The organism is Wansuia hejianensis (assembly GCF_014337215.1).
GTDB classification, from domain to species: domain Bacteria; phylum Bacillota; class Clostridia; order Lachnospirales; family Lachnospiraceae; genus Scatomonas; species Scatomonas hejianensis.
This window is the reverse complement of the sequence record NZ_CP060635.1, coordinates 425,322-482,992: the sequence shown is the minus strand read 5'-3', so window position 1 is coordinate 482,992 and position 57,671 is coordinate 425,322. Positions and strand designations below refer to the sequence as shown.

General features: G+C 50.3%; 51 protein-coding genes and 1 other RNA gene (2 of these 52 cut by a window edge). 5 read left to right on the top strand and 47 right to left on the bottom strand.

The features are described from left to right. The 4 genes from H9Q79_RS02270 to H9Q79_RS02255 all read right to left on the bottom strand — a co-directional run. Positions 1-24, bottom strand: partial view of a ZIP family metal transporter gene (locus tag H9Q79_RS02270; RefSeq protein WP_118642522.1) — the 5' end (the start) only. The gene continues 759 nt to the left of window position 1, outside the view; only the first 24 of its 783 coding nucleotides appear in the window; the start codon lies at positions 22-24; the stop codon falls past the left edge of the window. Between the two features lie 215 nt (positions 25-239). Next, entirely contained in the window at positions 240-500 is a 261-nt protein-coding gene (rpsR, locus tag H9Q79_RS02265) for a 30S ribosomal protein S18 (protein WP_118642374.1), read from the bottom strand. 44 nt (positions 501-544) lie between these two features. Continuing rightward, positions 545-835: a 30S ribosomal protein S6 gene (gene rpsF / locus H9Q79_RS02260; RefSeq protein WP_118642376.1), complete on the bottom strand. Its 291-nt coding sequence runs from the start codon at positions 833-835 to the stop codon at positions 545-547. A gap of 113 nt (positions 836-948) precedes the next feature. Continuing rightward, positions 949-1,815 carry a PHP domain-containing protein gene (locus H9Q79_RS02255; protein ID WP_118642378.1) on the bottom strand — a complete coding sequence of 289 codons (867 nt, stop codon included), beginning with the start codon at positions 1,813-1,815 and terminating at the stop codon, positions 949-951. Positions 1,816-1,992: 177 nt separating this feature from the next. Here H9Q79_RS02255 and H9Q79_RS02250 point away from each other — a divergent pair, with 177 nt between their 5' ends. Then, positions 1,993-3,030 carry a hypothetical protein gene (locus tag H9Q79_RS02250; RefSeq protein ID WP_118642380.1) on the top strand — a complete coding sequence of 346 codons (1,038 nt, stop codon included), beginning with the start codon at positions 1,993-1,995 and terminating at the stop codon, positions 3,028-3,030. A gap of 133 nt (positions 3,031-3,163) precedes the next feature. Here H9Q79_RS02250 and H9Q79_RS02245 read toward each other — a convergent pair whose 3' ends face one another. The 19 genes from H9Q79_RS02245 to cdd form a co-directional block, all read right to left on the bottom strand. Then, on the bottom strand, positions 3,164-3,706 hold the full coding sequence (locus tag H9Q79_RS02245; protein ID WP_118642382.1) for a TetR/AcrR family transcriptional regulator C-terminal domain-containing protein: 543 nt from the start codon (positions 3,704-3,706) through the stop codon (positions 3,164-3,166). Positions 3,707-3,792: 86 nt separating this feature from the next. Beyond that, the gene (locus tag H9Q79_RS02240; RefSeq protein WP_118642384.1) at positions 3,793-5,247 is read right to left on the bottom strand and encodes a sensor histidine kinase; all 1,455 of its coding nucleotides are present in this window, start codon (positions 5,245-5,247) and stop codon (positions 3,793-3,795) included. Next, positions 5,244-5,927, bottom strand: coding sequence for a response regulator transcription factor (locus tag H9Q79_RS02235; RefSeq protein ID WP_118642386.1), 684 nt, complete (start codon positions 5,925-5,927; stop codon positions 5,244-5,246). Before H9Q79_RS02235 ends, H9Q79_RS02240 begins: the two co-directional genes overlap by 4 nt. Positions 5,928-6,147: 220 nt before the next feature. Then, positions 6,148-6,498: a transfer-messenger RNA gene (ssrA, locus tag H9Q79_RS02230) on the bottom strand. A gap of 77 nt (positions 6,499-6,575) precedes the next feature. Continuing rightward, positions 6,576-7,046, bottom strand: coding sequence for an SsrA-binding protein SmpB (gene smpB / locus H9Q79_RS02225; protein WP_249329121.1), 471 nt, complete (start codon positions 7,044-7,046; stop codon positions 6,576-6,578). Continuing rightward, positions 7,043-9,193 carry a ribonuclease R gene (rnr, locus tag H9Q79_RS02220; RefSeq protein WP_249329120.1) on the bottom strand — a complete coding sequence of 717 codons (2,151 nt, stop codon included), beginning with the start codon at positions 9,191-9,193 and terminating at the stop codon, positions 7,043-7,045. Before rnr ends, smpB begins: the two co-directional genes overlap by 4 nt. Before the next feature lie 123 nt (positions 9,194-9,316). Further along, the gene (secG, locus tag H9Q79_RS02215) at positions 9,317-9,562 is read right to left on the bottom strand and encodes a preprotein translocase subunit SecG (RefSeq protein ID WP_249329119.1); all 246 of its coding nucleotides are present in this window, start codon (positions 9,560-9,562) and stop codon (positions 9,317-9,319) included. A gap of 78 nt (positions 9,563-9,640) precedes the next feature. Beyond that, entirely contained in the window at positions 9,641-10,915 is a 1,275-nt protein-coding gene (locus H9Q79_RS02210; protein WP_118642388.1) for a CapA family protein, read from the bottom strand. Between the two features lie 44 nt (positions 10,916-10,959). Beyond that, positions 10,960-12,282: a phosphopyruvate hydratase gene (gene eno, locus H9Q79_RS02205; RefSeq protein ID WP_249329118.1), complete on the bottom strand. Its 1,323-nt coding sequence runs from the start codon at positions 12,280-12,282 to the stop codon at positions 10,960-10,962. An 83-nt stretch (positions 12,283-12,365) separates the two neighbouring features. Beyond that, positions 12,366-14,927, bottom strand: a complete 2,562-nt coding sequence (locus tag H9Q79_RS02200; RefSeq protein ID WP_118642390.1) for an Ig-like domain-containing protein — start codon at positions 14,925-14,927, stop codon at positions 12,366-12,368. Then, the gene (locus H9Q79_RS02195) at positions 14,917-16,551 is read right to left on the bottom strand and encodes a protein kinase domain-containing protein (RefSeq protein WP_249329117.1); all 1,635 of its coding nucleotides are present in this window, start codon (positions 16,549-16,551) and stop codon (positions 14,917-14,919) included. The genes H9Q79_RS02200 and H9Q79_RS02195 overlap by 11 nt, the downstream gene beginning before the upstream one ends. A 210-nt stretch (positions 16,552-16,761) precedes the next feature. Continuing rightward, complete coding sequence (locus H9Q79_RS02190) at positions 16,762-17,268, bottom strand: hypothetical protein (RefSeq protein ID WP_249329116.1); 507 nt, start codon at positions 17,266-17,268, stop codon at positions 16,762-16,764. A gap of 115 nt (positions 17,269-17,383) precedes the next feature. Continuing rightward, complete coding sequence (dtd, locus tag H9Q79_RS02185; RefSeq protein ID WP_118642398.1) at positions 17,384-17,824, bottom strand: D-aminoacyl-tRNA deacylase; 441 nt, start codon at positions 17,822-17,824, stop codon at positions 17,384-17,386. Positions 17,825-18,223: 399 nt separating this feature from the next. Next, positions 18,224-19,777 (bottom strand): 2,3-bisphosphoglycerate-independent phosphoglycerate mutase, encoded by a 1,554-nt coding sequence (gene gpmI, locus H9Q79_RS02180; protein WP_118642400.1) that lies wholly within the window; start codon positions 19,775-19,777, stop codon positions 18,224-18,226. 29 nt (positions 19,778-19,806) lie between these two features. Next, the gene (locus H9Q79_RS02175) at positions 19,807-20,568 is read right to left on the bottom strand and encodes an amino acid ABC transporter ATP-binding protein (protein WP_283245092.1); all 762 of its coding nucleotides are present in this window, start codon (positions 20,566-20,568) and stop codon (positions 19,807-19,809) included. After that, the gene (locus H9Q79_RS02170) at positions 20,552-21,205 is read right to left on the bottom strand and encodes an amino acid ABC transporter permease (protein WP_249329115.1); all 654 of its coding nucleotides are present in this window, start codon (positions 21,203-21,205) and stop codon (positions 20,552-20,554) included. Before H9Q79_RS02170 ends, H9Q79_RS02175 begins: the two co-directional genes overlap by 17 nt. A gap of 244 nt (positions 21,206-21,449) precedes the next feature. After that, positions 21,450-22,286, bottom strand: a complete 837-nt coding sequence (locus H9Q79_RS02165) for a transporter substrate-binding domain-containing protein (protein WP_249329114.1) — start codon at positions 22,284-22,286, stop codon at positions 21,450-21,452. 92 nt (positions 22,287-22,378) lie between these two features. After that, entirely contained in the window at positions 22,379-23,671 is a 1,293-nt protein-coding gene (locus H9Q79_RS02160; RefSeq protein WP_249329113.1) for a homoserine dehydrogenase, read from the bottom strand. After that, positions 23,668-24,102, bottom strand: coding sequence for a cytidine deaminase (gene cdd, locus H9Q79_RS02155; protein ID WP_118642402.1), 435 nt, complete (start codon positions 24,100-24,102; stop codon positions 23,668-23,670). Before cdd ends, H9Q79_RS02160 begins: the two co-directional genes overlap by 4 nt. Before the next feature lie 94 nt (positions 24,103-24,196). Between cdd and H9Q79_RS02150 the strand changes: the two genes are divergently transcribed. Both H9Q79_RS02150 and H9Q79_RS02145 read left to right on the top strand, forming a co-directional pair. Next, entirely contained in the window at positions 24,197-25,150 is a 954-nt protein-coding gene (locus H9Q79_RS02150; protein ID WP_249329112.1) for a tRNA modification radical SAM protein MnmL/YtqA, read from the top strand. A gap of 5 nt (positions 25,151-25,155) precedes the next feature. Next, a complete protein-coding gene (locus H9Q79_RS02145; protein ID WP_249329111.1) occupies positions 25,156-25,671 on the top strand; it encodes a DUF4364 family protein in 516 nt (171 codons plus the stop codon). Between the two features lie 95 nt (positions 25,672-25,766). Here H9Q79_RS02145 and H9Q79_RS02140 read toward each other — a convergent pair whose 3' ends face one another. The 18 genes from H9Q79_RS02140 to H9Q79_RS02055 all read right to left on the bottom strand — a co-directional run bounded on the left by H9Q79_RS02140 (position 25,767) and on the right by H9Q79_RS02055 (position 47,891). Continuing rightward, entirely contained in the window at positions 25,767-27,251 is a 1,485-nt protein-coding gene (locus H9Q79_RS02140) for a DUF1846 domain-containing protein (protein ID WP_249329110.1), read from the bottom strand. A 28-nt stretch (positions 27,252-27,279) separates the two neighbouring features. Then, positions 27,280-28,359: a PTS sugar transporter subunit IIC gene (locus H9Q79_RS02135; protein ID WP_118642530.1), complete on the bottom strand. Its 1,080-nt coding sequence runs from the start codon at positions 28,357-28,359 to the stop codon at positions 27,280-27,282. A 21-nt stretch (positions 28,360-28,380) separates the two neighbouring features. Beyond that, entirely contained in the window at positions 28,381-29,700 is a 1,320-nt protein-coding gene (locus H9Q79_RS02130) for a replication-associated recombination protein A (RefSeq protein WP_118642404.1), read from the bottom strand. Further along, positions 29,701-30,615 carry a C39 family peptidase gene (locus H9Q79_RS02125; RefSeq protein ID WP_118642406.1) on the bottom strand — a complete coding sequence of 305 codons (915 nt, stop codon included), beginning with the start codon at positions 30,613-30,615 and terminating at the stop codon, positions 29,701-29,703. Positions 30,616-30,716: 101 nt separating this feature from the next. Continuing rightward, on the bottom strand, positions 30,717-31,403 hold the full coding sequence (locus tag H9Q79_RS02120; RefSeq protein WP_249329109.1) for a polysaccharide deacetylase family protein: 687 nt from the start codon (positions 31,401-31,403) through the stop codon (positions 30,717-30,719). Positions 31,404-31,462: 59 nt separating this feature from the next. Continuing rightward, complete coding sequence (locus H9Q79_RS02115) at positions 31,463-33,673, bottom strand: DUF2298 domain-containing protein (RefSeq protein ID WP_118642532.1); 2,211 nt, start codon at positions 33,671-33,673, stop codon at positions 31,463-31,465. Positions 33,674-33,704: 31 nt separating this feature from the next. Continuing rightward, complete coding sequence (locus H9Q79_RS02110; RefSeq protein WP_118642412.1) at positions 33,705-34,331, bottom strand: cytidylate kinase-like family protein; 627 nt, start codon at positions 34,329-34,331, stop codon at positions 33,705-33,707. 10 nt (positions 34,332-34,341) lie between these two features. Further along, on the bottom strand, positions 34,342-35,052 hold the full coding sequence (locus H9Q79_RS02105) for an ABC transporter ATP-binding protein (protein WP_249329108.1): 711 nt from the start codon (positions 35,050-35,052) through the stop codon (positions 34,342-34,344). Positions 35,053-35,065: 13 nt separating this feature from the next. After that, on the bottom strand, positions 35,066-35,827 hold the full coding sequence (locus H9Q79_RS02100; protein WP_118642414.1) for an ABC transporter ATP-binding protein: 762 nt from the start codon (positions 35,825-35,827) through the stop codon (positions 35,066-35,068). 1 nt (position 35,828) lies between these two features. Continuing rightward, positions 35,829-36,887 carry a branched-chain amino acid ABC transporter permease gene (locus H9Q79_RS02095; protein WP_249329107.1) on the bottom strand — a complete coding sequence of 353 codons (1,059 nt, stop codon included), beginning with the start codon at positions 36,885-36,887 and terminating at the stop codon, positions 35,829-35,831. A 10-nt stretch (positions 36,888-36,897) separates the two neighbouring features. Further along, positions 36,898-37,776, bottom strand: a complete 879-nt coding sequence (locus tag H9Q79_RS02090) for a branched-chain amino acid ABC transporter permease (protein WP_249329106.1) — start codon at positions 37,774-37,776, stop codon at positions 36,898-36,900. 206 nt (positions 37,777-37,982) lie between these two features. After that, complete coding sequence (locus tag H9Q79_RS02085; RefSeq protein ID WP_249329105.1) at positions 37,983-39,224, bottom strand: ABC transporter substrate-binding protein; 1,242 nt, start codon at positions 39,222-39,224, stop codon at positions 37,983-37,985. Between the two features lie 113 nt (positions 39,225-39,337). Then, the gene (locus H9Q79_RS02080) at positions 39,338-41,974 is read right to left on the bottom strand and encodes an AAA family ATPase (protein ID WP_249329104.1); all 2,637 of its coding nucleotides are present in this window, start codon (positions 41,972-41,974) and stop codon (positions 39,338-39,340) included. After that, the gene (locus tag H9Q79_RS02075) at positions 41,971-43,149 is read right to left on the bottom strand and encodes an exonuclease SbcCD subunit D (protein WP_249329103.1); all 1,179 of its coding nucleotides are present in this window, start codon (positions 43,147-43,149) and stop codon (positions 41,971-41,973) included. The genes H9Q79_RS02080 and H9Q79_RS02075 overlap by 4 nt, the downstream gene beginning before the upstream one ends. A 91-nt stretch (positions 43,150-43,240) precedes the next feature. Next, positions 43,241-44,185, bottom strand: coding sequence for a nucleotidyltransferase family protein (locus H9Q79_RS02070; protein ID WP_249329102.1), 945 nt, complete (start codon positions 44,183-44,185; stop codon positions 43,241-43,243). A gap of 5 nt (positions 44,186-44,190) precedes the next feature. Then, a complete protein-coding gene (locus H9Q79_RS02065) occupies positions 44,191-45,822 on the bottom strand; it encodes an ABC-F family ATP-binding cassette domain-containing protein (protein WP_118642422.1) in 1,632 nt (543 codons plus the stop codon). Positions 45,823-46,092: 270 nt separating this feature from the next. After that, a complete protein-coding gene (locus H9Q79_RS02060; RefSeq protein WP_249329101.1) occupies positions 46,093-47,226 on the bottom strand; it encodes a uroporphyrinogen decarboxylase family protein in 1,134 nt (377 codons plus the stop codon). After that, a complete protein-coding gene (locus tag H9Q79_RS02055) occupies positions 47,214-47,891 on the bottom strand; it encodes a cobalamin B12-binding domain-containing protein (protein WP_249329100.1) in 678 nt (225 codons plus the stop codon). Before H9Q79_RS02055 ends, H9Q79_RS02060 begins: the two co-directional genes overlap by 13 nt. Before the next feature lie 145 nt (positions 47,892-48,036). Here H9Q79_RS02055 and H9Q79_RS02050 point away from each other — a divergent pair, with 145 nt between their 5' ends. Beyond that, on the top strand, positions 48,037-49,284 hold the full coding sequence (locus tag H9Q79_RS02050; RefSeq protein WP_249329099.1) for a helix-turn-helix domain-containing protein: 1,248 nt from the start codon (positions 48,037-48,039) through the stop codon (positions 49,282-49,284). An 18-nt stretch (positions 49,285-49,302) separates the two neighbouring features. Here H9Q79_RS02050 and H9Q79_RS02045 read toward each other — a convergent pair whose 3' ends face one another. Further along, complete coding sequence (locus H9Q79_RS02045; RefSeq protein ID WP_118642432.1) at positions 49,303-51,363, bottom strand: LTA synthase family protein; 2,061 nt, start codon at positions 51,361-51,363, stop codon at positions 49,303-49,305. Between the two features lie 431 nt (positions 51,364-51,794). On the opposite strand from H9Q79_RS02045, the gene H9Q79_RS02040 reads away from it, so the two are divergent. Beyond that, positions 51,795-53,321 carry a PucR family transcriptional regulator gene (locus tag H9Q79_RS02040; protein WP_118642434.1) on the top strand — a complete coding sequence of 509 codons (1,527 nt, stop codon included), beginning with the start codon at positions 51,795-51,797 and terminating at the stop codon, positions 53,319-53,321. Here the strand turns inward: H9Q79_RS02040 and H9Q79_RS02035 are convergent. The 5 genes from H9Q79_RS02035 to ilvB form a co-directional block, all read right to left on the bottom strand. Further along, on the bottom strand, positions 53,299-54,540 hold the full coding sequence (locus H9Q79_RS02035; protein WP_249329098.1) for a DUF1015 domain-containing protein: 1,242 nt from the start codon (positions 54,538-54,540) through the stop codon (positions 53,299-53,301). The two genes, H9Q79_RS02040 and H9Q79_RS02035, sit on opposite strands and share 23 nt — an antisense overlap. Before the next feature lie 4 nt (positions 54,541-54,544). Further along, complete coding sequence (locus H9Q79_RS02030; RefSeq protein ID WP_249329097.1) at positions 54,545-54,682, bottom strand: hypothetical protein; 138 nt, start codon at positions 54,680-54,682, stop codon at positions 54,545-54,547. Positions 54,683-54,772: 90 nt separating this feature from the next. Continuing rightward, on the bottom strand, positions 54,773-55,936 hold the full coding sequence (locus tag H9Q79_RS02025; protein WP_249329096.1) for a phosphoglycerate dehydrogenase: 1,164 nt from the start codon (positions 55,934-55,936) through the stop codon (positions 54,773-54,775). Continuing rightward, complete coding sequence (gene serC / locus H9Q79_RS02020) at positions 55,936-57,018, bottom strand: 3-phosphoserine/phosphohydroxythreonine transaminase (protein WP_118642436.1); 1,083 nt, start codon at positions 57,016-57,018, stop codon at positions 55,936-55,938. The genes H9Q79_RS02025 and serC overlap by 1 nt, the downstream gene beginning before the upstream one ends. Positions 57,019-57,143: 125 nt before the next feature. Then, positions 57,144-57,671 carry the 3' portion of a biosynthetic-type acetolactate synthase large subunit gene (ilvB, locus tag H9Q79_RS02015; protein ID WP_249329095.1) on the bottom strand. Its footprint extends 1,155 nt past the window's final position, so only the last 528 of its 1,683 coding nucleotides appear in the window; the start codon falls outside the window, past its right edge; it ends in the stop codon at positions 57,144-57,146.

Here is a 57,671-nt window from a genome sequence, read left to right as displayed (position 1 = left end):
AAGGATTCCCAGGAGTGTATCCATATTCATATAACTCACCTCCTAACAGCCATTATATTCCATATTCTCCGTTTTTGCAAAATATATACATCGCGGAACAGCGCAGCTGTTCCCCCGCCCTCGTCAGGGGCATGTGTTACGGGTATCTGTCTTCCCACACACAGTCTTTTATGTATAAAACAATCAAAAAAACTTCGATGCGGAATTTCTTCCCGCATCGAAGCTCTCTCATTCACTGATCAATCATCTACATAAGGCATGATCGCCATATGTCTTGCACGTTTCACTGCAACTGTGATCGCTCTCTGATGTTTCGCACAGTTTCCGGTCACTCTTCTGGGAAGGATTTTCCCTCTTTCGGAAACGTATCTCTTTAACTTATTCACATCTTTGTAATCAATTGTATTGTCTTTTCCACAGAATACACATACTTTTCTTCTTCTGCGGGGTGCTCTCTTTCTCACCGGAGCATCGTCTCTATCGTTATTATCGAATGCCATCTGTTTTTCCTCCTTCTACAGTCTTATTATTCAATCGAATCCCTTTACTCGGCGTCTTTACGGACGATCAGGTATCTCAGCACATTGTCCATGATGCGTACGTGTCTTTCCACTTCCGCCGGGCATGCTGCATCTGCTTCAAACTGAATAAAATAGTAGAAGCCTTCGCGCTGATGCTGAATTTCGTAAGCAAGTCTCTTCTTGCCCCACTCTTCAACTTCTGTGATTACGCCATTGTAACGGGTGATGTAGCCTTTTGCTTTTTCAACAACGGCTGCTCTTTCCTCGTCTTCCAGTTTGGCACTCACAACTAACGCTAATTCATACTTGTTCATGCTGCTTTCCTCCTTCTGGTCTTTTGGCTTCCTGATTTCTCACAGGAAACAAGGATGTGGAAATTCTCCCACGAGTTATGATTTTACCATAACCTGTCTCAAATGTAAAGCTTTTAATTCTGGATTTTGACAAAATGTTCCGGATTATCTGTATAATCTTCCGGATTCTTCTGGGACGCCTTATATTCCGGGAATATCCGCTTCAGCTCTTTTTTTCGCTTTCTCCTCTTGCTGGCTGCTCCCAGCTTGTTAAAGATGAAAAAACCATCCACGCGGAATGCGTTCCATTTACCCAGCTTGTCCCGGAAGGTGCTGTCATAGAAGGAGCCCCCGCAGCGTATACGCGGTTTTTCCTTTATATAGGCAATCAGGTCGTTCTCATCTCGGATAGTATCCGGAAGATCCGCCCAGCCCTTGCCGATACATTCCAGCTTATGGGCATCGCTTCCGCCGAGGCCCGGACAGCCGTATTTCAGGGCCAGCTTCGCGGCTCTCACATTGACTTCCTGTCTCTCACAGGCGTTGTAAATCTCTATGAAGTCAAATTGCTCCATCAGCTTTTTGTTACCCTGTTTGGAATATTTCCGCTTTCGTTCGCGGGTGGTCACCGCGCTCAGATATTTTTCCCCATAGGGATGGGCCGGACCGATGATCCCCCCGTAATGATGTACAATTTTAATCAGCGCGGCAATCGGAAGCCCTCTCATCTCCAGAATCCGAAGCTTCATGCCCACAGGCATGATAACCAGCATGTGCCCACAGTCCAGCGTGTCATACTCTACGCCCTTCAGTACAACAAAATCCGTATACTCTTTTCCCTTCAGCGAATTCTTCCATTCTCTGTATCCGTCATAGGAATTATGATCGGATACCAGCATTCCGCCGAATCCCATCTCCTTCAGCCGCCGGATGTATTCTTCAATCATGACCTTTCCATCCAGAGAGCCTTCTTTTGTATGGCAGTGCATATCAAATTTCATCGCATTCACTCCTTTTGATGTATCTGATTATATCACAACCCGCCTCTCTTTGACAGGGTATAATCTGTGAATTCCACGTGAAGTTTCGGACAGTTCTTAGTTTTTGTCCATTCAAAATTAGCCCTGTTTCCGGTATACTGTTAACTAATAATAACAATCGCATTGGAGGCCTTTATTTTGAAACCAAATGATATTACACGCGCAATCGTTGATGCTACCGTTGACAGGGGACTGCGGGAAATTGAAGAGGACCCCCGCAGAAGCATCCGCAAGCTGACCGACATGGGCCGGCAGTTTTCAAAAGGAAGATTTCTTCAGGAGGTCTATGCGATTTTCCAGGAGCTGCTCAGGAATGATGACAGCCCCTATTACACTGCAATTGAACACCTGCTGCGCAACACCGACCGCAAGGCATTGAAGGGCTTTGGAATCAACATCGGCTACAACAGCCTGACCTACGGCGGCAAGGTCATACGCAGCATAGAATCCAAGAAATCTTTTCAGATCCCCTGGGCCCTGATTCTCCGCATTAATCCGACCATACCGGGCGGAACTACCCCCGCGGAGATAGAAAACTGCATCCTTCAGGGACGTCCTCTGGGAATCTATACATACATTCTCAGATGCAGCGGCTCTCTCTCCTGTCTGGAACCCCTTGTCAGGCTGTTCCGGACATACAGTGACTGTGCGTTTATCTGCCTGCTTCCGGACCAGGAGCTGACGCCTGCCCATCTGTCACTCTTAAAACCCTGTATCAACACCATGTGCCTGTTTCCGGCTTCCACCGCTTCCTGCGCCGCCAATGCCAGGAATATGCGCCAGCAGAAGTCCTGGTACGGTACCTATGACTATTATGGGGATGAAGACTGCACAAGCTGGCTTTCCGGAGAACGCACAAGGGAATTTATTTCACATGACAGCTCCTTTGTCATCCTGATTGCCAGGGATGGATGCAGCCAGAGCTGCCGCGAACAGATCGGCCAGTATGTGAAGGACACCCGCCTGCAGCCTGTCTACCCGTTCATCATGTTCGATCTCTATACAGATGCCTATCAGATCGATCACATTATGTCCTCCGAAGCCTGCTATTTTGAGCTTCTGGAGAACGGAGATATTTACACACACAAAGGCCTGGTCACAGATTACCGCCATGCCCTCTCTCTGGAGCAGATATTCGCTGTAGCGCTTCCAAAAGACAAAGGCAGTCAGAAGTAATGTTATCATTAAAAACCCCGGACAGCCGCTGCGAGGCGGAGCATGCCCCCCTTCTGAAAAAATCACTGCAAAATATTACGCCCGGACATCTGTACATAATATACAGATGTTCAGGCGTTTAAATTTTGTTATCTTATACTTTTTCCTCTACGATTTTCTTCGCTAGTCCCAGAATCATAGTTTTCAGCCGGCCCACGAAGGCTTCCGGCTCCATCTTGCAGCCTTCCTCCAGCCACCGGACCACCGCAGACAGATACGCATCACAGAAAAAAGTGAGCAGAATATCCTGATCCTCGTCCGCATCGCAGACATCACGGATAAAAAACGATACAATCGGTGTCATGGATTCATGGAAATATTCACGGAAAGAATTCTGTCCTTCAATCCTGAGAGCACTCCTGTAGAATTCCTGGTCTCTGTAAAACAGCTCGCCCACAGCGATCAGCAGATCCCACCCACTTTCATAATCACGGGTACTCACCAGGGCAATGAAATCCGTATAGAAGATCCAATTCACCAGGTCATATTTATCTTTAAAGTGATAATAAAAGCTCTTGCGGTTCATTCCACAGCCTTCACAGATATCGATGACGCTGATCTTCGTAAAAGGCTTTTCTTTCATCAGTCTTTTCATGGAAGACGCTAGAGCACTTTTGGTTATGTTAGCATCCGGCATGTTATCACATCCAACCCTTATTGTTACGCTTTTAACGGCGTTCATCGTTATCATACCATATTTTCAGCAGTTTGTGAATGAAAATTTCATTTGCTTTCCAGTGTGAATGAAAAAGCAACTCCATTCTTATAATTTTTCACCCAGCATTTCTGCTGATGGGCGTCCATGATCGCCTTTACGATCGAGAGTCCGATTCCGCTTCCGCCATACTCTCTGGTTCTGGCTTTGTCCACTTTATAAAATTTAACCCAGATTTTTCCCATGTCCTCTTCCGGAATCGGTTTGCCGGTGTTAAAGACAGTAGTCACCACGACACCATTATCTTCCCTGCAAGTAATCTCTATCACATTGTCCTCTTCCAGATGATTCAGCGCATTGGTCAGATAGTTAGTTACAACTTCTTCGATCTTGAACTCATCCCCCCAGACATGCACAGGAGCGGACTGGTTGAAAATGATTTTCGCATTCTTCTGTTCCACAAGGATCTGTGAGGACTGTATCACCCCGCGTATCAGCTCGGCCAGGTCAAAACGCTCCATAGACAGCTGGTCGTTCCCAAATTCCAGCTGGTTCAGCGTGAGCAGCTTTTTGACAAGGGAATTCATCTTCGATGCTTCATCAATTATAACATCACAGTAAAACTCACGGCTCTCCGGATCGTCACTGATATTGTCCTTTAGCCCCTCCGCATACCCCTGGATCAGCGCGATCGGTGTCTTCAGCTCATGAGACACATTTGAAAGAAATTCCTTCCTCATCTCGTCGATCTGAGTCTTCTCTGCTATATCCTTTTCTAGCTTCACATTGGCGCTCTTCAGCTCAGAAATCGTCGTTTCCAGCTTCTCCGACATTTTATTAAAATTGTTCCCCAGCTCTCCTATTTCATCTTCTCCGCCGCTCACATATCTGGCATCAAAATCCAGATCAGCCATCCGCTCAGAAATCCCGGCCAGCTCCTGGAGAGGCCGCACAATCTTCCGGCTGATCAGCCAGATCACCAACGCACTGGCCAGAACCATTAAGAATCCAATGTACATATAAAACTGGTTGGAAAGAGCGGCAGATTCCTCAATACTTTCTACCGGGCAACGGACAATATAGTAATTCCCGTTATCCAAAATGCCCCACAGCTCCAAATAATCCATGGATACAAACCGGTCGTGAATCTTAATCACCTGGTAACTGTCCGTCTCCTGAAGAATCTTTGTATTATCTTTTTCTTTTTCCAGCATGTTGCCGAACAGGCGGCTGGCCATTCCCTCGCCATCCTGAGAATTAGTGGCGATATAATTCAGATTGGCATTGGCAACCGCATAGGTCAGCGTATTAACAGAACAGAATCTCCGAAATTCATCCGTAATCTCCGTGTCTCCGTCTCCGGCGCCATTGATCTTATTCCAGCTTTCAACAAGGGTCTCCTGCTTTTTATCAAAATAAAAATTGCCCAGGAAAAACCAGTGTACAATACCGATGGCCACAAGCGTAAGCACCATAAGTCCAATAAAAGTAAACGCGATCCGCTTTTTAATTGAGCGTTTCATGATGGATCAACCTCAAATTTATAGCCCATTCCCCAAATCGTCTTGATATAATCTCCTTTGCCGCCCATCTTACTTCTCAGCTTCTTCACATGAGTATCGATGGTTCTGGCGTCACCAAAATAGTCGTAGTTCCAGACATTATTCAAAATCTTTTCCCTCGATAGGGCAATTCCCTGATTCTCCATGAAATATGTTAAAAGCTCAAATTCCTTAAAGCTCAATTCCATCGGCTGACCGTCGATGGTAGCCATATGCGCCGCCTTGTCTATGGCAATTCCCCCGGCCTCCAGCACGCTGTCCGGATCCATCTGGTTCGTCCTGCGCAGTATCGCTTCCACGCGGGCAACCAATATTTTGGGGCTAAACGGCTTAGATATATATTCATCGACTCCCAGGTCAAAGCCCAGTAACTCGTCCCTTTCATCCCCCTTGGCCGTCAGCATGATGATCGGAACATTGGAATACTGACGGACTTCCCGGCACACCTGCCAGCCGTCCATCTTAGGCATCATCACATCCAGTATAATCAGCGCGATGTCTTTTATTTCATAAAACAGATTCAGCGCTTCCTCCCCGTCGCCAGCCTCCAGCACGTCAAAATTATTCTTCACCAGGAAATCTTTCACCAGTTTCCGCATTCTGCTTTCATCATCCACCACCAGAACTTTCAGCTTCTCCATAGCGCACCTCTTTTCTTCTCAATTCCTCTGCCTTTAGCATTAGCTCCATAATACTGTTCTTATCATATCAACCGATTGTGTCAGAATTGTGAATCCAGGGAAGTTAAATCCTGTTTGCAACATCTGCCGCATTTCTCCCTGAGTAATTCAGCTGCAGCTGAATAAAAACGGCATGGACTTGAAGCCCATGCCGTTCCTTCCATAAAATTCCCATCTCTGATTATGGACCTGGCGGGAATCGAACCCGCGTCCGAAAGCCTATCCATTCAGGCATCTCCCATCACAGTCATTCTTTTGACATTCCCTCTATCAGACGCCGGATGACAGGCTTCTGACTTCAGTAGCTTCATAAGTTCTTTTTTCTTCGCAAAGCTTAAAAGAAAAAGTGCCCCGCATCATTTGATGCCGGAATATCAGGCGCGGGAACCTGTTACCCGACAACTGCCATTAGGCAGCGTACGCTAACTCTTCGTTATCTGCGTTTAAATTTAATTTCCAGGTTGGTACGCGGTCCCAGAGCCGCGGATGGCTTCCTAAACTTCAAAACCCCCGTCGAAACCAGTACAAGCCCTCAGTCTTGTGCTATTAGAAATATAACACATTCCTTGCGTTTCGTCAAGTCTCTTCTCTGACTGCTGCCAGCAATCCCTAATAGAGATTTTTTACCTTGAAATCTCTTTCTGCTTCCCGCCTCTGATCCTTTTTCGCGATATCCTGCCGTTTGTCATACAGTTTCTTTCCTTTTGCCAGTCCGATTTCCACTTTAATCAGGGATTTTTTGAAATATACCTGCAATGGAACCAGTGTATATCCTTTTTCGGAAATCTTTCCCTGCAGCTTCCGGATTTCGTCCCTGTGAAGCAGCAGCTTCTTGACTCTCAGAGGATCTTTGTTAAAAATATTCCCTTTTTCGTAAGGGCTGATATGCATGCCGTAAATATAGACTTCATTTCGTTCAATGCGGATAAAAGACTCTTTGATAGAGCATTTCCCCATCCGGAGAGATTTTACCTCCGTACCGTGAAGGGCGATACCCGCCTCGTATTTTTCTTCAATGAAATAGTCATGATAGGCCTTTTTATTATTAGCTATCAGACGGCTGTCTTTTTCTTTACTCATACTTCCTCTCCCGCCAATACAAAATCAATCGTTTTATTCTCCACATCTGCATCTGCCGCCCGGACGCGGACCCTTTGTCCCAGAGTGAATTCCCTTTTGGTGATATTACCAACCAGCCTGTAATTCTGTTCGTCGAAGACGTAATAATCCCCTTCCAGAGTGCTGATGTGGACCAGGCCCTCGATAGTATTTGGAAGCTCCACATATAGCCCCCAGCCTGTCACGCCGGAAATTACCCCTTCAAAGGTCTCGCCAATATGGTACAGCATGTATTCTGCCAGCTTCAGCTTGTCCGTCTCACGCTCTGCTTCCTCCGCCCGGCGTTCTGTCACAGACGCCTGCCTGGCCACATCCTCCAGTATTCCCGCATAATAGGCGATTTTCTCTTCTTTCAGCCTCCCCCGCAGGTCATCCTTAATGATCCTGTGAATCTGCAGGTCCGGATATCTGCGGATCGGGGATGTGAAATGACAGTAATACCTGGCTGCCAGGCCGAAATGGCCGCTGCATCCTGTCGTATATTTTGCCTGCTTCATAGACCGCAGAAGCAGGCGGCTGATCAGAGGCTCCTGAGGAGTCCCTTCGATCTGCTGCAATATCTTCTGTACTTCGGCAGGCGTAATTTCCTCTGAAGACTTCTCCACCGAAATCCCCTGGCTGCGGACAAAGGTCAGAACCCCCTCCATTTTTTCCATATCTGGATTCTCATGTGTACGGTAAAGAAAAGGGATTTCTCTCTGACAGTATGTTTTTGCAACTGTCTCGTTGGCCAGCAGCATAAAGTCCTCAATGAGCCTGGTGGCGGTATTCTGTTCGTAGGGTCTTACTTCTACAGGCTTCCCGGCTTTGTTAAGAATAATTTTACTTTCCGGAAATTCAAAATCGATAGCTCCCCGCTGGCTCCTGTTCCTCCTCAGTATGCCTGACAGTTCCTCCATCAGGAAAAACATCGGAACCAGATCGCCGTATTCTTTCATCAGATCAGGAGCTTTCTCTGTCAGTATCCGATTGACAGCAGTATAAGTCATACGCCTGTCCACACAAATAACGCTTTCCGCAATCCGGCTTTCCACAACCCGGCCCCTGTTGTCTATCGTCATAATGCAGGACAGGGCCAGACGGTCCTCACCCTGATTCAGCGAACAGATGCCATTGGACAGACGCTGAGGCAGCATAGGGATCACTCTGTCTACCAGATACACAGAAGTACCCCGTTTCAGAGCTTCCCGGTCCAGGGCGCTGCCTCCCTGAACATAATTGCTTACATCTGCTATATGCACGCCCAGTTGAAAATATTCCCCATTTTTCACAACAGATACCGCGTCGTCCAGATCCTTGGCATCCTCCCCGTCGATGGTCACCATCTGCCAGTTCCGCAGATCCATCCTTCCATTTAAGTCATTGGGTATCAGCCCCTCCGGACATCTGTCAGCCTGGCGCAGCACCTTTTCCGGAAATGCCATCGGGATATCATATCCTCTGGCCACTGACAGAACGTCAATGCCGGCCTCGCCAATGCTGCCCAGAATCTCAGTCACCCTGCCCTCCGGGCTTTTCTTGTGGTTACCATAATCACAGATCTGGACAACTACCTTTTGTCCTGTTTTGGCGTCCATGGTTTTTTCACCGGGAATAAAAATATCTCTTGATATCTTTGGGTTATCCGCTCTGACGAACCCAAAACTGTTGCTGCGCTCAAAAGTGCCCACGAGCTCGGAAATCCCATGGGAAAGTACCTTCACAACCTTACCTTCCCGGCGTTTGCCATCGCTCCTGTTCTGGAGAGCGACTTCTACCTCGTCTTTATGAAAGGCACCGCCTGTGCACTCTTCAGGAATGTAGATATCCTCTTCACCCTCTCCAGGCAGCTCTACAAAGCCAAATCCTTTTGCATGTCCGGTAAATACGCCTGTAACGGTCTCCAGACGCTCTGTGTCCTTTTTGCGTTTCCGGTAGCAGCCCCGTTTGCTGACTTCAATCTTTCCTTCATCGGTCAATGCCTTCAGGACCTCTTCCAGCTCTTTTCGCTTCCCCTTCGGGATCTGCAGCAATACTGCGATTTCTCTGGCTCGCATGGGAACATATCCCTTTGTGGACATCATATCATAAATCATTTTTTTTCTGTTCTTTAACACTTCTTTTTTCACTCATCTACCTCTAAATATACCTCATGGTATATACCTTAAAACCTATACTCCAGAGTCTCCCTCTGCGCATATAGTAATTGAAAAAGGACTGTTGCATGAACCTTCTGCAACAGCCCCGTTTGACTAAAACTTCATATTCAGCACTACAGCCAACACGATAAACAATATTGCCATGATCCTTGTGGCCTTCTTCAGGTTGCCCTCGGCTGAGCGTCCCTTATTCTTGCCCCAATAGGTCTCAGATGTCATCCCGCCGGCCAGCGCCCCCAGGCCCTGATCTTTTCCCTGTTGCATCAACACAACAACCACCAGTGCAATACAATCTATAGCAAATAATACCGTTAAAATCGTTCTGATAACTACTGCCATTCTTCCACCTCCTATGGTTAACCAATGCATATTTTACCATAGGCTCTTCCAGATTTCAACACAAATTTGAGTTTTTTCCTACTGATACAGGTTTCCAAAGACCTCACGGCACAGATTCTGGCAATATTGCAGGCTGAAACTGCTGTCATCCTGCAGAATCCCGTTACTGCCTGCCAGTTCCTCCGTATAATCCCGCAGTAAATACGTCGTAAAGGACTGGGGATTCTGTCCTTCATGGGTAACCAGCGGCTCTATTCCGTATTTATCAATATGGACACCCTCCTGATCCTTCCGGATCGTGACTTCCGCCATGGCGCCCACCATCGCATAAGCATGCTCCTGATTGGAAACACAGTTACCCAGCGAATAATAGACCAGCATCTGATGGCCGTTCTCACCCATCTTCATCTCTACCGGCTGAATCACATGAGGATGGGCTCCCAGCACCAGATCCACACCCAGGCTCAGGAACAGGTCACACCAATATTGCTGCTCGGAACAGACATTATTATCATCTTCTATTCCCCAATGAGGACAGACAATCACAAAATCTGCCATTTCCTTCGCCCTGGCCACATCCGCGGTAACCCGTTCCTCATCCAGAACATTCAGAAGGTAAGCCGTATTCTCATCCTGAAGAAGTTCTTCGTTCAGATTTGTTCCATAGGTATAGTTAAGAATTGCGACACGGAAACCATCCTTTTCATACACATAGATTTCCTCCGCCGCCTGCCGGTCGCCGTGTATCCCCAGCACTGCTGCCTCCGGATGAGTTGTTTTCCAGTAATTCAGGCAATTGGTGACACCTTCAATCCCATAATCCAGGGTGTGGTTAGAGGCCTGGAGAATCACCCGGAATCCCGCCGACACCAGCGCGTCCCCCGCTTCGCAGGGACTGTTAAATTCCGGCCATCCGGTAATTCCCAGTCCGGTCCCCCCTAAAATGGTTTCCTGGTTGGCAATGGCGATATCTGCTTCACGGATCTCTCCGCTGATATTGCAAAACAGCCCGTCGAACTGATAGCCTGTATTCTGCAGGCAGCTGTTGCAGACATCCTCGTGAAGAATCACATCCCCCACCATCCGGATCTGTATGACAGTGCCGGACTCAGGTTCTTCCGTGGGAACCGGCGTCGCCTCACTGCTCTTCCTGATCTTCTGTATCCGTTCCGTCTGAGCCGCCGCTTCCCTCGCTTCCTGTTCTGCTCTGGCACGGCTGCCCTGGATGACTGCAATAGAAATAATAGTCAGAACGACGGCAACTGCCGCCAGCAGCTCAATTCTCAGCTGCAGTTCCCTTCTCCGTTTTGACCGGCCTCTTCTGTTCCGGCCGGCCTTTCTCTTCTGTTCCATAAGATTTCCCCCTTCTGATAAAATACCATAACTGGGGGAAACTTTCAATCCCGTTCAAACGGAGAGTGATATTCCGCAACGCTGCCCAGGTATTCTTCGATCCGGAGGAGCTGATTATATTTGGCGTTCCTGTCGCTCCGGCAAGGCGCACCCGTCTTGATCTGTCCGGCTCCTGTTGCCACAGCCAGATCAGCGATAAAGGAATCTTCCGTTTCGCCTGAACGGTGAGAGATAACGGCCCTGTAACCGGCAGACTTTGCCATCTCTACGGCATCCAGCGCTTCGCTGAGAGTGCCGATCTGATTCACTTTTACCAGAATTGCATTTGCCACTGACAAATCAATTCCGCAGCGCAGTCTTTTAATATTAGTGACAAAAAGGTCATCGCCCACCAGCTGAATCTTCCCGCCCAGCTCGGCGGTCATCATCTTCCATCCTTCCCAGTCATCCTCATGGAGCCCGTCCTCTATGGACAGGATCGGGAATTCATCCGCCAGCTCTTTGTAGTATTCAACCATCTCACGCGCATCTCTCTGTACCTGAGTACCCGTCATCTTGCTCTCTCCCGGAAAGCTGTAAACGTTTTTCTCTTTATCATAGAGCTCGCTCGCAGCAGCGTCAATGGCGATTCCTATTTCTTTTCCCGGTTTATAGCCGGCCTTTTCCACCGCTTCAACAATCAGCTTCAGTATTTCTCTGGAATCTCTGACATCCGGCGCAAAACCGCCTTCATCGCCTACAGCGGTAGATAGCCCCTGCTCCTTCAGAATCCCCTTCAGCTCGTGGTAAATTTCAGCGCACATCCGGAGCGCCTCACTGAAACAGCAGGCACCCGCCGGCATGATCATGAATTCCTGCAGGTCTACCGTGTTATCGGCATGCTTTCCACCGTTTAAAATATTCATCATCGGAACGGGCAGCCTCTTTGTATGGCAGCCGCCCAGATATTGATAAAGCGGCAGCCGAAGTGCTTTTGCACATGCTCTTGCGGTCGCCATGGAGACTCCCAGTATTGCGTTTGCCCCGATGTGTTCCTTATTTGCGGTCCCGTCTGCTTCAATCAGCAGCTGGTCAATATATATCTGATTCAGGGCATTTTCGCCCAGCACAGCCTCTGCCAGCTTCTGATTCACATTATCAACCGCTTTCTGCACGCCCAATCCTTTGTAGCGTTTTTTTCCATCACGCAGCTCTACTGCCTCAAACTGCCCGGTAGATGCCCCCGAAGGCACTATTGCGCGTCCTGTGTATCCATCTATTCCGATAATTCCTTCGCCAACCGTCACCTCTACCTCAACGGTCGGATTTCCCCTGGAATCCAGAACTTCTCTTGCGTTAATCCGTCTAATCGGCAAATAACGAAACATGATTGTTCCTCCTTCAGATTTCTGGAGCGGAAAAGCTTCTGATCCGCCTTCCTATTGAACAGTATAGCCGATTTTCTGCAGATCTATGTATTCCTCTTTTTTTTCCAGACCATCCACAAAACCATTGCTGCCAGCACCAGGCTTCCGGCAAATAACGTCCGGAAAGAAACCCAGTAAAGCAGAGGATTGCGGGTGATGACAAAGTTATCGATTTTCACCTCCTCTGTGTTACCCGAAGCGTCAGTCGCTTTTACCACCAGCTGCTGCGCCCGGTCGGCTTCCTTTAGATGAACCAGATATTTTCCATCTTTCAGGACCCCCTCTGCCGGCTGTCCATTCAAACGGAATTCCACCCGTTCCAACAGAAGATTATCAGAAATCTGGAAAACAGCATCCATTGAGCTTTCAAAATATGGCATTCCGCCGGAAAGATTCAATGCCTCTATCAGGGGAGGCGTCCTGTCCACCCCAAAGGACAGGACATCCGGCTCCAGATATCTGCTGCTGTCATTAAAATGGCCGCTGGCGTCCACAGAGGTCAGCTGAACCTGATAGACGCCCTCCTGCTGGAACACCTCCGGATGTATAACATATAAATATTCTCTCCATGTTCTTTCTCCTCCCCTGCGGATCATCTGGTAATCCTCATCTGCCGTCAGGATCCTGCCCGCCCCGTTCCGGATCACCCGAATCTGAATCCGGTCCTCCAGTAATTCTTCCGGGTTTTTCTCTGTCACTGTAACCGCCGGAGCCTCAGACTGATAGGTGCCTATAATTTTCCCGCTGGCAGCGGCCGGGATATAAATGGAGCCATACCGGTTCACAGCAAAACAAAGCGATGATTCTGCGTGGTTTCCTGCCCGATCTGCCACGCGGGCAGACACAGTATAGCAATCGTCAAATTTTCTGTCTTCAGGAAATTCTTCAAATATAAATCGTTCCCCTTCTTTTAAAGACACAGAGTTCCCCCGTATCTCCTGATCGCCGTTCACATGGCCGGTAAGCTTCAGCTCAAGACTCTCTCTCACCAGATGTTTATCTGCAAAGGAAACAACCGGCCGGTCCCCGTCTGCCATCCCTATTTCCAGCTCCGGAGCCCTGGTATCGATCACAAAAGAAGTCATTTTTTGCCTGTTCCCGCAGTTTCCTGCCCGGTCTTTACCTTCTACAGAAATCTCATAAAAACCATCTTCCCTGCAAAAAAATGATGTACGGTGTATTTCTCCATCATGTTCCCATTCCTGAAAATCTGGCAATGATTCTTCTTTTCCTTCGCTGATGAACCGGCCGGCCATGGAAATATGCGCTGCAGAAAAGTTGCGCTCCCTCACCTCCACATATGCTTTCCTGACGTGATCATAATATTCCTTTTCTTCTTCATCCTCCCATTCCAGCCATATCTCAGGCGGAACCGTATCTATTGTGAATTGGACACAAATATCCTGAGCCCTCCTTCCCGCGAGATCTTCTGCACGGACAGTAACTGTATATTCCCCATCTTCGGAAACTGCCAGCATTTTTCTATATTCGGTCATACCTGGCTCCTCCTGGCACTCCCGTAGTTTCCACCCTCCGGCGGCACTCTCTTCCGGCAGCTCCTCCTTCACCCCGTCTCTCATGATATCCACAGTTATCTTACCAGGTTCCTGGTTCCTGTCCCTTACAACCAACTCTGCTTTCCATGGGCTTTCCAAATATCCCGTATCCCCTAAAGTAACTTCTGTTTCCAGGGGAATTACTGCCAGTTCCGGCCCTGACTGGTCCATGCTGAAGCATTCTTCTCTTTCTGAATGATTCCCCGCCCAGTCCGTAAAACGCACCCAAAAAACCACTTCGTTGGCATCACAGTCCACCGTCCATAGCCTCTCCAGCTCCACCACCAGATTCCGGTCACTTTTTCTGCTGACCCATTCCCCGCATCCTTCACCGTCAAGGCTGCCATCCGGCCTGATCTCCAGCACCCCTGTTTCTTCCTCTATCAGACCTCTGCTGCTCCTGAGCTGCCATTCTACTTTGCGTATTCCTGAATGATGATCCTTCACCTCCAGCCGCAGCGGCACCTTTTCCCGATACAGATCCCAGCCGTCCGCATCCCGGCATTCCGTCTCCGGCCTTTCTATGGATAGATGATCCTCCATCAGATGAAAGGAATTGGATTCCAGTACCAGACCAGCCAGACTAGCCGGGCTGCCTGAACAGTTCCCCGCCCGGTCAGCCACTTTTACCTGAATCCACCCTTTAAAACCGGCTGGAATCCGTAATGATGACCTGCCGCATCTTTTCCCTTCCAATGGCTGAGAGACTGTCTGCCAGGTTCCTGTCTCCGACCAGTACAGCTCCCAATCAGCGCGTTCCAGTCCGGAGGACGGCTCCGGATCGCTGAATTCTGCCGATACTATTGTATCCTGATCCAGAAAATATCTGTATGTTTCCTCCTCATTCTCCGGAATAACCACCATTTCCATGCCGTCTTCTTTTTTAAAAGAAAACCCTCCGACTGCCGGCGCTTCGCAATCCTCCCCAAAAGTTCCTGTCACTTCATCCCCTGCATCCCTGGTCCCTGCCCAGACTGCTTCAGCAATTACTTCCCCTCCCAGCAGAAGCACAGCCGCGGCCAGAATTGCCGCCCATCTATTACCTGCCATAAAAAGTCTCCTTTCCGATGATTTTTACTTCTTCGATGATCTCATCCCTCAATGCCCTGCCCCTCTCAGTGGACGGGTTTACCGCCCCCGCAGCTTCCGTTGTCTCCAGCCGGAATACCAGCAATTCTCCGTCTGTCACGCCTTCAGATAATAATTCCCTCTGATAGCTGGCAGCCGCGCGGACACACATACGGTAAAATTCCAGCCTGGCCGTCTCCGGCAAGCCATTGTCTTGTCTTACCTCGTTCAACAATACATTCATATTCTTCCAGAAGCTCAGATACTGTCCCTCTTCTGTTCCTTCTCTGACCCGTACTGCCAAATCCCTGTAAAAAGACCCAACTTCCCGGTAAATGCCAGCCATTTTTCTCTGAACGGACCCGCCCTGTGCCTTGACTGCCGCCTCGAACCAGGGTACAGCTGCTTTCATCCTTGTCAGTTCATTGTCAGACGCGATTCCAGCTTCTGACCACTCTTCTTTCCCGTAGGAATAATAATACCAGTAAAGCTTTCCTACCTGAAACGCCAGATCCGCATATTCCGCCTGTTCTTTCAGTTTACTGCCCCCGGCCTCCACAAGTGCCAGAATCAATTTTTCTTCTTCAGTGCTAAAGCTCTCATCCGCTTTGAAGCTCTCGACCAGCATCAGATATCCTTCCATATGGTCCGGGCGCAGCAGTATGGCTTGTCTGATTAATTTCTCTTTCTCTTCCTGATCTACTGTTCTTTCAGCTCTCTCAATCCATTGCCTGTAAGTTTCCTCCTTCTCCTTCTGCTCTAATCTTCCGTTTACAGCCCCAATGGCGCATACCAACAGAATTGAGGCTGCAGAAAGAGCCCATTTCCGCCTTTTGGACAGCGCCCTGTTTCTCCTGAAGCTGTTCTCCCGGCACTTCTCCAGAGAGTTCAGCAATTCCCTGCTGGAATAAAACCTTTTTTCTTTTTGATGTTCCATGCATTTCCATAAGATCTTTGACAGTTTCCCAGACATTCCCGGAATCCTCTTTACCGGATGGCGGCCAGGCAGCTTCCCGGCCGCCATCCGGTAAAGAGTGACTCCCAGACAGTAGATGTCGCTGCGGCAGTCCGGATTACCTCTCAGCTGTTCCGGCGCCGCATACCCTCTGGTGCCCCAGCCCTCTGCAGGCCTTCCGTCTGCCGACGCTATTCCCAGATCAACCAGCTTTAACCGCCCCTCCTTTTGAAGGAGGATATTTGCGGGCTTTAGATCCCGGTATAAAACCGGAGGCTGCCTCGTGTGGAGATAATCCAGCACCTCAGCCAGTTCCCTGGCCCATTCCCATATCCTGACGCCTTCCTGCGGACCTTCTCTCTTCAGCAAATGCTCAAGGGTTTCCCCTTCGATGAAATCCATAACCAGATAAACTGCGTCACAGTCCTCTGTCCTGTCTACAATCCTCGGCAGCGCGGGATGATCCAGCCACCCTAACAGCTCTGTCTCCCGTTCCAGCATCCTCTGGTTCCCAGGAGCCTTCCTGATTTTTTTAACGGCCCAGTATTTCTGCAGACGGATATCCCAGGCCAAATATACCTCCGCTGTCCCACCAGAACCCAGAAGCCGCTGAAGACGGTATTTACCGCCAATTATGCCGCAATCTGCCATCAGCCATCACCTGCTCACATCATAAACATACATAAATTGGAATTTAATTTCCCGATCGGGAAATGAATTAAAAAGAATTAAGAAATTTTCACTAAAATGAATCAGAAGGCGGCACAACACCGCCCGCTGATGAGAAACTATAAAACCCGTTCCTTTAATATCCTGACATCATCCTCCAGGCAGTTCACACGGACCAGAAGCAGCTCCTTCTCACCTCTCAACCTTCAGCGCTTCATCCAGCTTCCTGCTCAAATTCAGATGACCTTCAGCAATCAGTCTGATATTTCTATTCGTCTCATTTTCAAGCGTAATGCACAGCCCCTTCATCTGGGATTCCACAGCATCCATTCGTACTGCAATAGATTTGATGCCGCCTTCCTGGGACTGCATTCTGTTGTCCAGTGACTGCACCTTATCATCCAATGACTGCACTTTATCATCCAATGACTGCACTCTGTGATCCAGTGACTGCACCTTATCATCCAACGACTGCATTCTGTGATCCAGCGACTGCACCTTATCATCCAATGACTGCACTCTGTGATCCAGTGACTGCACCTTATCATCCAACGACTGCATTCTGTGATCCAGCGACTGCACCTTATCATCCAATGACTGCACTCTGTGATCCAGCGACTGCACCTTATCATCCAATGACTGCACTTTGTGATCCAATGCTCCTATTTTTTCCAGGATTAATCTTGTATCTTCGTTCATTTCATTCACCTCTTTGATTGTTATTCTCTCCAAAGGCTCCTGAGTAACTATCCGTCTGTTTTTAATTATACAAGACCCTCCCGCAAAAAGCCATAAAATCTTTCTAAAAATATCTTTACAAATTCTCCAGCAATATCGTAAACGGTCCATGGTTCACCAGTGAAACTTCCATGTGCGCTCCAAAAATCCCTGTCTCTACCACAGAAACCTGTTCCCTCGCTTTTTTAACCAGATATTCATAAAGACCTTCCGCCAGCTTCGGATCTCCTGCCTCGATAAAACTTGGGCGGTTGCCTTTTCTGCAATTGGCATACAATGTAAACTGTGATATTAGCAACAGCTGTCCCTCTACGTCAGCTAGAGAAAGATTGGTTTTCCCCTGTTCATCCTCAAAAATCCGAAGGCCCAGCAGTTTTTTTAAATATTTATCTGCTTCCTCCTCCGTATCTCCCTGACCTACTCCGATGAATACCAGGAAGCCCTTACCTATCGAGCCAACAACTTTTCCTTCTACTTTTACACTGGCCGAATCCACCCTTTGGATTACAAACTTCATAGAATCACTCCTTCCTATCTATTTTCAGAATATTCACAAATCATTTACCATTAGACTGTTAAGATATTTTTTTAATACAAATTTTCATTTTATATATTGACATACTGCAAACTGTTTGTTATAATTTATTCAAGAAATACAAACAGAAGCAAAGGAGGACAGACCACCGAAATCATAACGAGTTACCTCATACTATGAAAGAAAGGAAGGTACGGACCACCAGACACATGAATGATTCAATCCATACTTAAAGAGCCATCTGATGACGAGAAAGTCAGATGGCTCTTATTCATTGCTGAAGTCCCGGACGCTATCCAAAAGCGTACGCTTTTAACAGCGCCCGGAGAGCATTCACTGTATATGCGGAACAACTGACTTGAATACTCTGTGTTGTTCACGTCATCGAACATGTTCATTTATTAACAGTGATTTTCCTGTCATTTCCTTCGGCTGTTCCATTCCCATCAATTCTATCAGGGTTGGAACGATATCCGCCAGCTTTCCTCCTTCAGCCAATCCGTATGCAGGATCTGCGTTCACCAGAATGAAGGGTACCGGATTGGTCGTATGCGCGGTAAATGGTTCTCCGGTCGTCTCATCAACCAGCTGCTCAGCATTCCCATGGTCGGCGCAGATGAACATCTGGCCGTTCACTTCTTTCAGCGCTGCCACCGCTTTTCCCACACATTCGTCGACAGCCTCAATCGCCTTAACCGCCGCTGCCTCCACCCCGGTATGGCCGACCATGTCGGGATTCGCAAAGTTAATGATGATCACATCATATTTCTGGGATTTTATGGCTTCTACCAGCTTATCGCAGACTTCATAGGCACTCATCTCCGGTTTTAAATCGTATGTCGCCACCTTCGGAGATTTTACCAGTATTCTGTCCTCACCCTGATTGGGCTCTTCAATGCCACCGTTAAAGAAAAAGGTCACATGGGCATATTTCTCTGTTTCCGCTATCCGGGCCTGTGTCATGTTGTGTGCCGCCAGATATTCGCCAAAAGTATTTCTGATCTCTTCCTTTTTAAAGGCTACCAGCTTATTCGGAATCGTATCATCATAATCTGTAAAGCATACATATGTCAGCTCCAGCCGTTTATCTCTCGGAAATCCGGCAAACTCAGGATCACAGAAAGCCCTCGTGATTTCCCTCGCCCGGTCGGGGCGGAAGTTAAAGAAGATTACTGAATCTCCGTCCTGAATAGTCGTGACCGGATGGCCGTCCTTCTCCATGACCGTCGGAAGTACAAATTCATCAGTTTTCCCATCATCATAGGACGCCTGGACTGCTGCCGCCGCGTCGCTGCCGCCGTTCACGCCTTCACCCTTTGTCAGGGCTGCGTATGCTTTTTCTACGCGGTCCCACCGGTTATCACGGTCCATCGCATAATAACGCCCGGATACCACTCCAATCTGGCCGACGCCGATTTCTTTCATCTTTGACTGCAGTTCTTCAATAAAGCTTTTGCCGGAAGCCGGAGGCGTATCCCTGCCGTCCAGGAAGCAATGCACATATACTTTTTCCAGGCCGTGCAGCTTCGCCAGCTTCAGGATTCCGTACAGATGGGTGATATGGCTGTGAACGCCGCCGTCTGATAACAAGCCGAAGCAATGAAGAGAGGTCCCCTTTTCTTTGGCATTATTCACTGCTTTTAAAAGAGCCTCATTTTCAAAAAAATCACCGTCTTCAATCGCTTTCGTAATGCGGGTCAGCTCCTGATAGACAATTCTTCCCGCACCCATGTTCAGATGCCCCACTTCGGAATTGCCCATCTGTCCCTCCGGAAGGCCCACAGCAAGGCCACTGGCCTGTCCCTTGACATAAGGGCACTGGCTCATCAGCTGGTCCATAACCGGGGTCCTGGCCTCACAGACGGCGTTGTGCTCGCAGGTATCATTCAAACCATATCCATCGAGAATCATTAATACTGTCGGTTTTTTCTGCATGATTGTTCTCCTTTATATTCGATCTGGCTCTATGCCAGCACTTTGGACAGGAATTCTTTCAGCCTCGGATGCTTCGGATTGCTGAAGAATTCCTGGGGCGTGTTTTCTTCCTGTATATTCCCGTCGTTGATAAACAGCACACGGGTACCAACTTCACGGGCAAAGCCCATCTCATGTGTTACTACTGCCATAGTCATTCCGGAACGGGCCAGCTCCTTCATAATTGCCAGAACTTCGCCAACCATCTCCGGGTCCAGCGCTGAAGTCGGCTCATCAAACAGCATCACGTCCGGCCCCATGGCCAGCGCCCTCGCGATCGCAACACGCTGCTTCTGGCCTCCGGACAGCATATCCGGATAGCTGTCGGCTTTTTCCGGCAGCCCCACCCGTTCCAAAAGCTCCAGCGCCTTGTGATCCGCCTCCTGCTGGGACATCTTGCCACATTTGACAGGCGCCAGCGTGATATTTTTCATAACTGTCATATGCGGGAACAGGTTAAACTGCTGGAACACCATTCCCATTTTCTGCCTGTGCAGGTTAATGTCTGTCTTCGGATCTGTGATATCCACTCCCTCAAAATAAATATGACCGCCTGTAGGCCTCTCCAGCAGATTCAGAGACCGGAGAAATGTTGATTTTCCGGAGCCTGACGGCCCGATGATTACAACAACTTCTCCTTTCCGGATCTCTGTCGTGATTCCGTCAAGAACCACATGATTGCCAAATGCTTTCTTCAGATCTGAGACCGCAATCAGCACTTCCCCGTTATTAATCTTATGATCTCCGCTCACCGCTTCTCAGCCTCCTTTCCAATTTCCCCAGCAGCCACACCAGTATCATGACTATTACCAGGTATATCACTGCGACGCCCAGAAGGGGCATCATCTGGTCATAGGTCTGGCTCCGGATGATATCTCCTGCTTTAGTCAGATCCATCATACCCACATATCCGCAGATGGACGTCTCCTTCAGCAGCGTGATAAATTCATTGCCCAGAGCCGGCAGTACATTTTTAAATGCCTGCGGCATGATGATATTCGTCATCGTCTGGAAAAAATTCAGTCCCAGTGAACGGCCGGCCTCTGTCTGCCCGATATCCAGGGACATGATCCCGGACCGGACCGTCTCTGCCACATAGGCGCCCGAATTAATACCGAAAGCCAGTATAATTACCATGATCTTAACCGTGTTGGGAGACGTAAATACGCCAAAATACCAGATCATGACCTGTACGAGCACAGGAGTGCCGCGGATTACCGTCAGATAAACCTTTGCTATAAAATTCAATATTCTTAATACAATGCCCGGTTTATCTGATTTATCATGGGATGACCGGATGATCGCCAGCACAAACCCCAGGGCAATGCCAAGCAGCGCTGCAAAAACGGTGATAATCAGAGTATTTTTCAAACCGTTTACAATATACATGTAACGCTGACTTTCTATAAAATCTTGTGTAAAGTGATCTATTAACCAATTCAATATACGTACCTCATTTTTAATGATATCGTAACAGTTCAGCCTTCCGGCTTCACTGCCACAAAAGCATGCGCACAAGTTGCATCTACATACAGCGGAAGGCTGAACGGTTACAATATAGGTTTTACCTATAAAGTAAAAAGGGCTGCAGCATAGTTCCTAGAGTATTCTGCAGCCCTGACCTGTCACGTCGTTATTTTTTTACAATGATAACCTGTTTTGCTTTTGCATAAGTATCTGTAAAATCAACATTCTCCAGACGATCTTCTGTAACTGTCATTCCAGCCACGCCAATATCCGCTTTTCCAGAGGTGACAGCCATGATAATAGAATCAAATTCCATGTTGTCAATTCTCAGATCCATTCCCAGCTTATCAGCGATCGCACGTGCTATGTCCGCATCAATGCCGACTACATTCTCTCCGTCCAATGACTCATAGGGCGGGAATTCCGCATTCGTAGCCATAACCAGGGTTCCGTTGGAGTGGTCGGCATCGGCTGCCGATTCATAGGATTTCTGGTCCGCGCTGTCACCGATCCAGTGTCCGATGATCTCATCCAGAGTACCGTCCGCCTTCAGATCTGTCAGCGCCTGATTAATTTTGTCTTTCAGCTCTGAGTTAGACTTGTCGACACAGATCGCATACTCCTCTTCCGCAAAGGGCTCGTCCAGAATCTTCAGGTCATCATTCTCGGACACGAATACCTTTGCCGGTTCATTATCGATAATTACACAGTCGATTTTGCCCTGCTTCAGGGACATTACGGCATCTACGCCTTTGTTGTAACGCTCTACAACAGTGCCCGCTTCATCTCCCTCATAATCGGTCGCATAGATATCACCGGTGGTTCCAGTCTGCACGCCGATTTTCTTACCGGGGAGGTCGTCCATCCCGGTCACCGCACCTGATGCCTCTGAACTGCTGCTTCCCGCCGCTGCATCGGATTTCGGCTCGCTTCCGCAGGCAGCCAAAGATATCATGCAGACTGCTGAAAGCATCAGCGCTGCAAACTTTTTCATTTTTTTCATACTTACTCCTTCCTAAATACCTTTTCTGTATATTTATGCACAAAAATATTATACCAGTATTTTTTTGAAAAACAAGTGGAATTTTGTATCTTTTATGACTGAACCCGGATCACAGAGGATATTTCCCGGATAACCTCCATTTCCATGAATGTCTGCAGGGAATCCCTGAAATGGCGTTCTTTCACCCTGTCTGTGATCAAAACGATTTCCGCGTGTTCACCGCAGACATTTTTCTGGATCATCTGGGCGACGCTGACGCAGTTATCCCCCAGGACTTTTGCCACCGCTGCCAGCACGCCGCAGGTATTCTCCACCTGCATACGGATAAAATAACGGTTGGCGGTCTCGTCCATTGCTATCACCGGAAGGTTTCTGTAGCAGGTGCAGCCGATCCTTCCGCAGGTACCGTGGACCAGATTCCGGACGATGTCAAACACATCTCCCACCACAGCGCTGGCAGTGGGCATTTCCCCGGCACCCCGCCCGTAGAACATCGTATCACCTACCGCATCCCCTACCACAAATACTGCGTTATAACTGTCATTGACGGACGCCAGGGGATGGGCGCTTTCAATCATCATTGGATGCACTCTGGCTTCAATCCCGGAATCTGTCTGTCTTGCCACACCCAACAGCTTGATGTCATACCCCATCTCCTTCGCATAACAGATGTCCCTGGCCGATATCTTCGTAATCCCTTCTGTATACACATCATCAAACGTCACTCTGGAATGAAACGCGATAGATGCCAGAATCGCCACTTTCCGGCCTGCGTCCAGCCCTTCAATGTCCGCCGTGGGATCTGCCTCCGCATAGCCCAGCTTCTGTGCCAGCGCAAGGGCATCCGCAAATTCCATCCCTTCCCGGGTCATTTTAGTCAGGATGAAATTCGTGGTTCCATTGATAATGCCCATCACTTCAGAGATATAATTTCCTGCCAGGCATTGTTTTAGAGGACGTATGATCGGGATGCCTCCTGCAACGGCGGCCTCGAAAAAGAAATCACAGTGATGGGAATCCGCCGTGTCCATCAGCTCTTTCCCGTCCGCGGCCAGCAGATCTTTATTCGCAGTCACTACATGCTTACCTGCCTTCATCGCTTCCAGAATACAGGTTCTGGCAGGCTCCATGCCGCCCATCAGCTCTATCACGATCTCAATTTCAGGGTCCTTCAGGATTCCCTGCCAGTCGGTGGTCAGCACCGACGAATCCTCCACTTTCTTCGCTGCCTTTTCCAGATTACGGACCAGGATCTTTTTCAGTTCCACTGCAGTCCCCAACTTCTGTTCCATCTCCGGACTTTGTCTTCTCAGCACCTTATAGACTCCGTATCCTACGGTACCAAGGCCCAGCAATGCTGCTTTTACGCTTCTTTTTTCACTCATGCCGGACTCCTCTCCAGATCTTCAGGCCCAAATCCCATAGGCAGCAATTCACCTAACGTATGTACCTCATAACAATCTTCACCGGTAACCAGTATGATTTCAAATTCTTTTCCACAGAATTCCATCATCACCTGCCGGCATACGCCGCAGGGAGCTGCAAGGCCGATCCCGCTTCTGCCGCCGGTGACCGCAATGGCAGTAAAATTCCTGTACCCCTCACTGGCCGCCTTGAAAATCGCCGTCCGTTCCGCACAGATGGTGGGCGTATAGGCAGCATTTTCAATATTGCAGCCTGTAAATATCCGCCCCTCCTCCGTCATCAGCGCAGCTCCCACGCGGAACCCTGAATAAGGGCTGTATGAAAATTCCGCCGCACGGATCGCTGCAGCAGCCAGCTTCCTGCGGTCTGTTTCCTTTACCTTCTGAATCATCCGCTTCCCCCTTCCGTCTTCCTTGTAGAAGAATCCCATTTATGTTATAATAACACCATTGCAAGCTAATATTCAATCGGGAAAGGGTGTTTCTATGAGAACCTGGCAGGGAAAACCTTATTATTCACTCAACGCATACCTCCAGGAGCAGTTTCATCAGAAGATGTACAAGGTCTCTCTGGACGCTGGAATGACCTGCCCCAACCGGGACGGGCACCTCGGCACCAAAGGCTGTATTTTCTGCAGCGCAGGCGGCAGCGGCGAATTCGCCGGAGACAGGGCCATATCCATCACCGGCCAGATCAACCGGCAGATCGAAGAGATCTCCCGAAAACGTCCGGTTCACCGTTTCATCGCCTATTTTCAGGCGTATACAAATACTTACGCGCCTGTCGAATACCTGGAATCCGTTTTCACAGAAGCCATCTGCCATCCCGACATATCGATACTGTCCATTGCCACCAGGCCAGATTGCCTGAACGATGAAGTGCTGGAGCTATTGTCACGGCTGAACTGCCGCAAACCGGTCTGGGTGGAGCTGGGCCTCCAAACCGTCCATGAACGGACTGCCCGGTATATCCGGCGCGGATATCCTCTTTCCTGTTTTGAGGACGCCACACTGCGGCTGCACGAAAGAGGGCTGCCGGCCATTGTCCATACGATCCTGGGGCTGCCCGGTGAATCCGACCAGGACGTACTGGAAACCATGGATTATCTCAACACACAGCCTATCGCCGGGATCAAACTGCAGCTCCTTCATGTATTGAAAGACACTGACCTGGCGTCAGACTATGAAAACGGCTGCTTCCAGGTATTGGAACGGGACGCTTACGTCGCTCTCGTCATCCGCTGCCTGGAGCGTCTAAGGCCCGGCCTGGTCATCCACCGGGTGACGGGAGACGGCCCTAAAGCCTTGCTCCTGGCCCCCCTTTGGAGCAGCGCCAAACGAAGCGTCCTGAACCAGCTTCATCAGGAAATGGCAGAACGGAATACCTGGCAGGGCAGGCTGTACCATCCCACAGTGACTACAAGCAAAGGAGAATCCTAAAAATTATGATTGAATCTTCCTATTCCCTCTACAAGCTGATCGTTCTTTACATGCTGAAAAAAGTGAACTTTCCGCTGACAAACGCCCAGATCTCCGATTTCATCCTGGGCCAGGAATACACCTCATACTTCCATCTGCAGCAGGTGCTCACAGAAATGGTGGAATCCAGCCTGATTCAAACTGAGGCGATCCGCAACGCGACCTATTACCGGATGACAGAGAATGGGGCACAGACACTGGAATTTTTTGAAAAAGAGATATCTCCGGAAATCAAACGGGACATCACCAACTATCTCGTAACTCATTCCTACGAAATGCGCAACGAATCCTCCACCCTGGCGGACTACTACCGCACCTCCAATCAGGACTTTGCGGTTCACTGCATGGTAAAAGAGGGGAAAACAACGCTGATTGAGCTGACCTTCACGGTGCCGACAGAAGCAGCGGCCCAGACATTATGCGAGAATTGGAAAAAAAAGAGCCAGGAAGCATACGAGGCAATCATGAAACTATTGATGTAAGAACGCTTAGAGAAGGGGATGGATATCCGGGCGAAATGCGGCAGAAGCCGTGTCCGCCCGGGAATCCATCCCCTCTGTAATCCTATCCTTCTGTTTTATACATGGTATAGCTTAGATACCTGATATTGAGGCTCATACGTAATATGTACGCCCAGCTTCCGGAATATTTTCTCGTCCACATGGGACAGGATCACCGTAGAATGTGCTTCGCAGCCCCGCAGCTTGGGAAGCTGCTGCATGGCTTTATCGGCAACTTCGTCGGTGGCCGCACAGATCGACAGGGCGATCAGCACCTCGTCGGTGTGGAGCCGCGGGTTCTTATTGCCCAGGCAGCCGGTTTTCAGACGCTGGATTGGCTCGATGATGGTCGGGGAAATCAGATGGATGCTGTCCTCAATGTCCCCCAGCGTCTTCAGCGCGTTCAGCAGCAGCGCAGAGGAAGGGCCCAGGAGTTCTGAGGTTCGTCCTGTTACGATCGTCCCATCCGGCAGCTCCATGGCGGCGGCCGGTTCCCCAGTGGCTTCCGCCTTGTCCAGAGCCGGCTTTACGACTGAACGGTCTTCCGGAACTACGCCGGCCTGTTTCATCAAAAGCTCCAGCTTATAGATCACATTATCTTCCGTGATTCCCCGGCGGCGGCCGCAGAGCGCCGTGTAATACCGGCGGATGATTTCCTGGCGGGAAGCTTCACTCACGGCTTTGTCGTCGTAGATACAATTTCCGGCCATATTAACGCCCATATCAGTCGGTGACTTATAGGGGCAGGTAACCATTATTTTCTCCAGCATAGCCGAAAGCACAGGAAAGATTTCCACATCCCGGTTGTAGTTTACCGTAGTGACTCCATAGGCCTCCAGATGGAACGGATCTATCATATTGACATCGTCCAGATCCGCAGTTGCCGCTTCATATGCCAGATTTACCGGATGCTTTAAGGGCAGGTTCCAGACGGGGAAGGTCTCAAATTTGGCATAGCCTGCCTGAATGCCCCTTTTATGCTCATGATACAGCTGTGAAAGGCATGTGGCCATCTTGCCGCTTCCCGGCCCGGGGGCGGTGACTACCACCAGCTCTCTCTCTGTCTCTATATATTCATTCTTTCCGTAGCCTTCCTCACTGACGATCCGGGTCAGGTTGGAAGGGTAGCCATCAATCGGGTAATGACGGTATACCTTCACGCCCAAGGCCTCTAGCCTCCGCTGGAAGGCCTCTGCCGCAGGCTGCCCCTGGAACCTGGTCAGCACAACACTTCCCACGTAAAGGCCGATCCCGCGGAATTCATCGATGAGCCGCAGGACGTCTGAATCGTATGTGATCCCCAAATCGCCGCGCACCTTATTTGCCTCGATATCTGCCGCTCCTATAGCCATGACAATTTCCACCTGGTCTTTCATCTGCAGGAGCATCCGAAGCTTGCTGTCCGGCTGAAATCCAGGCAGCACGCGGGATGCATGGTAATCGTCAAACAATTTTCCGCCAAACTCAAGATACAGCTTTCCCCCGAATTGGGAAATCCGTTCCCTGATATTGGCAGACTGCAACTGCAGGTATTTTTCATTATCAAATCCTGTCTTTTTCACTTTTGTTCTCCCACAATTCCTATCTCAGTTACAAATCCAGTTTCAGATCGTTTTCCTTGATCCAGCCTTTTTTCCTCAGCGGCATGGCGATCAGAGGGGTTAACACAGCCGGAAGAATAAAGCAGATCAAAAGTAGACCCGTCCAATCAAATGCCGTGATAGCAGCCTTGGTGCCGTTGGCCACATCGCTGACCCAACCCGTATAGACGCCAATCTGCCCTACCAGCCCGCAGGTCCCCATACCTGAAGCTACTGCCGCCCCGTTCATCTGCAGGCGGAACAGGCAGGTCGCAACCGGGCCTGTAATTGCCGCAGCCACTGTCGGCGGAATCCATATGCGTGGATTTCTCACTATATTCCCCATCTGCAGCATGGAAGTGCCGATCCCCTGGGCAAACAGCCCGCCCCACCGGTTTTCCCTGAAGCTCATGACTGCAAACCCGACCATCTGGGCACAGCAGCCGGCCACAGCCGCTCCGCCCGCCAGCCCAGTCAGTCCAAACGCCGCGCAGATGGCCGCGCTGCTGATGGGAAGTGTCAGAGCCACTCCCACCAGTACAGAGACAATCACCCCCATGAAGAATGGCTGGAGCTCAGTGGCCCACATGATGGCGCTGCCAACCGCATTGGCAGCCGTTCCGATGGCCGGCGCCCACCACATGGACAGCAGTACCCCTATAATTATTGTCACGCTGGGCGTCACAATGATATCCAGCTTCGTTTCCTTTGATACAGCCTTTCCAAACTCTGACGCGATAATTGCCACCACCAGAACCGCAAGCGGGCCGCCGGCGCCGCCCAAGGCATTGGAGGCCCCTCCTACGGCAATCAGCGAAAACAGCACGAGAGGCGGACATTTCAGCGCATATCCGATTGCCACCGCCATGGCGGCTCCTGTGGCCTCCTTCGCATACTTGCCGATTTCAATTAGAATGCCCAGCCCAAACTGCTCTCCCAGCGTGCTGATAATCGTCCCGATCAGCAGCGAAGCAAACAGGCCCTGGGCCATTGCGCCCAAAGCGTCAATTCCGTAACGCCGGGCAGAAATTTCAATGTCCTTCCGCTTCAGGAAATCCTTGACTGAATGTTTCTTCTGTGTATTCTCCATCTCTTCCCCCTGCATTTCTTTTTATTTTTCTCTTCCTATTTTTCTGAAATGCTTCCGTATCTCCGCTTCGTAGCCGTTTTCCGTCGGATGGTAGAAGGTTTCCCCGGCTATTTCTGAAGGAAGATACTGCTGTTCCACGTAATGATTCGGAAAATCATGAGCGTACTGATAACCTCTGCCATGTCCCAGCTTCGCCGCCCCCTTATAGTGCGCATCCTGCAGATGCGGCGGCACCGTGGTTTTTCTGGCCGCCACTGATTCCGAAGCCGCGTCAATCGCCAGGCAGGCGGCATTGCTCTTCGGAGCGCTGGCCACATAGGTTACCGCCTGGGACAGCACGATTCTGGCTTCCGGCATTCCCAGACGCTCCACAGCCTGTGCCGCAGCCACGGCCACAACAAGCGCCTGCGGATCGGCATTTCCCACATCTTCAGAGGCACAGATCATGATTCTGCGGGCAATGAATTTGATATCTTCACCCGCATATAACATCTTAGCCAGGTAATAGACGGCAGCATCCGGATCAGTCCCCCGCATGCTCTTAATGAATGCAGATATGGTATCGTAATGCTGGTCACCTGTCTTGTCATAACGCACAACCCGTTTCTGTATGCATTCCGAGGCCGTACTCAGGTCAATATGTATCTTCCCGTCGGATGATGGACTTGTGGTCAGAATTCCCAGCTCTATTGCATTTAAGGCGGCTCTTGCGTCTCCCCCTGCCATATCAGCCAGGAACTCCTCTGCCTCCTCTTCCAGAACTGCATGGTAACTGCCCAGGCCCTTTACAGGATCGTTCACCGCCCGTTCCAGAAGCAGCCGTATATCCTTCTTCTCCAGCGGCTTCAGCTCAAAGATAACCGACCGTGAAATCAGCGCCCCGTTGACTTCAAAATACGGATTTTCTGTGGTGGCGCCGATCAAGACCACCGTCCCGTCTTCTACAAACGGCAGCAGATAATCCTGCTGTCCTTTATTAAAACGGTGGATTTCGTCGACAAACAGGATCGTCTTTTTTCCATACATCCCCCTTCGGTCTTCCGCTTCCTTTACTACCTCTTCCATGTCCTTCTTGCCGGCAGTGGTGGCGTTCAGCCGGGTAAATTCCGCACTGGTAGTGTTGGCAATCACCTGCGCGAGAGTCGTCTTACCCGTACCTGGCGGCCCGTAGAAAATGATGGAACTGAGCTTGTCCGCCTGTATGGCCCGGTAAAGCAGCTTGTCCCGGCCAATGATATGCTCCTGGCCCACCACCTCATCCAGTGTTACAGGGCGCATGCGCGATGCTAGCGGAGATTCCTTCTCCATGTTTTTATCTTTCATGTAATCAAATAAATCCAATCAGTTTTCCTCCTCTTCCGGGGGCAGAATTGCCACCGCCTGGCACCCCAGCTTATCATAGGCCTTCTCCACCGCTTCCTTTTCATAGCCTTTTATCTCCTCCCTGGACGCGGGGTCACTGAAATAATAAAACTCTTCATCATATCCTGTCAAGACCAGGCAGTGTTCCGCCGAATAAAAGGTAACGGTTCCTGCTCCATTTTCTATCTCCCAGGTGATGGTTTCCGTCCACTCCTGCATCCCGATAGTTGCCCAGAGGATGACGGGGATATCCTGGCAGATATAGTCCCTGCACAGATCCTCCATCTCCATGCCCGTCAGATTCAGAACCTTATTGCCTGTCCCGGGCAGAAGCTTCCTCACAGCCTTGACGATCGCCGGAGCGTTACAGCCGCAGCCATGAACGGAACGCGGATCTCCAATATAGGCGTCATCCATGTCCGGACCAACAATCTGCCCTTCGCTGTTCTCCCAGAGTGTCCCGATTGTGAGATAATCGTCAATGAACGTATCCACTGATATGTCTATGCCGCTGTATTGTAACGCGATTACCGTGCTGACACTCTCACAGCCGGTGGGATAATCATCATACTGATAAATGTGAGGGACATTTTCAATCTGCCAGGACGGCTCCAGAGGCTCCGGCGCAGGAGTAGGCGTCACCACCGCCGCACCTGTCTCCTCAGTCTGATCCTCTTCGTCCGGAATATCCGGTAACCTCTCCGAAGAACTATCTGAGGAACTGTCCGCGTTCCGGGCTGTCGCCCCTTCCAGAAAACCCTTTCCCCTGATCACATCAAAAGGCGACGCCACCACCCCATAGCTGCCCAGGTAAAACCAAGCCGCAGCCCCTACGACGGTCACGCCAAATATCGTTCTGATAATCCTGTATATCTTTTTCCTGCTTTTCTTCATACTGTCTGCCCTCCGGACGGCCCCGAACAGCTCTGCTGTTCCACAAGAGATAGCCGCCCGCTTTCATTTTATGCAGATCGCATCAAAAAAATGCATGATTCCTATGTGAGAATCAGTTCGTCCACTGTAACAAACTCATAGCCTTCCTTCTTCAACGCATCCACAATCTGCATGGCAGACTCCACAGAGGTCTCATAAGCGTCATGCATCAGTATGATATCCCCAGGCTCCACAGCATTCAGGACCTCTTTCACAATTACCGGGGTATTCTGTGTATACCAGTCCTTGGAATCCACCGTCCACAGAACCGGAATCATTGTCACTTTAAATTCCAGCCCTTTGGGCCATTCACCGAACGGAGGCCTGACGAAGGAAGTATAGACCCCGGTAATATTATATATTGCGCTGCTGGTTTTCACAACCTCTTCTTTTGCTGCTTCCGGCGAAAGTTTTGTCAGCTGTACGTGAGAAAACGTATGATTACCGATTAAATGCCCATCTGCCTGCATCTGTCTTACAATCTCTTCATTCCCCTCAATGCACTGCCCCTGAAGAAAAAAGGTCGCACGGACGCCTCTCTCCCTCAGGCCATCCAGCATCTCCGGCGTGTAGACCGGATGAGGGCCGTCATCGAAGGTCAACGCCACTACGGCTTCATCCTGATCAGCCGTCCGGTTCTCCAGAGCACCGGTCCTGACTGCACAGTTCCGCCCTGTCAGAGCATTTCCCTCCAAAAAAGCGACAATTGCCACACAGATAAGCAGCAGACAAATTTTTCCTTTTTCCATGGCGAACCTGCATCAACCCAACTCTCTATAAGGTATGCCGGCGCCCAGGGCTGTATGCATCAGCCCACTTCAATAATGTAAGACTGTGCTGCGCCCGTGCCGGATGACATGCCTGAATATACGATGCTGCCCATCTCCTGAAGCAGCCCTTCATTCAGCTCCGCATACTTCTCCCGCTCACAGCTTCCCACAAAAATGTATTTGATACCGTATTCCTCCAGCAGTTCCTCCACCTGTTCAGGGTCCTCAGAGGTATAAATCGCTTCTACATCCGCAGCCTTCTGATTCAGATCCGCCGTATCGTTCCTCCACAGCCACTCATGGACATACCAGCCCAGAACTGTCGGAAGCCCTGTCATGGCCGATACCCTGCAGTAATCACTGTAGCTGTCGCCATTGGCCTCAAGGATCATTGGGCTGCCTTCCACATTGTCATTGAGCCACCGGATCGCTGAAGCATCCTCCGGATATACATTTTCCAGATACGCGGTTGCATCCAGGCACCGGTATTCCCCTCTGTCCAGCACATTGCCAAACCAGCAGTTCACTGCATAGCCAAAATACCCGCAGGTCAGCAGAAGCAGCGCCAGGCTGGCAGCGCCCAGCATTTTCAGCAGCTTTTCCTTTTCCCAAGCCAGCAGCCTGAGGATACCATAGCTCATGGCGATCCCGAAGAGGATAAACGCCTGATAGGTCAGTTTAAACATAGTGTTCGATCTGGCGTAACCATTCTCATAGATATCCCGTACATAGACAATCTCCGGAATCAAAACCAGGCCAATGGCGCAGATCCCCAGAATCAGAGCAAACTGATCTGACAGCTGCACCTTCCTGAAGAATTGCCTGAATCGGCATGGCGGCTGAGTCTCCCTGCGAAATTTTACCAGGATACAGAGCAGCAAAATCACCACCACCGCCGTGGGCAGCCCCCAGAGGATCAGCAGCTGGTAAAAAGCTGAGTGATTGACTGCCAGAGCCACACCGGATACCATTGTTTCAAAGGTGCTTGTGAAGGGCAGGGCCGCAAGGCTGCCCAAAGCGAACACCTCCGCCGCCTGCAGCAATACCGACAGCAGGATTGCCCTTTTTCTGCCCGGATAGCGGTACAGAGCCATGAACACGATACAGATCAAAACCACCGTATAATATATGATAAAATCCCAGTAATTGGTCCAGTGGAAAATCCCGGTAAACACGCCCAGAGCCAGAACTGACGGTTCCAGCAGGGTATTTTTCAGGCTGAAAATAAATTCTTCCTCCTGCTCCGCCCGTACCTTCCTCATCCAGGCATACAGAATGCCAATCACCGCCAGGACAAACATCACATTGACCACATGAGCATGAAGATCTCCCAGCACAAAAGAATACGAAGGAAATTCATGGATGCACTGATCCGCCGTCTCCGGATTGTGGCCGATATAACGGGTGGACGCGGGAAACCAATAGTCCTCATAACCTGACAGCTTGAATACCTTTCCAAATAGCCCATACAGCACATAATGCATATTCCCTGCCAGAGAAACCGCAGCGCCGGAGAGCAGACCGCCCAGGACCGCCAGCCAGCCCTTCACCGGCTTTTTACGGGGCATTCCCTTCACCAGATGGTAAGTCAGGGAAAACGGCAGCACAAAAGCAAAGCCCGCCACCAGAGTCCTCATCAGATTGTACGTCTCTTTTATATGGGTAAAGGAAAGCTTTGTCAAAAAGACCGCATAATACTGGCCGCCATAGTAGTAATTCATGTCCTTCAGGCCGTACCATAAGTCCCTGGCCGGAAGAGTATCACTGCGCATCATCGCCGCCATAAAACCATAATCCATGAACTTTTCTGTCCCTTTCGCTTCCGGACGAAAGGCCGCAATATACGTCCACAGTAAAAAGAACGCCAGAAAAATCAGTTCTTCACCCAATACTAAATCCACATTGGGAGCCTTTTTCCCGCGTTTCCTAGCAAATAAAATCCAGCACACGGCCATGGCAATTCCTGTCACCACAAGGGCCGTCGTGCTGGTAAATTTCGTGAGCTTACAGCACACCAGAACCCATGTCAGAAATCCGCTGAGGGCTATGCCAATGACTTTCGAAAATATCCATCCCCGGTCTTCCAGCGATGAGAACAGAAGGTAAGTCAGAGGATAAAACCCAATCCCCAGAGCGAGTACCATCAGCCACCACTTTAAAAAGGGTACATTATCGGAACCCAGAAGCGGAATCGTGGCCAACACAAGGCCAATGATCCCGACACTGTATACAGTTGCTTTTTTGCTCATATTACAGATCCTTTTCCAAGTCTTTTCACATTCAGCCAACGCCAAAACGGATGTTCCGGTAAGAGAGTATCTCCTCTTTACATTTTTCAAATCCCAGCTTACTGCTGTTCAGGCAGAGATCATAATGCCTGGCGTCTGTCCATTCCCAGCCCGTATAATACCGGTAATACTCCCCCCGATATTTATCCGTCTTCGCGATAAACTTCTCCATCTCACGCTCCGTCATGCTGTTGCGCATCATCGCCTGACGCAGGCAGAACTCGTGGGGCGCGTGGACAAACACGCTCATCACATTGGGATAATTCCTTAGGATATAGTCGGCGCACCTTCCCACGATCACGCAGGACTCTGTCTCCGCCAGCTTCTTGATGATTTTAGCCTGATAATTAAACAGGTTCCGGGTAGATGTAAAATCGTCAGAGTCCGGAGGCAGCAATTCACCTTCATATACACTTTTGGAAATGCGGAACAGCGCACTCCCCTTCAGCTTCTCATCCACTCTGGCGAAGAGCTTTTCATTGATGCCGCTTTCCTCGGATGCCATACGGAGTATTTCACGGTTATAGCAGGGAATATCCAGCTCTTTCGCCACCATCTCACCGATGGTCTTCCCTCCGCTTCCATACTGCCTGGCAACTGTAATAATTATTTGATCCATCCCGCTCCTCCTATTCTCCCAGATACGCCTTCTTGATCGAATCATCATTCAACAGCTTCTTGGCGTCACCGGAGAGCACAATGTTGCCGGTTTCCAGTACGTAAGCCCGGTCTGCGATGGAAAGGGCCTTCTTCGCATTCTGTTCCACAAGAAGGACTGTCGTTCCGCCGGCGCTTACCTTTTCGATAATATCGAAGATTTCATTCACAAAGATCGGAGAAAGGCCCATGGAGGGCTCATCCATCACAATCAGCTTTGGATGGGACATCAGAGCCCGTCCCATAGCCAGCATCTGCTGCTCCCCGCCGGACAGAGTCCCGGCCAGCTGATTCTTCCTCTCCTCCAGCCGCGGAAAACGCTGATAGACCGTCTGCAGTGACTGCTCGATCTCCCCTTTATCCTGACGGGTGTAGGCACCCATGCGCAGATTCTGATAAACAGTCAGATTGGAGAACACACGGCGTCCCTCCGGAACATGCGCGATGCCCAGCTTCACTATATTATGCGCCGGCGTCTTCGTGATGTCCTTCCCCTCAAAAGTGATGGAACCCGCTTTGGCCTGCAAAAGGCCCGTCAATGTATGCAGAGTCGTGGTCTTCCCCGCGCCGTTGGCCCCGATCAGGGCGATGACTTCTCCCTGGCTGACCTCGAAGGAAATCCCCTTCAGCGCTTTAATCACGCCATAATATACTTCAAGATTCTTAACTTCCAACATTGCCATGATACCGATCCTCCTATTCGTCGCCCAGATATGCCTTGATGACCCCGGGGTCATTGAGGACCTCACTGGTATCTCCCTCTGTCAGAATCTGACCGAAGTTCAGGACAGTCAGCTTCTCACAGATTCCGCTCACGAGTTTCATATCATGCTCTATCAGTAAAATTGTCATATCAAAATGATCCCTCACAAAGCGGATAGTATTCATCAGCTCCTGAGTCTCATTGGGGTTCATGCCGGCGGCCGGCTCATCCAGAAGCAGAAGCTTCGGCTCCGTAGCCAGTGCCCTGGCAATCTCCAGCTTCCTCTGCTGTCCATAGGGCAGGTTACTGGCCAGATAGTCAGCCTGTCCATCCAGGCTAAACACCTTCAGGATCTCCATTGCTTTTTCATCCATCTCTTTTTCCACTCTGCGGTATTTCGGGGTACGGAAGATACCGTGAAGCGTGGAATACACATGATGATTATGAAGGCCGGCTTTTACATTATCCAGAACGGTCAGCTGTTTAAAGAGCCGGATGTTCTGGAAGGTCCTGGCGACTCCCTCTTTGTTGATTTCAATGGTTTTATGCCCGGTGATATCCTTGCCGTCCAGTTTGATAAATCCCTCATCCGGCTTATATACACCGGTCAGCAGGTTGAATACCGTAGTCTTTCCAGCTCCGTTTGGCCCGATCAGCCCATAGAGCTCTCCCTTTTCAATGTTCACATTGAAGCTGTCCACAGCGCGGAGGCCTCCAAAGGAGATAGAGAGGTTTTTCACTTCCAGCATCGCCATGTCAAGCTACCCCCTTTGTCTTTTTCTTCTTAAACTTCTCCATGATCCGTTCACGCCAGGCGATGGCCGCCGGCGCCCAGTTGAAGAGCATCATGACGATCAGCACAATAGCATAGATCAGCATCCGGTAATCCTGCAGGAACCTGAGAAGCTCAGGGAGCAGGTACAGGATGATCGTAGCGATGATAGAGCCGCGGATATTTCCGATGCCGCCCAGCACCACAAACACCAGGATCAGTATGGAAGTGTTGTAATCAAACTTCTTCACCGTCAGGCTGGCCAGATTATGAGAATACAATGCCCCCGCCATCCCTGCCAGGGCAGCCGACACGGAGAAGGCCAGCATCTTGTATTTCGTCACGTCAATTCCAATGGATTCTGCGGCGATGCGGTTATCCCTGATGGACATAATCGCGCGCCCCGTCCTGGAATCAATGATGTTCTGAATGATAAACAGAGTCACAAGTATCAGGAGGACGCCTATGATGAAGTTGGAATCCTTCGGCGTCCCTGAAATACCCTGAGCCCCCTTCAGAATTGTTTCACCGTCAGAACCCATCTTCAGGGCGGTTGCATCCTGCATGGCCACATGGATGCCGTTGGAATCCTTGCCAATGTAGAATACATTCATCAGATTCTTGATAATCTCACCGAACGCAAGGGTTACAATGGCAAGGTAGTCTCCGTTCAGACGCAGTACAGGAATGCCGATCAGGATTCCGAACACGCCTGCAACCAGCGCGCCAACCAGCAGCGCCAGTAAGAAACGCAGCCCTCCGGGCATGGAATCCGCCACGATCTTAGAGAACATGGCGCTGAAAAATGCTCCCAGGCACATGAAGCCTGCATGCCCCAGACTCAGCTCCCCGGATATCCCCACGACCAGGTTCAGGGAAATCGCCGCTATGATATAGACGCAAAGAGGCACCAGCAGGCCCTGCATCTGATTAGAAAGCACTCCTCCGGCAGACAGGCCCTGCATAACGATAAACAGTACCGCCACCATCAGATATGTGATCATATTATCTTTTGTCGCTTTTCTCATTCTCATCTTCTTCATGCCGGCCACCTTACACTTTCTCCTGAACTTTTTTCCCAAACAGGCCGGCAGGCTTAACAAGCAGCACCACAATCAGTACCGCAAACACCATCGCATCGGCAATCTGTGAGGAAATATAAGCTTTGCTGAGATACTCAATCACGCCCAGAAGGATGCCGCCGACCATAGCTCCGGGAATGGAACCAATCCCGCCGAATACGGCAGCCACAAACGCCTTGATGCCAGGCATGGCTCCTGTATAGGGATCCAGGGAGCTGTAAGAGGAACACAGCAGGGCACCCGCTATAGCTGCCAGCGCGGAACCGATGGCGAATGTTAATGCAATCGTGGCATTTACATTAATGCCCATCAGTTCTGCAGCGCCCCTGTCTTCCGAAACAGCCTGCATGGCCTGCCCCGGCTTCGACCGCTTTACAAACGTGCTCAGAGCAATCATAATCACGATGTTGGCAATAATGGTTACCACCGTGCTGGCCGGAATTGTAAGCCCTGCCAGATTCAGGGCAGGAAGCTGCACCACATCTGAAAAAGATTTCGGATTGGCGCCAAATATTAAGAGTGCCACGTTCTGCAGCAGATAGCTGACACCTATGGCCGTAATCAACACCGCCAGATTCGACGCCGCATTCCTGAGCGGCTTATAGGCCACTCTTTCAATTACCACGCCCAGAACCGTACATACAATCATGGCGATCAGAATAGACAGCACCGGATTTAATTGCAGTCCCGTCATCGCCGTAAACACCACATACGCTCCGATCATGATAACATCACCATGGGCAAAATTCAGCATCTTTGCTATACCATAGACCATGGTATAACCAAGTGCGATAATGGCATATACGCTTCCGAGGCTGACTCCGTTAATCAGATAAGACAAGAAACTCATAACGTACCCCTTTATTGTTTTCTTTTGCTGCGGGCCAAGGCCCGGCGGGACGAAGCACACTCCGCGGGTTCCGCCCGTTATTGCGCCGGCCGCCAGTGTCCTGTGCAAGCACTGACTTTGGCTCGCCGCCCGCGTAATTAAGACGCGTGCCGGTGAAGCCCTTCTTCGCCGGCACACGTCCTCTGATCTTTCAATGACAGCTGCAATTACATGGCAGTATAGCTGCCGTCCTTAATAACCATACCCTTCGGCTCCTTTGTCGGCTCGCCGTCCGCACCCCAGGTGATCGTTCCGGTTACGCCCGGGAACTCGATTTCAGTCATGGCAACCTTCATCGCCTCACAGATGTCGGACGCATTCATATCCGGTGTGATACCGGCTTTCTCAGCCGCCTGCTTAACCGCATAGACACAGTCATAGCCGTCAGCTGCAAACTGGATCGGAACCTCACCGTTGTATTTTTCCCCGTAAGCCTTTGTGAACTTCTGGGTAGCCTCGTCTTTGGCATCAGCCGCAAACGGTGTCAGCAGCATAACGCCCTCTGCCAGGGAGGTATCGAAGTTTTCCACGCCCAGCACGCCATCCAGTCCGTCACAGCCGAAGAACTTAGGCTGATATCCCAGATCCTTGGCCTGCTGCAGGATCAGAGTTGCTTCTTTGTAGTAAATCGGCAGGAACACCAGATCTGCTCCTCCGTCTTTTGCCTTCTGAAGCTGAACTTTAAAATCAGTCTTGCTGTCCGCGGTAAACGCTTCTGCAGATACGATATTCAGCCCTTTTACATCAGCTTCGGCAGCAAACTTTTCATAGATACCGGATGAATATGGATCTGAGCTGTCATAGATCACCGCGATTTTTTCTCCCAGGCTGTTGTCTGCGATATACTGCGCTGAAGCGATACCCTGGTTCGGATCGGCAAAACAAAGGCGGAATGCGTTGTCTCCGGAAATGGATTCCACCGCTGAACCTGAAGGTGTCAGCAGGAACATGTTGTCTGCCTCTGCTTCTGCTTCTACCGCGATACAGGGAGCGGAGGTTACAGTACCTACCAGCATCTGCATGCCCCAGTCCTTCAATGTATTATAAGCATTTACAGATTTCTCCGCATCATGCTCGTCATCTTCAAATTTGAATTCAATCATCGCCCCGTTGATGCCGCCGGCCGCATTAATCTCTTCAACTGCCAGCTCCGCACCCTTCTGGACCGCCTGGCCATAAGCGGACGCACCGCCGGTGGTAGGCCCTATACCGCCGATCTTAAAGACGCCGCCCTCTGCAGAAGCGGACGACTCTCCTGATGAGGCGGATGACGCTGCAGAAGAGGCTGCAGATCCTGATTCCGCTTTTGATCCTGATGATGAATTGCCTGAACCGCTGCCGCAGGCTGTCATTGAAACAGCCATCAGTGCTGCCAATGAAAGGCCGACAAACTTTTTCATGTTTTTCATTATTATCTCCTCCTAATAAAACCTTAAATCTTCTTATACCGTAATATCCTACCCTTAAAAGGTAGGTTTGTCAATGGAAAACAGTAAAATTTTCACGAATCGATGCCAAAACACTAAAATTTCCATTCGATTGTGCTTCCTCTGGCCGTTTTTTTCACTTCCAGATGACATTCAATGTTTTCCTTTAATTCTGCCACATGTGAGATTACACCAATCAGCCTGTCCCCTCCGGCGAGAGAATCCAGCACCTGCATAACTCTTTCCCTGGTACTTTCGTCCAGAGATCCAAAACCTTCGTCGATAAACATCGTGTCAAATGCCTGAGCCCCATAGCTGCTCTGTATTACATCCGACAGGCCCAGCGCCATAGAAAGGGCAGCCAGAAAAGATTCCCCGCCTGAGAGAGTTTTCACATCCCGCTCCTTTCCCGTGGCCAGCGTATAGACGTTCAGATCCAGCCCGGCCGAACCCCTGAGGGAAGAGGCCTCAATGCTGCGGCACTGAAGTTTAAAGCTATTGCCGGTCATGTCCAGCAGCCGTTTATTGGCAGCTGCGATGATCTGCTCAAAGTACCGGCGCTGGACGAAGGTCTCATAGTCGACACTGCTTTTTCCCTTCAGCTTTCCGGCTGCTGTCCGGTACAGCCTGCCCGCCATGGACACCTTTTCTTCCAGATGCGCCTGGAGCCGCACTTCTTCCTCAATGCGGCGCCGGATCTGTCCATTCTGGCGTATCCTCCCTTTCAGCTCTTCTCTGACTCCCATAAGCGTTCTCCTACTCCTCTCTGCTTCCTCCTTACCGGATTTCCAGAGTCCGCAGTCTGTCAGGATCACTCCTTTCGTATGTGCCCGGAGAGTTTCTATCCGCACCTCCAAAAAACGCAATTCTTTTTCGTAGCTTTCCCTGCTCTGTTTACCGCTCTCATATTCGTCAGGCGTCATCCTTGCCCGCAAATAGTCTGCCCTGCCCCGGAATTTCTGATCCTTCAGGACCTTGCGGAATGTTTCCTTCGCTTCTTTCAGCCTTTCTCCGGTCTGAGCCGCCTGCCGGAGAATCTCACTCTCCAGCACCCTGGCACTGGAAAATCTGTCCATATGTCTCTCCAGCTCTTTTTCCATGGTCAAAAGCTCCCTTTCCCGGCTTTCCGCCCATATCTTCCAGTCCAGCCCGTCCCTTACCGGCTTTCCATCCTCTTCCGTCTCCGTAGCCCTTTCCTGCTTCAGCCGTTCCTCCAGCTTTCTTCTGGCGGCCTTGCTGTCTTTTCCGCCGGACATCTGGAAATACCGGAGAAATTCCTCCTGATAGCTGCTCCTGGCGGCCGCCGCCTCCGCTGCCGCCTTTTCACAGACGGCCGACGCCCGGGCGCTTTTATCCCTGGCCGCCTTTACGTCCTCTTCGGTCACCGCGCCATCCGGAAGGCGCGCCGGCTTTGGATGTGTCACTGAACCGCATACAGGGCAGGGACGGCCTGGTTCCAGCCGTTTCTCCGCAAGTATTCCCGCCTGCTCCAGGAAAAATGCATCCTGAAACGTTCTGAAGCTTTCCTCCGCTTCGCTACGAAGCGCCAGGCTTTCTTCCAGAAAGCGTCCGGCTTCCCGGTAAAGCCCCTCCCTGCGCCTGAGCCTTTCCCAGGCATATTCCTCCCTGCTGGCGCTCAGTTTGAGTTTTCTCTCTCTGCATTCCTTTTTCTCCCCGGCAATCTCCTCTTTTATGCCGGAAATCCGCTCCCTCTGCTCCTGCTGTTCCCTCTCCAGCCTGTTCACCGCCATCTCATGGACAGATATCAGTTCAGCCCTTTCAGCCAGAAGCAGAGCCCTGGCAAGCACCCGCTGCCGCCCTACCTGGCTTTTCAGTTTATCCAGCTTTTCTCTGCTTTCCTCCAACTCACGCAGGCCGGCATTCATGGCCTCCTGACGGGCGATCTTCTCGGTCAGCTTCTGTATCACCTGGTCCTGGTTCCGAAGGTTTATTTCTGTTTCCTTCAGACATTCCCGGTCCTCTTCCATAAGGCTGTCAATCAGCGCCGCCGCTTCCTCCAGGTCAGGAGCTTCCTGACCGGCTGCCAATGCCAGTTTTTCACCCGTCTCACCGCCTCCTGAACAGAGGGTCTTCATGAGAACGCTGCTCCGCTGGCGGGAGGCTCCCAGCTCCTCTTTCAGCAAGCTGTACCGCCGCCCAAGCTCTTCCTCCACCGCCCGGCAGCCATATGTGTGAAAAATACCGGAAAAAATTTTCTTCCGTTCGTCAGAACTGGCAAGTAAAAGTTTTAAAAATTCTCCCTGGGCAATCATCATAATCTGGGTAAACTGCTCCCGGTCCAGCCCGATTATTTCCTGAATCTTCCGGTCCGTCTCCCTCAGCCGCCCCCGGTATACCGTACCGTCCGGCAATGTCAGTTCCGCGGAAGGGAGCTCCTTCGTCAGCCCCTCTTCCCCTTTCCGGTTCTTTTTGGCTCTTTCATATTCCGGATTTCTCCGCACCGTATAAATACTCCCTCTGTAACGGAAGGTATATTCCACATAGGTCTCATCCGTAGGGGATGCATACTGGCTCCGCATCATTTTCCCGTCCCGGCTTCCTCCGCTGGCCGTTCCGTACAGAGCAAAGGTAATCGCATCAAATAGCGTGGTTTTTCCTGATCCGGTATCTCCCGTGATTAAAAACAGGCCGTGATCCACCCGGCTGAAATCAATCTCCGTGCGCCCGGCATATGACCCAAATGATGACAGTACAAGATTTACAGGCTTCAATTTTCCTTCTCCTCCACTGCGTCAAATACATCCCTGAGATACGCTTCTTCCTCCTCCGACAGCCCGCAGCCCTGCATCATGCGGTAAAACTCTTCAAACAGTTCGATCGGAGACAGATTCATGTCCGGCAGAACCATATCTTCTACCGCGTGTCTGGTCCTGGAATTTTCTACCCTCCATTCCAACAGGTTCGGATAGCACTGTTCCAGCGCAGACCGGGGATCATACAGTTCTTCTTCATCCGTCAGTATCACGCTGACATAATCCTCCGCATTCCCATTCTTTACCGTGGCCGGATCTGTCAGCCGCGCCAGAGTCCCCTCCAGCAGACGCACATCCCGAAGCGGCAGAAAAGGTATTTCCCTCAGGGCTACATTTCCCTTTTCGCCCAGTTCAACCACTGTCATGGACTTCCTCTGGCCGCTTTCCGACACCGAATATTTCAGCGGAGACCCGCTGTAACGGATATATTTACGGCCCACGCTCTGGGGTGCATGGAGATGCCCCAGCGCCACATAATCAAACAGCGCCTCTTCCCCGCCGAATATGGTCCGCACATCCGCAGCGTCCAAACCACCTGCGGAAAAGCTTTCTGATTCGCACCGGACCGGTCCATTGGCGCCATAGGTGAAAAACTGATGGGCTACCAGTACATTGCGCTTCTCCGGATCTATTTTTTCACGTTCGATCAAAGCCTTATATGCATCCTGGCAGGTCAGAATATCCTGTTCAGGAAACAGTTCACGGACGTGGGAAGCTCTCAGAAACGGCAGCAGATAGATATTCACCTCTCCAAACTCATCCGCCAGCCGGTGGCATACGATATCCGGGTGTTCTCTGTCCGGGGCGCTTCCCGCCAGATGCAGGCGGTGTTTCTCCAAAATCCTCCCTGCAAATTCCAGTCGCCGCGGGCCGTCATGATTCCCTCCGATCAGATACACCTCCGTATTCGGACACCGTACTGTGACCTCTGTAAGAAAATCGTCCAGCAGACCCACCGCCTCCGCAGAGGGAACCGCCTTGTCATAGACGTCTCCCGCTATCAGAAGGCCGTCCGGCTCCTCTTTTTCCATCTCCGCAATGATCTGCCTCAGGACATGCTTCTGATCCTCGATCAGGCTATAGCCATGAAGCTGCTTTCCTAAATGCAGATCGGAAATGTGAATAAATTTCATATCCGTACCTCCCTTGCCCGCTCCGACTATTGCAGGATTGACCAGATGATCCCAAATAAAATTCCGCCGCTCTGCAGCGGCGGAATTGGATTCAGGACTGCTTCAGGACAGTATCCTCCCACAGTTTCTGGGGATATGCCCCGGATTCTTTCATTTTGCGGATCGCTTCTACCACCACCGGCTTATCCTCTCTATAGGTAACCCCATACCATTTATCCGGTGTGTTCAGCACCTCGACGGTCGCTTTCTCTTCACTCAGCAGCTGTTCTACTACAAATGGAAGAAAATACTCACACTTTAATGGATTACTTACCAGATTCTCATCTAAAAATGCCGGGAAGCGTGACTGGAGTTCATCCAGGATGCTGTTGGAAAATCCCCACATATTCATGGATACGATGGTATCCGGCGCCAGATCTGTCCAGGTCTTGCCGTCATCTTCCGTAAAAGCGGCTCCCTCTCCCCGTTTCTCGATATGGGTGCGCTCCACGATCTCAGTCAGATAATGGTTTTCATCCGTCCGGCAGACGCCTCTTGCCACATGGCCATTTTCAGTCACTGTATTTTTAATGGCGTAGCCCACCATCGCATAGCGGTATTTCCCATCATCGCAATGGCTCTCCAGATAGTCGTAGATCAACCGGAACGCCTCCCTGCCATAATAGTCATCCGCATTGATCACGGCAAACGGAGCGTCATGCAATGTATAAATACAGCTCAGCACCGCGTGGCCGGTACCCCAGGGCTTCACCCGCCCTTCCGGAATCTCATACCCTTCCGGCAGATCTTCCAGCTGCTGGTAAACGTAATGAACCTTTACGTGGCGCTCCATCCGGTTCCCGATCACTTCCCGGAAATCAGCTTCATTCTCCCTTTTAATGATGAATACGATTTCCTCAAATCCTGCCTGAATCGCATCATAGATGGAAAAGTCAATGATGATATGCCCCTCGCCGTCCACGGGGTCAATCTGCTTCAGGCCGCCGTAACGGCTCCCCATCCCCGCGGCCATAATCACTAATACCGGTTTTTTCATCTCTCTTAATTATCCTCCTCCGTCATCGTATACACCTGACGTTTTCTCGCCATCTCATCGCTGGCCAGATATTCGTCATAGGTAGTGATCTTGTCGATCAGCATGCCGTTCGGTGTGATTTCCATGATCCTGTTCGCCGTCGTCTGAACAAACTGATGGTCATGGCAGGTGAACAGCAATACGCCGGGGAACTTTATCAGGCCGTTATTCAGCGCCGTAATAGACTCCATATCAAGATGGTTCGTCGGCTCATCCAGCAGCAGGATATTCGCGCCTGAAATCATCATCTTTGACAGCAGGCACCGGACCTTCTCCCCTCCCGAAAGCACGCGGACCTTTTTCACGCCGTCCTCCCCGGCAAAAAGCATACGTCCCAGGAACCCCCGGACATAAGTCACGTCTTTGATCTCTGAATACTGGGTCAGCCACTCGGCTATGGTCAGATCCGAATCAAATTCTGCCGTACTGTCCTTCGGAAAATATGCCTGGCTGGTGGTGACGCCCCATTTATAAAAGCCGGAATCCGCTTCCTCTTCTCCGGTCAGTATTTTGAACAGCATGGTGGCCGCCTGTTCATTGCCGCCTACGAAAGCCACCTTATCTTCTCTGCCCAGGGTAAAGGTCAGATGATCCAAAACAGTCACCCCATCCACGGTCTTCGTCAGTCCCTCCACCTGGAGCACTTCATTCCCGATCTCACGGTTGGGCCTGAAATCGATGTAGGGATATTTCCTGCTGGAGGGTTTAATGTCATCCAGCTGGATCTTTTCCAGGGCACGCTTACGGGAGGTCGCCTGCTTTGACTTTGAAGCATTTGCTGAGAAACGGGAGATAAAATCCTGCAGCTCCTTGATCTTTTCTTCCTTCTTCTTGTTCGCCTCTTTCATCTGCTTCACCAGTAACTGGCTGGATTCAAACCAGAAATCATAATTGCCGGCGTAAAGCTGGATCTTGCCATAATCAATGTCAGCAATCTGGGTACAGACTTTATTCAGGAAATAACGGTCATGGGAAACCACAATCACAGTATTCTCAAAATTAATCAGAAATTCCTCCAGCCATGCGATCGCATCCAGATCCAGATGGTTGGTAGGCTCATCCAGCAGCAAGATATCCGGATTTCCGAACAGCGCCCTGGCCAGCAGCACTTTCACCTTCTGGGAACCGTTCAGCTCCTTCATCACCGCATAGTGCAATTCCGTCTCTATTCCCAGGCCATTCAGCAGCTGCTCCGCATCCGACTCCGCTTCCCAGCCGTTCATCTCGGCGAACTCCGCCTCCAGCTCGCTGGCCCGGATCCCGTCCTCATCGGTGAAGTCTTCCTTAGCGTACAGCGCATCCTTCTCCTGCTTGATTTCATACAGCCTAGCATTTCCCATAATTACCGTATCCATCACCGGATAGGCGTCATATTTAAAATGATCCTGTTCCAGAAAGGAGAGCCTCTGTCCCGGCGTAATCACAACATCTCCGTTCGTCGGCTCCAGCTGTCCGGAAAGAATCTTCAGAAACGTAGACTTACCCGCCCCGTTGGCTCCGATCATTCCATAACAATTGCCCTCTGTGAACTTGATATTCACATCCTCAAAGAGTGCTTTCTTACCCACACGCAGGGTAACATTATTCGCTGAAATCATTCTCTGTCCTCAATTCTTTCTAATTAAAATCATAAAAATCTATCAAAGATTAATTGTAACGGATTCTAGGGAATTTGCAAGAGGTTTTGGCGTGTTTCTTTAGAAAATTCTGGATTTATGGGGAAGGTGCCATGATTTTAGATACCCGGACGAAAGCCGTGGGAGCGGGCGCACCCCACTCTCACGGCTTTCTGGTTACCGTAAACAATGCTCACGTTTTCTCCGAAAGGCACCGTCCCGGCTGTTTAAGAACTAACTCCATGACTGCTCTTAATAGTATCCGTATTCTTCCACTACCTCCCGGTACACGTCGATTCTGCTCTCTTCTGCTCCCGGCGGCACCTGGTCGCCCGCTGCGGCTATGAGGGCCGTGGACTGCTTGGACAGTTCCACCCAATCGATGCATGCCTGGCGGAATACCTCCATCGGCACGTCTTCATACCACAGATTAGGCGCAACTCCTCCGGACAAAATCAATTGATCTCCTGCCTCAGCGCGAATTTCCGCCGGAGTCAGATCCCCCATCGGGCTGGGTGTGATCGCATCCACGCCGTCCGCCCCGGCTTCCCGAACATAGGTCACGGCGCCTCTCAGCCAGCCGTCTACGTGAAGGGTCAGCTTCTTACCGTGTTCATGGACGATCTGGCTGAACTGCTTGTAGAAGTCCATGGACCATTCTCTGAAGAAGGAAGGCGGCTGGATCGAGGAATGGAAATTGTCCCCTCCTATGATAACTTCACAGGGAATATCCCTGGCGATTCCCCGGATGATGTCCAGCTTGGAACTATTGATCGCGTCCACCGCCTCGTGCATCGTATCAGGATAATCAGCTGTATTGTAAATGGTGTTCTCTATCCCCATCCAGTAGCCCAGGAACTCTCCCATGGCACTGTAGCTCATCGGGCAGTAGACAACTCCGTCATCACCCACATAATCCACCCATTTTTCATAATTGCCTGTAGGACCCATATATTTCTGGTGGCTCAGGGCATATGCCAGAACTCTTATTTCATCCTCCGTGTTTACTTCTCTCACTGTAGGTGCCCAGGAATAGCTGACAGGCTCCCAGACACGGACCCTCTCCACCGTCCCATAGGGCGTTTCATATTTCCAGTGAATCTCCGGGATTCCGCCGTGGGTTTCCTTCCAGACATGATACTGTACCGTGTCGTCACAGGCTACTTTAAAAAAACTGGCCTGGTTCGGGATATAAAATCCTGCCTTTTTGGAACGGTTATAATCAATCATCTCATACTCCGGAATGGAATAATCCCCGAACAGTTCCCATCTCTTCTGGAATTTGTGATAATAATAATGGGACAAATCCAGCATATACGGAACCCTGTCCGGAACTTCCCCCTGAAATACCTTTAGAATCCTTTCCCTCTCAGTCATTTTCCCCATAACTTTCCCTCCGCTTTTTCTTTCATGATCTCACCGGCTTTCCGCGAGCAGGACAGGGCGTCCTCCGTATAATAATCCGCTCCGATCTGATCCGCAAAGCTCTGGCTGACAGGACAGCCGCCTACCATGACGGCATACTTTTCCCTCAACCCTCTCTCTTTGAGACGGCTGATTACCTTCTCCATGGCAGTCCGGGTGGTCGTCAGAAGGGCTGAAATGCAGATGATATCCGCCTGTACCGCCTCCGCCCGGTCGATAAACAGATCCGCCGGGGCGTCTGATCCCACATCTTCCACCAAGAATCCGGAAGCCCTCATCATCGTGCTGACCAGATCCTTGCCGATATCATGGACATCCCCTTCGATCGTTCCCACAACCACCCGCCCGGCCGGGTTCTCCTCCTGCTTTTCCAACCTCGGCTTCAGCTCCGCAAGCCCGAATTTAAAGGCTCTCGCCGCCAGAAGAGTCTCCGGTACAAAAAAATCTTTTCCTCTGAATCTCTCACTGATAGCCAGAATCCCGGGCAGCAACCCCTTCTCCAGTATTTCCCCCGCGTCGCCGGAGGCCTCCAGAGCTTCTCTGACAAGCCTCTGTGTCTCAGGGGCACGGCCGCCTCTGACCATCTCTGAAATTTTATCAATGAGACAAATTTTACTGTCCTCCATTTCTTCTGCCTCTCTTCTGCCTTTGAAGTCCGGTATATCTTCATTATAAGAATTTCCCGGAATTTCTCTGGTATTTATTTTAGATTTCTTGTATTTATTTCACATTTCACTTATAATATTATTAAAAAAACCAAGGGGGTCTTTCATGGAAACTTTTCTATACACCCTCATCGACCAGGCTCAGCTTTCAGAAAGCCTGGAAGCCTTTTTTGTGTGTTCCGGGCTCCCGATGCGGCTTCTGGACCATCAGGGGGAGGTGCTTCTTCAGTTCGGGGAAGACAGCAGCTACTGCCGCCTCTATGAGAATCACTTCCCTCCGGGCGACACCTGTCCGGAACATCATATCAGAGCCGCCGCAAGGGCACAGAATCTGGGAGAACCTTATCTTTTCGCCTGCCATGCCGGTCTCAATCATCTGGTATTCCCGCTGATTCACCGGGCCTCTCTGCTGGGGGCCGTCCTGGCCGGCCCCTTTCTGATGCACGAACCGGATGTGTTGCTTTTCCAGGGTGTAACCGCGAAATATCCGCTGCCGCGCATCCAGGCCACACAGCTGCCGGCGGCGGCCGGAGAACTCCCCGTCATCCCTCCGGAAAAAGTAACACAGCTCTCCCACCTGCTCCTGCACCTGCTGCGGAGCCTGATTCTGGACAGCCGCCAGCAGCAGGTGGCCAACCAGGAAAAACTCCATCAGCAGTCGCTGATCCATGAGTCAATTCAGGCATATAAATTTACCGCTCTCCCTGCCCTCACCTATCCGGCGGATACGGAGAAGGAGCTTTTAACGTGTCTGAAAACAGGTAATCTGAAAGAAGCAGAGCAACAGCTAAACCGCCTCCTGGGATTCCTTCTTCTGGAAGAAGGCAACCGTCTGCAGACTCTCCGTAACCGGGCGCTGGAGCTCTGTACCCTCATGTCCCGCTCTGCTTTGGAGGGCGGCGCTGACTCTTCATTGATCCTTCCGCTGAACAGCCGGTATCTGGAACTTCTCCTGGGAGACACCACTATGGAAAATATCTGCCATCACCTGTCTGAAATACTGAAGGCCTATATGGAATGTATGTTCAGCCATATCTCCGGAAAGAACAGTGGGCTCATGAAAAAAGCCATTGCCTTTCTGGTAAAAAACTATCCCTCGCCTATCACCTTACAGGATGCCGCCGAAGAAGTCCACCTGAATCCGTCCTATTTTTCATCTTTATTCCGCCGTACCACCGGCCTGCCCTTCCGTTCCTATCTGAACAAGGTGCGGATCGAGGAAGCCAAGCGACTGCTCTCCAGCACAGATTACCCTCTGCTGGATATCGCCATTGCCGTCGGCTTTGAAGATCCCAGCTACTTTACAAAGGTGTTTAAAAAATATACGGGGGTCCCTCCCAGCCAGTTCCGCTGATAGGCGCCCCCGTAAAGCTTATTCCCCGCTCTCCGGCACAAAGAACCAGTTAAGCCTGTTCCCGTTTTCCGCCAGATTATTGTACTGCAGGCATTCATATTCCCATTCTTTATCCAGGATCTCAGGCTCTCCGTCATTCCAGGAATGGAATTTACCTTCTGTATCCATATATCCCAGATGATTCAGAGCCGGAATCTCTTCCATGAGGTCCTGAAGGTAATAATTATAATCCGCCATCTCCAGACCTGTCTGCTCCATCATCATCGTTCCCAGATAATTCGTGCTGGTCAGCACGTCTGTTGCCTCATCTATGTCATAGTTCGCCCATATGAAGAACGGTGTGGCGAAATACATCTGCTGCTCATCCAGCGTCAGATCATCATAAGCTTTCCCGGAAATAGCTTCTGTAAATTCATCCGGTAGATCCGGATAATGATCTCCAAACATGACAATCAGCGTAGGCTCTTCATAATCCTTGAAATATTCAATCAGATATTCCAGCGCCTCGTCGCTGTCCCTTTCCAGTGAAAGGAACTGGTTAACCGCGCTGTCATCGTAACCCTCCACTTCCACATCAGATTTATACGCCCTGTTGGTATACCCCCCGTGGTTCTGCATGGTCACATCAAAAAGAAAAAATGGCTGGTCACTGCTCTCTTTATTATTAATCACTTCGATGATCTTCTCATAATTCGCTTTATCACTGATATGTCCCCGGATTCTCTCCGCACTGCTGTCAAAATCGTCGATCGTATAGAATTCATTAAAGTCCAGAAGACGGTACGCCGTGGTGCGCTTCCAGTTGCTTCCCTTATTGGGATGCATGGCCGCCGTCTCATACCCCTGGGCTTCAAGAGTTGTCACCAGAGAATACTGATCATGGGTAAAATAACTCACATAAGGAACCATCCCCGGGAAGCGCTTCACGGAATTGCCGGTCAGGAATTCGTATTCCGTCTTCGCCGTGCCGCCCCCGCGTATGCAGACCAGCGTACTGCCTTTAATCGTGTTCTCTTCCATCGAATCATAATAAGGCATCACTTCTAAATTCGTCTTCAAGTCACCGACCATCCGGTAATCCGCCCAGGATTCGTTCATGATCGCAATGATATTCACAGGCTTCGTCTTGCCGTTCCCGCCATTGCCATCTGTCCCGTTCTGTTCCTCAACAGATTTTTCTGCAATTTTTTCCGCCCCTTCCACCGAATATCCATCCGGCGGGGTCAGCCGCATATACTTGGCTACGCAGAAAAATCCAACTGTCGTCCCATATTCCCTGTACGTCTTGATCGGCGCCCAGAGATCCGTAAGAATTCCAAGCCCGCCGTTCCAGTTCACATTCAGATAAAAGAAATAAGAGGCAAACATAAAGCCTGCCACACCGATCCTGATCCCCAGCCTGCCCAGCCGCTTCCTGGCCAGAACCCAGTCCGGGAGATGCATATAAATGCCGATCAGGCACAAACTCAAAGGAACTACTACCGCAATCGCCCTGGTGACTTCAAACTGATAGCTTCCCGCCACTGCCAGAGCCGTGCCCAGGCTGAAAAAGTCAATGAGCTGCAGCGGTTCCCCCCTGCACAGGAAAACAAAATAAAAGATCAGGCTCATCACTGTAAAGAGAATGCTGACCGCCAGCATCGTTCTTCGGAAAGAATTCAGCCAGAAAAGAAAAATCAGGCTGATAATAAAAATCCCCAGAACATTCAGCGCCATATATCCGAACTTCATCTCACCCAGAAGCTCATTGTTCACATATTCCATGGCGAAAAACGCATACACAGAATTGCCAAACAACGCCAGGAAATGCCAGATCTTAATCCGCCCCTTGTCCTCCTTCTTCTCCGGAGCCTCCTGTCTGACCCAGCGCCGGGTACAAAACCACGCTGAAAATCCAATCGCTGCCAGGACGCCTGCAAAAACCAGGCGGTAAATCGCCACTTTTTTCGGATCGTCCCCTGCCACCGCAGAATAATGCATAATTAAGAAAACAAGCGCCACGCACCAGTAGACCAGCCATATCACAAAATGTCGTTTTCCTCTGGCATCCTGCAATTTCTCCTTCAATTGTTTCATCATGAATATAAACCTTTCCCGTCTTCCTACTTTTAGTGCCGGACAGTAAGCCTGTCCTAATCAGGTAAACATACATAATCTATTGTAAACACTTTACATGGATTTTGCAAATGAATTTTCTGTGTCCATCGCAGTGACACTTTCTGTGTATCTGGGTGAAGAGTTTTAGATCAACCAGGAAGGCTGGCGGGAGGCGGGGTATCCCCCCCTCACCCTCACCGACCATTTGGAACCAATCCCCTGAAATACAGAAAGGACAAAGCCTTAAATGCTTTGTCCCTTCCATGTGTATAGAGTAGTAATGGGTTACCAAAAATTGATTTAATCACATTATAGTGCATATAGGCCTTCTCGTAAATCCATCAAAACAATTGACTTTTCGCCATTTACACACTACAATGTGTAGTGTGTAGTAAATCCGGGAGGGAATCATTATGAAACTTAATACAGATGTAATTTATTACCATCTATTGCAAAAACATCACTTGGAATATAAAAAGGCCTTAACGCCAGAAGAAGAGCTGGGAAGGCCCCGTTATTATGACGGTTCAGGCAATCGGGAGGGATTTCTTTATCTGTTATCCGAACCTGAGGAAGAACCCATTGATCCGGGGACTTATCTCTGTTATAAAAAACCGGCGATGAAGGACCCAGACGCAACCACTCTCTTTCTGCTTTCCTCCAGGGAAGACCCGCGGGAAGTCTATAATGAGCTGCAGAATATTTATGACTATTATGACGAATGGGAGAATTCCTGCCTGCAAATTGTTGAGAAGTACCAGGATTACCGCAGCCTGGTCCGCCAGACCTATCAATGCTTCCATCTTCCGGTCTGCCTGGTAGACAACCAGTTCTCGATTGTTGCCTCTGAGCATGAAGAGAATTCACCCTTTGCCCTTTTTGAAGATGACGGCCAGATCAACCTGGATACGGTCAATGATATCATTTCCAATCCTCATATGCGGAACCTGGAGACAACCAGAGGGATATTTGATTTTGATTATGACCGGAATTATAAGCTGTATAACTTCCGTTCTGGCGGGAAATACTGCGGACGTCTGATCATGGGCATACAGGATGCCGGGTTTGCAGACAGAGACAGCCTGATTCTGGCTAAATTGGCAGAGTTTATTGAACTGCTGCTTCACCGGTTCGGCTCTTTTCAGTTTACCTCCTCCGTGCAGACCTACCTGCATTCCTTTCTCGTGGACAGCCTGGCAGGAAAGGTGCCTCATTCCCGTGAGATTAACAGGCTCAACCAGAATACCGGATGGTCTGAAGAGCATACTTATCTGATGGTCTATTATCTGCCGGAACACCGTCTGAAGAAGGAGCTGTATCCCCCCTATCTGATTTCACAGGTGGAGGAACGGTGGCGCGGGACCTGTGCTGTGGAAAACCAGGGCAATGTAGTCATGCTTCTGAACCTCTCCATGTATGGCATCGATAAACTTCCTGATTTTTATCAGTCCCTGGCCTACCTGGTCCGGGACGGGCTGATGATTGCAGGCTGCAGCCGGACCTTTACAGGGCTGCGGGAGCTGAATATCTACTTCAAGCAGGCCGTCTATGCCATTGAATTCGGCAAAAAAAAAGACAGCACACGCTGGTATTTCCGGTTTAATGACTACGGGCTGGAATACCTGCTGAACTATGGGACGGGTATTTTTAAACCAGAACAGGTCTGTCACCCGGCCCTGCTCCAGCTGAGGAAGCATGACCAGATAAAACAGACCAGCTATTATCTCACATTATTCACTTATTTTGAGCAGCAGTTTAATATGTCCCAGGCCGCCAACCAGCTTTACATCCACCGGAGCACCTTCATCAACCGGATGGAACGGATACAGGAGCTGACCCGCTTAAACCTGGACGACTATGACACCCGTCTTTATCTGGAGCTGTCCTTCCGCCTTCTGCAGGAACCAGAAGAAGAATTCACCTTTCAATTGTATGTATGAACAAGCCGCTGCGCAGCTTTGGTTCAAACCAGGTGGATTTGGGCGGCATCAGAAGATCGGCGTCCGCTACGCTGAACAGTTCCCCGATCGAAGTGGGATACATGGCAAATGCGGCCGCGCAGTCCACACCGCAGCGGCGTTCCAGCTCTCCGAGGCCGCGGATTCCGCCGACGAAATCTATCCTGCGGTCAGTTTTGGGATCAGTGATTCCCCAGACAGGCTCCAGCACTTCCCGCTGCAGATATGCCACATCCAAAGCGCCCACCGGATCCGTCAGGCAGTGTTCCGGCCGGACGTTTAACCGGTACCATACGGAATCCAGATACAGCCCCATCTCGCCTTTTTTCTCTGGACGGCATGGGGTTTTCTCTGATTTTTCCAGGATAAATGCCTTCTCCAGCTTCTGAAGCAGTTCTTCCGGCGTATTCCCGTTCAGATCCTTCAGCACACGGTTATAATCCAGAATCATCAGCTCGTCATCCGGAAACAGTACGGACAGAAAATAGTTAAATTCCTCCTGTCCGGTATAGCCGGGCTTTTCCTCCCGCCTTTTCAGAGAAACAGCCACGGCGGAAGCAGCCCGGTGATGCCCATCAGCAATATAGGTATGCTCCATAACCCCGAATTGCTCCGTCAGCCTGGAAATCTCCTCCTCACCGTCAATCACCCACACCCTGTGGCCTATTCCGTCTTCTGACTGAAAATCGGCTGCCGCCGGCCGTTCCTTTACCTGATTCAGCAGCTGCTTTACCGTCTCGCTGGCCCGGTACGCCAGGAAAATCGGCCCGGTCTGGGCGCTGCAGACGTCTACATGGCGAATCCGGTCCTCTTCCTTCTCCTTCCTGGTATTTTCGTGCTTTTTGATCACACCCTTCAGATAGTCGTCCACCGCCGAACAGGCCACAAGCCCCGTCTGCGCGCGACCGTCCATCGTCAGCTCATAGATATAATAGCAGGGCCTCTCATCCTGGACAAAAATCCCTTCCTCCGTCATTTCCCGAAGCATCTCATCTGCTTTTTCGTAGACACAGGGCGCATACATATCCTGCCCCTCCGGAAACTGCGTTTCCGGCCTGTCAATCCTTAAGAAAGACAGTTTGTCGCCGGCTACCTTCACTCTCGCTTCCTCACGGCTGTATACATCGTAGGGGAGATCCGCTACCTTTGACGCCTTCTCCTCAGTAGGCCTCAGAGCCCGAAATGGCCGTATTTCTGCCATAAAATTACCTCCTCATATAAGACTTACCCGCCTGAATCAAAGCTTCCACCGCTCCGGGAACCTTCTTTCTGTTCCTGATCAGGCTCTTTATCATACGCATCCGTTTCCGGTATTTCCGAACCGATTGTATCATGCTGTTCATAAAACCTCCAAACACGCGCAAAGAGGCTGCCTCAAAATGCAGACATTTCAGACCGGCGTTTTGCGGCAACCTCGCTCATTCATCAACCTGTTATTTTACAATACGCACCCGTAATACTCCGTCAATGGCTTCCAGAGCCTTTACCATATCTTCATTGGCAGGAGACTCCAGATCAATAAGAGTATAGGCATAATTTGCCTTACTCTTATTGGTCATGTCGGAAATGTTCACACCTGCTTCACCGATCACCTTCGTAAACTGGCTGATCATGTTGACGATATTCCTGTGATTGATAGCGATCCGGCCCTCGGCGCTGCACATGCCCATATCACAGTTGGGATAATTAACGGAGTTTTTGATATTGCCGTTCTCCAGATAATCTCTGATTTCTTTAACCGCCATGATCGCGCAGTTATCCTCTGCTTCCTCCGTGGAGGCGCCCAGATGCGGAGTAATCAGGGTGCCAGGCACTCCGGCGACGGTCGGATTGGCAAAATCCGTCACATATTTCTTCACCTTACCGGATCTCAGCGCCTCTACCAGCGCGGCCTCATCCACCAGAGTATCCCTGGCAAAATTCAGGATGACAACCCCCTCCTTCATCAGAGAAATTGCATCCCTGCTGATCATTCCCTTCGTGCTCTCCAAAAGCGGGACATGGATGGTGATATAATCGCAATCGCTGTAAATATCATTCACATCCTGTATATGATGGATCGTCCTTGACAGATTCCAGGCGGCATCCACGGAAATATACGGATCATATCCGTAAACGTCCATTCCCAGATGTGTCGCCGCATTGGCCACCAGCTGCCCGATGGCTCCCAGGCCTATAATGCCCAGCTTCTTGCCGCTGATCTCACATCCTGCGAACTTCTTCTTCTGCTTCTCGGCCAGTTTGCCTACTTCCGGGTTATCTTCCTGGCTCTTGACCCATTCCACGCCTCCCACAATGTCACGGGAAGCCAGCAGCATGCCTGCCAGAACCAGCTCCTTAACGCCGTTGGCGTTGGCGCCCGGCGTATTAAACACTACGATACCGTGTTCCGCGCACAGCTCCAGAGGAATATTGTTGACGCCGGCGCCGGCCCTTGCCACAGCGACCAGCTTATCCGGAAGCTCCATATCATGCATCTTCGCGCTTCTGACGAGAACCGCGTCCGCTTCTTCCAGATGATCCGTCTTTTCATAATCTGCGCTAAAATTCCTGAGGCCTATTTCGGCAATTGGATTCAAACAGCTATACTGAAACATCACACATTCTCCTCTTCAAATTTTTTCATAAATGCAACCAGAGCTTCTACGCCTTCCAAAGGCATCGCATTATAAATGCTGGCGCGCATGCCGCCCACCGTCCGGTGTCCTTTCAGATTCTCAAATCCCGCTGCCTTGGATTCCTTCACGAACTTAGCGTCCAGCTCCTCGCTGCCTGTTACAAAAGGCACATTCATCAGAGAACGGTCCTCCTTCACGACAGTGCCGCGGAACAGATTGCTGGAATCCAGATAATCATAGAGGATCCTGGCTTTTTTCTCATTTCTTTCTTTCATTGCGGAAAGACCGCCCATCTTCTTCAGCCATTTAAAGACTTTGCCGCAGATATAGATGCAGTAGCAGTTCGGCGTGTTGTACAGGGATGAAGCGTCGGCCTGTGTCTTAAATTTCATCATCGTTGGGGTTCCCGGCAGCACATCGTCAGTGATCAGGTCATCGCGCACAATGGAAATAACCATTCCCGCAGGCCCGATATTCTTCTGCACGCCGCCATAGACAATGCCGTACTTCTCGATGTCCATCGGCTCCGACAGGAAGCAGGAGGAAACGTCCGCAACCAGAAGCTTTCCCTTGGTATTCGGAAGCGTCTTGTATTTGGTTCCGTAGATCGTATTATTCTCGCAGATATAGACGTAATCCGCGTCCGGGCTGATCGGAAGGTCTGAGCAATCCGGAATATAGGAATAGGTTTTATCCTCAGAAGAGGCAATTTTGTTGGCAGTTCCGTATTTCTGCGCTTCCTGCCATGCTTTCTTCGCCCACTGTCCTGTAACGATATAATCTGCCACTCTGTTTTTCATCAGATTCATCGGAATCTGTGCGAACTGGAGGGAAGCGCCTCCCTGCAGGAAAAGCACTTTATAATTAGAAGGAATGTTCAGCAGCTCTCTCAAATCTGCTTCTGCTTCCTGGATAATTTCATCAAACATTTTGGAACGATGGCTCATCTCCATAACGGACATGCCGCAGCCTCTGTAGTCCAGCATTTCCTCCTGAGCCTCTTTTAATACTTCTTCCGGTAATACTGCCGGACCAGCCGAGAAATTATATACTCTGCTCACTGTTCTATCCTCCTGTTTATGCACACAAAATTTCCGTCAGCTATCATGACCCCTTGCTTTGCAAATTCCGGAAATTTTCTAATTATAAATGACACGCTAATCATAACTCTTTTGTTATTTTCTTGTCAACAATTCTTTTTGGCAAGGTCGCTTTCATCAAATACTTCGCTGTTTGCCACGCCTGCCGGCACCATCGGGAACACCTTGTCATCACAGTCTATCTGACAGTCTATCACAACCGGAGCGTTCAGAGCAATAGCCTTTTCCAGAGCTGGCCTCAGCTCCTCTCTGCGCGTCACGCGGATGCCCGTAGCTCCCATGGCTTCAGCAATCTTCACGAAGTCTACCTGATCCTCCAGGATTGTATGGGAATACCTCTTTCCATAGAAAAGCGTCTGCCACTGGCGGACCATTCCCAGCACATGGTTATTAATCACAACCTCTATCACCGGAATATTGCTTCTCACCAATGTGGCAATTTCATTCATGTTCATGCGGAAACAGCCGTCCCCCGCCACGTTGATGACCGTTTTCTCGGGCCGGCCGCATTTCGCTCCCATAGCGGCCCCCAGGCCATAGCCCATGGTCCCCAGGCCGCCTGATGTGAGGAAAGTGCCCGGAGCCGTATAGTTATAATACTGGGCCGCCCACAT

What these genes read in the sequence shown, in the direction of transcription:
- rpsR (WP_118642374.1), bottom strand. Translation starts at nt 500, where the DNA reads ATGGCATTCGATAATAACGATAGAGACGATGCTCCGGTGAGAAAGAGA.
- rpsF (WP_118642376.1), bottom strand. Translation starts at nt 835, where the DNA reads ATGAACAAGTATGAATTAGCGTTAGTTGTGAGTGCCAAACTGGAAGAC.
- H9Q79_RS02255 (WP_118642378.1), bottom strand. Translation starts at nt 1,815, where the DNA reads ATGAAATTTGATATGCACTGCCATACAAAAGAAGGCTCTCTGGATGGA.
- H9Q79_RS02245 (WP_118642382.1), bottom strand. Translation starts at nt 3,706, where the DNA reads ATGCCGGATGCTAACATAACCAAAAGTGCTCTAGCGTCTTCCATGAAA.
- H9Q79_RS02240 (WP_118642384.1), bottom strand. Translation starts at nt 5,247, where the DNA reads ATGAAACGCTCAATTAAAAAGCGGATCGCGTTTACTTTTATTGGACTT.
- H9Q79_RS02235 (WP_118642386.1), bottom strand. Translation starts at nt 5,927, where the DNA reads ATGGAGAAGCTGAAAGTTCTGGTGGTGGATGATGAAAGCAGAATGCGG.
- smpB (WP_249329121.1), bottom strand. Translation starts at nt 7,046, where the DNA reads ATGAGTAAAGAAAAAGACAGCCGTCTGATAGCTAATAATAAAAAGGCC.
- secG (WP_249329119.1), bottom strand. Translation starts at nt 9,562, where the DNA reads ATGGCAGTAGTTATCAGAACGATTTTAACGGTATTATTTGCTATAGAT.
- H9Q79_RS02210 (WP_118642388.1), bottom strand. Translation starts at nt 10,915, where the DNA reads ATGGAACAGAAGAGAAAGGCCGGCCGGAACAGAAGAGGCCGGTCAAAA.
- eno (WP_249329118.1), bottom strand. Translation starts at nt 12,282, where the DNA reads ATGTTTCGTTATTTGCCGATTAGACGGATTAACGCAAGAGAAGTTCTG.
- H9Q79_RS02200 (WP_118642390.1), bottom strand. Translation starts at nt 14,927, where the DNA reads ATGGCAGGTAATAGATGGGCGGCAATTCTGGCCGCGGCTGTGCTTCTG.
- H9Q79_RS02195 (WP_249329117.1), bottom strand. Translation starts at nt 16,551, where the DNA reads ATGGCAGATTGCGGCATAATTGGCGGTAAATACCGTCTTCAGCGGCTT.
- H9Q79_RS02190 (WP_249329116.1), bottom strand. Translation starts at nt 17,268, where the DNA reads ATGAACGAAGATACAAGATTAATCCTGGAAAAAATAGGAGCATTGGAT.
- dtd (WP_118642398.1), bottom strand. Translation starts at nt 17,824, where the DNA reads ATGAAGTTTGTAATCCAAAGGGTGGATTCGGCCAGTGTAAAAGTAGAA.
- gpmI (WP_118642400.1), bottom strand. Translation starts at nt 19,777, where the DNA reads ATGCAGAAAAAACCGACAGTATTAATGATTCTCGATGGATATGGTTTG.
- H9Q79_RS02170 (WP_249329115.1), bottom strand. Translation starts at nt 21,205, where the DNA reads ATGTATATTGTAAACGGTTTGAAAAATACTCTGATTATCACCGTTTTT.
- H9Q79_RS02165 (WP_249329114.1), bottom strand. Translation starts at nt 22,286, where the DNA reads ATGAAAAAAATGAAAAAGTTTGCAGCGCTGATGCTTTCAGCAGTCTGC.
- H9Q79_RS02160 (WP_249329113.1), bottom strand. Translation starts at nt 23,671, where the DNA reads ATGAGTGAAAAAAGAAGCGTAAAAGCAGCATTGCTGGGCCTTGGTACC.
- cdd (WP_118642402.1), bottom strand. Translation starts at nt 24,102, where the DNA reads ATGATTCAGAAGGTAAAGGAAACAGACCGCAGGAAGCTGGCTGCTGCA.
- H9Q79_RS02150 (WP_249329112.1), top strand. Translation starts at nt 24,197, where the DNA reads ATGAGAACCTGGCAGGGAAAACCTTATTATTCACTCAACGCATACCTC.
- H9Q79_RS02145 (WP_249329111.1), top strand. Translation starts at nt 25,156, where the DNA reads ATGATTGAATCTTCCTATTCCCTCTACAAGCTGATCGTTCTTTACATG.
- H9Q79_RS02135 (WP_118642530.1), bottom strand. Translation starts at nt 28,359, where the DNA reads ATGGAGAATACACAGAAGAAACATTCAGTCAAGGATTTCCTGAAGCGG.
- H9Q79_RS02125 (WP_118642406.1), bottom strand. Translation starts at nt 30,615, where the DNA reads ATGAAGAAAAGCAGGAAAAAGATATACAGGATTATCAGAACGATATTT.
- H9Q79_RS02120 (WP_249329109.1), bottom strand. Translation starts at nt 31,403, where the DNA reads ATGGAAAAAGGAAAAATTTGTCTGCTGCTTATCTGTGTGGCAATTGTC.
- H9Q79_RS02115 (WP_118642532.1), bottom strand. Translation starts at nt 33,673, where the DNA reads ATGAGCAAAAAAGCAACTGTATACAGTGTCGGGATCATTGGCCTTGTG.
- H9Q79_RS02110 (WP_118642412.1), bottom strand. Translation starts at nt 34,331, where the DNA reads ATGGATCAAATAATTATTACAGTTGCCAGGCAGTATGGAAGCGGAGGG.
- H9Q79_RS02105 (WP_249329108.1), bottom strand. Translation starts at nt 35,052, where the DNA reads ATGGCAATGTTGGAAGTTAAGAATCTTGAAGTATATTATGGCGTGATT.
- H9Q79_RS02100 (WP_118642414.1), bottom strand. Translation starts at nt 35,827, where the DNA reads ATGGCGATGCTGGAAGTGAAAAACCTCTCTATCTCCTTTGGAGGCCTC.
- H9Q79_RS02095 (WP_249329107.1), bottom strand. Translation starts at nt 36,887, where the DNA reads ATGAAGAAGATGAGAATGAGAAAAGCGACAAAAGATAATATGATCACA.
- H9Q79_RS02090 (WP_249329106.1), bottom strand. Translation starts at nt 37,776, where the DNA reads ATGAGTTTCTTGTCTTATCTGATTAACGGAGTCAGCCTCGGAAGCGTA.
- H9Q79_RS02085 (WP_249329105.1), bottom strand. Translation starts at nt 39,224, where the DNA reads ATGAAAAACATGAAAAAGTTTGTCGGCCTTTCATTGGCAGCACTGATG.
- H9Q79_RS02075 (WP_249329103.1), bottom strand. Translation starts at nt 43,149, where the DNA reads ATGAAATTTATTCACATTTCCGATCTGCATTTAGGAAAGCAGCTTCAT.
- H9Q79_RS02070 (WP_249329102.1), bottom strand. Translation starts at nt 44,185, where the DNA reads ATGAAAAAACCGGTATTAGTGATTATGGCCGCGGGGATGGGGAGCCGT.
- H9Q79_RS02065 (WP_118642422.1), bottom strand. Translation starts at nt 45,822, where the DNA reads ATGATTTCAGCGAATAATGTTACCCTGCGTGTGGGTAAGAAAGCACTC.
- H9Q79_RS02060 (WP_249329101.1), bottom strand. Translation starts at nt 47,226, where the DNA reads ATGGGGAAAATGACTGAGAGGGAAAGGATTCTAAAGGTATTTCAGGGG.
- H9Q79_RS02055 (WP_249329100.1), bottom strand. Translation starts at nt 47,891, where the DNA reads ATGGAGGACAGTAAAATTTGTCTCATTGATAAAATTTCAGAGATGGTC.
- H9Q79_RS02050 (WP_249329099.1), top strand. Translation starts at nt 48,037, where the DNA reads ATGGAAACTTTTCTATACACCCTCATCGACCAGGCTCAGCTTTCAGAA.
- H9Q79_RS02045 (WP_118642432.1), bottom strand. Translation starts at nt 51,363, where the DNA reads ATGATGAAACAATTGAAGGAGAAATTGCAGGATGCCAGAGGAAAACGA.
- H9Q79_RS02040 (WP_118642434.1), top strand. Translation starts at nt 51,795, where the DNA reads ATGAAACTTAATACAGATGTAATTTATTACCATCTATTGCAAAAACAT.
- H9Q79_RS02035 (WP_249329098.1), bottom strand. Translation starts at nt 54,540, where the DNA reads ATGGCAGAAATACGGCCATTTCGGGCTCTGAGGCCTACTGAGGAGAAG.
- H9Q79_RS02030 (WP_249329097.1), bottom strand. Translation starts at nt 54,682, where the DNA reads ATGAACAGCATGATACAATCGGTTCGGAAATACCGGAAACGGATGCGT.
- H9Q79_RS02025 (WP_249329096.1), bottom strand. Translation starts at nt 55,936, where the DNA reads ATGTTTCAGTATAGCTGTTTGAATCCAATTGCCGAAATAGGCCTCAGG.